This window comes from Mesorhizobium sp. CNPSo 4661 (genome assembly GCF_057784215.1).
Genome location: NZ_JBWGIO010000013.1, coordinates 1 through 54,820, shown reverse-complemented (window position 1 = coordinate 54,820; position 54,820 = coordinate 1). Strand labels below are relative to the sequence as shown.

Genomic DNA, 54,820 nt, shown 5'->3' with positions numbered 1-54,820 from the left:
CTCAGCCAGAACGAGCGCAGCCACGCCTTGCAGGCGATGCGCGACGGCCGCGCCAGGGTCTGCATCGCCACGGATGTCGCAGCGCGCGGCATCGACCTGCCCAATCTCGAACTGGTCATCCACGCCGACCTGCCGAGCAACCCGGAGACGCTGCTGCACCGCAGCGGCCGCACCGGGCGCGCCGGGCGCAAGGGCGTCAGCGCGCTGATCGTGCCGGGCAATGCCCGTCGGCGCACCGAGCGGCTGCTCGCCAATGCAGGCCTGACCGCGACCTGGGCGAGCCCGCCATCGGCCGACGAGGTGCTGAGGCGGGATGACGAGCGCATCCTGGCCGATCCGTCCTTCAGCGAGGCGGTGAAGGACGAGGAGCGCGACTTTACCACGGCGCTTCTCGAACGGCATGGCGCCGAGCTGGTGGCGGCCGCCTTCGTGCGGCTTTGCCGGGGCAGCCGGTCGGCGCCCGAGGACCTGATCGATGTCGGCCCGTTCGCGCCGTCAAAGGAGAAGTTCGCGCGCCGGGAGGAAGCCCCCAGCCGCCGCGACGATTTCGGCGACAGCGTCTGGTTCTCGCTCTCGGTCGGCCGCCGGCAGAATGCCGAGCCGCGCTGGCTGATCCCGATGCTGTGCCGCACCGCCGGCATGTCCAAGCGCGAGATCGGCGCCATCAAGATGCAGCCGGAAGAAACCTTCGTGCAGATCGCCGCCGACTGGGCCGACCGGTTCGTCGCCGCGATCGGCCCCGACCGCAAGCTGCAGGGCAACATCGTGGTCAGGCGCATCGACGGCGCGCCGGACCTGTCGCGGGCCGGCTACCAGCCGCCGAAGCCGGACAAGAAGCCGCATCGCGGCAGGGGCGCTTTCGATCAGAATGCGAGCGGATTCGAGAAGCGGGCGCCAGGCGAGCGGCAGCCTGGCGGGGCGCCGGGCTCAAAATCCTGGGCGAAGAAGCCGGCAAAGGCGAAGTTCGACAAGCCAAAGTTCGATGGGCCGAAATTCGATGGGCCTGCAAAGCGCAAGAAGCAGAAGAAGCGGCCAGCGTAGGATTGCACGGGAGTTGGAAGCCGACCCGCGGCGAGCGCCGGGCAAATCGCCAACCTCGGAGATTGACCGAAGCGTCGCTCCCTTCGTCATCCACGGGCGGAGCACAGAGCGAAGCGACGCAGCGCAGACTATAGAATGACGAAGGCGTGGGATGCGCGATGGCCCCCGATGGGATGGTCGCCCCCCGCCAAATCGCAGACGCGGCAAGTGTGAGCACCTGGGTGCAGCCAGTGCCCGCCACCATCCGTGACAGATCAGCCAAGGAACTTGGCGATGATGGCGTCGCCCATTTCGGTGGTGCCGACCTCGGTCATGCCCGGGGAAGAAATATCCTTGGTGCGCAGGCCGTCGTCGAGCACGGCGGCGATCGCCGCTTCCAGCCGGTCGGCCTCGGCGACCATGCCGAAGGAATAGCGCAGGCACATGGCGAAGGACGCGATCATGGCGATCGGGTTGGCGATGCCCTTGCCGGCGATGTCGGGCGCCGAGCCGTGCACCGGCTCGTAGAGCGCCTTGCGCTTCTTGGACTTGGGATCCGGCGCGCCGAGCGAGGCCGACGGCAGCATGCCGATCGAGCCGGTCAGCATGGCGGCAATGTCGGAGAGCATGTCGCCGAACAGATTGTCGGTGACGATGACGTCGAACTGCTTCGGCCAGCGCACCAGCTGCATGCCACCGGCATCGGCCAGCATGTGGTCGAGCTTGACGTCAGAATAGCGCGCCTTGTGCGTCTGGCTGACCACCTCGTTCCACAGCACGCCCGACTTCATGACGTTGCGCTTTTCCATCGAGGTGACGTGGTTCTTGCGCGTGCGCGCCAGCTCGAAGGCGACGCCCGAAATGCGCTCGATCTCGAACGTGTCGTAGACCTGGGTGTCGATGCCGCGCTTCTGGCCGTTGCCGAGATCGATGATCTGCTTGGGCTCGCCGAAATAGACGCCGCCGGTGAGCTCGCGCACGATCAATATGTCGAGGCCTTCGACCACCTCCTGCTTGAGCGAGGAAGAGGCGGCCAGCGCCGGGTAGCAGATCGCCGGGCGCAGATTGGCGAACAGTTCCATGTCCTTGCGCAGCCTGAGCAGGCCGGCCTCGGGGCGCACCTCGTAAGGCACGGCATCCCATTTCGGTCCGCCGACGGCGCCGAACAGCACCGCATCCGCCGCCATCGCCTTTGCCATGTCGGCATCGGAGATCGCCGCGCCATGCGCGTCATAGGCGCAGCCGCCGACCAGCCCCTCGTCGGTGGCAAAGCCGCTGCCGAGCTTGTCGTTCATGGCCTTGATCAGCTTCTTCACCTCGGCCATGGCCTCTGGGCCGATGCCGTCGCCGGCGAGCAGGAAGAGATTTTTCGAAGCCATGGAGAACCGTCCCGGGAGAGAAATTGAACCGGCGCCTTGCTAAACGGCGAACGCCTGGCGCGCAAGGGGATGACGGGGCATTGCGACGCCCGTAAGACGTGGCTCTGGTTCCTCGCCCCCGCAAAGCGGGGGAGAGGTGGCCGCGAAGCGGACGGAGAGGGGCCTTCGTAGGGCGCTCCCCCTCTCCGTCTCGGCTTCGCCGAGCCACCTCGCCCCCACTTGGTGGGGGCGAGGAACCCAAGCTGGAACAGCGCCGCGCTTCCTCAAAGCGCAACAAGCCCTCACCGATGCGACAGAACATTCACCAGCCTGCCGAACGGGTCGCGCACATAGAAGCGCCGCACGCCCCAGGGCTCGTCGGCCGGACCGTATTCGACGGCGAAGCCGGCCTTCTTCATCTCAGCAAGCGTCGCGTCGACATCGTCGACCTCGATCGAAATATCCGTCACCGGCGTGCCCGAGCCGCCCTCGGCCATGAAGCTCACCTGGACCTGCATCCGTTCCTCGGAGCCATAGGTGGCGATCCAGCCTTGATCCATGAGGATGTCGAGGCCAAGCACGTCACGATAGAAGCGTTTCGCCGCCGCGATGTCTTTGGTGGCGATGTTGGCCACGATGCGCCGGACCGTCATCGCTCACGCCCCCTATGCCGTGCGCCGCAGCGCGGTGACCTCGATCTCGATCTTCATCTCCGGCTTGTTGAGCTGGCACACGATCATCGTCGCGGCAGGACGAATGTCGCCGAACGCTTCGCCCAGGATCGGGAAGACCACGTCAACATAGGCCTGGTCGGTGATGTAGTAGTGCGCCCGCACCACGTCGGCCATGTCGAAGCCGCCCTCGGCCAGCGCCTTGGCGATGGTGGCCAGGCAGTTGCGCGTCTGCGCCTCGACCGTGTCGGGCATGGTCATGGTGGCATAGTCGTAGCCGGTCGTGCCGGAGACGAAGCACCAGTCGCCCTGCACCACCGCGCGCGAATAGCCGGCGGTTTTCTCGAAGGGGGAGCCTGTGGAGATGAGCTTGCGCATGGGGAGCCTCGCTTTGGGTTTGTCGGCCTGCATCTAGCAAAAGAGGCGCGTCTGGTCGTGGGCCAAGCAACGCGGAGCATTGTCACGAAGGCAAGCACCAGCCTTGGAGATTAGCGGCGACCGTCCCTCCCTTCGTCATTCCAGGGTCTGCGCTCCGCTGCGCGTCGCTCCGCCCGTGGATGACGAACCCGCGATGGCAGCGTCAGAGCCGAACCTTAATGCCCCGACCCCTGCGCGTCGTCATAGGCCTTCTTGATGTCGGCCGGCCAGTCCTTCAGCGGCGGCCAGGCCTGCGGCTGGTCATTGTCGCCGCGGCGGGCGAAATAGACTTTCTGCTTGGCCGGGTCGATGGCCATGAAGCCGTCATTGCCGCCGCAATCATGCGGCACGCAGCCGGTGGCATAGAAGGCGCCCGACGCTGTCTTTTCGGTGCCGCCGCCGACCAGCAGGCTGGTTGCCATGTCGGGCATGTCGTTGCCGAGCAGCGCCTGGCCGGCCTTGTAGACAGCCTCGTTGTGGAAGGCGTCGATGATGTTGTCCAATTTCGACGGATCGACGTCCTTCCAGTCGGTGCCCGGTTCCGGCGTATAGGTCAGATTGCCGGAGGTCGTCAGCCCTTCCGTGGGCGACCACTGCAGCGCCGGCCTCGTCTCTCCCGGCAACAGATAGGGCACGAAATAGATGGCGCTGTCGGAGACAGCGGCCGGCGGCGCGCCGCATTCGTCCTGTTCGACCGTGGTGGTCTGGATCGCACCGTCCTTCGGCTTCCAGACGATGACCTTGGCCGGGCCGCATTGATTGCCGCCGTCGCCGACATCGACCAGCGCCACGTTGACGTCGCCGATCTTGACGATCTTGTCGAAGAAGACGTCGTAATTGCTGGCCAGCTGCTTGCCGTCATAGGCAAGCACCTTCTCGCCATCCTGATCCGGCTGCGTGATGGTGAGCTGGCCGCCTTCGAAGGGGATGGGCGCCTGCTTGTCCTCATCCGACGCGGCCTGGTCGGTCGCGCCTTGATCGGCCGCCGGCTGGTCGGCCGTGGCGGGCGCCGGCTGCGTGGCCGGCGTGGTGGTCTGCGCATTGGCGCAGACCGTGGCAAGAAGGATTATTGCCGCCGAAGCGCTGGCGGCGGCCAGAAGCGAGCGTGTCATGACTGTCCCTCCATTCAGCCGCCACGAACCCGGCCTGCGATGGCCGGGGCCTATCGATTTAAAGCCGTGCCGCCCAGAGACTGTTTCGAAATTCGCTCTGGCGAGTCATATGGTGGTGGTTTCGAGAACCGTAGCGCAGCGGACATTTGGTCCGTGAGCAACGGAAGCGCAGAAACCGCCATCAGATGGCCGCCGGAGTAGAATTTCCAAACGGTCTCTCAGGCCCAGGGGCGCTGCTCGGCATTCTTCTTCTCGAAGGACGCGATAGCGCCGGCCTTTTCCATGGTCAGGCCGATATCGTCGAGGCCGTTCAAGAGGCAATGGCGCTTGAAGTCGTCGAGGTCGAAATTGACCACGCCGCCATCCGGCCCACGGATTTCCTTGGCTTCGAGGTCGATCGACAGCGTCGCGTTGGAGCCGCGCGAGGCGTCGTCCATCAGCTTGTCGAGGTCTTCCGGGCTGACCGTGATCGGCAGGATGCCGTTCTTGAAGCAGTTGTTGTAGAAGATGTCGGCGAACGAGGTCGAGATCACGCAGCGGATGCCGAAATCGAGCAGCGCCCAGGGCGCATGCTCGCGGCTCGAGCCGCAGCCGAAATTGTCGCCGGCGACCAGGATCTGCGCCTTGCGGTAGGCCGGCTTGTTGAGCACGAAATCCGGGTTCTCCGAACCGTCCTCGTTGTAGCGCATCTCGGCGAACAGGCCGGTGCCGAGCCCGGTGCGCTTGATCGTCTTGAGATAATCCTTCGGGATGATCATGTCGGTGTCGACATTGACGATCGGCATGGGCGCGGCGACGCCGGTGAGCTTGGTGAATTTGTCCATGATCCTTGGCCGTCTTCTTCTGGCTGCGGGGAGTTTTGCGGGACGGTTTACACAAAGCCGGAGGCAAATGAAAGGCAACTGTTCGTGCGCTGCCCTTGGGCAATGGCGGCATGGCACGCGAACCTGAGCTGGAGCGCTCCAAAAACGGCTTCGAAATCCTGCCCGACTGGTGCAGTCTGCGTCCATGGCCGATGCTTCCAAAGTCCTTTACGCGAGCGAGCCCGCGCTCGATGTCGCCGAATTCCGCCGCGTGCTGGTTGAATCCGGCCTCGGCAAGGTAAGGCCCGTCGACGACGAGGCCCGGCTGCTAACCATGCTGGACAACGCCAATCTGGTGCTGACCGCCCGGCTCGACCGCCCGGACAGGCAACTGGTCGGCGTCGCGCGCGGCATGACCGACTTTTCCTGGGTCTGCTACGTTTCCGACCTCGCCGTCTCGAAAGCGGCGCAAGGGCTCGGCGTCGGAAAGGGCCTGATGGACGCGGTGCAACAACAGCTTGGCCCTTCGGTCGCCGTCAGCCTGATCTCGATGCCCGACGCCGTCGGCTTCTACGAACGCATCGGCATGACGCGCATGACCGACGCTTTCTGGTTCTCCCGCAAAAGCTGACCTGAACCGCACCGATATCGGAGCCGACTCCTGCCTGGAACCGGCGAGCCAGGTCGACCCCCACTCCGTCGAGCTTCGCTCGACACCTCTCCCCCGGTCGACGGGGGAGAGGAAAGGTGCGAGGCGATTCCAGCTGGCTCCCTTCCTCTCCCTCCGGAGGGGGGAGAGGTGGCGCTGCGAAGCAGCGACAGAGTGGGGGAAGGCGCTGCTCAAAAGCGAAGCCGCATCCAGACAGGCACAATCCGGCAAGCAAGAAAACTCAGGCAAGCAGTAATCAGGCGGCAGCATATTTTCGCCATCGCTTGACATGCAACCAAATGGTTGCATATTAGGGCCATGAGCATGGATGCCGTCTTTCGCGCCTTGGCCGACCCGACCCGCCGGCAATTGCTGGACAGTCTCCATGCCCGGAACGGGCAGACGCTGAACGCGCTCTGCGAGCACATGGACATGACGCGCCAGGCGGTGACCAAGCATTTGGCGATCCTGGAAGAAGCGAACCTCGTCACCACCATGCGCCGGGGCCGCGAGAAGGAGCACTACCTCAACCCCGTTCCGATCAACGAGATCGCCGAGCGCTGGATCGGCAAGTTCGAGCGCCATCGGCTCAGTGCATTGAGCAACCTGAAGCAACGCCTTGAAAGGGAAGAGCCGTGAGCGAGAACAGCTTTGTTTATGTCACCTATATCCGCACCACGCCTGAAAAACTTTGGCAGGCGCTGACCGATCCGGAATTCAACCGGCAGTTCTTTCTCTGCTCCTATCAGGAGAGCGACTGGAAGGTCGGCTCGAGCTGGAAGCTGATCTTCCCCGACGGGCGGGTCGCCGACTCGGGCGAGATCCTCGAGATCGATCCGCCAAAACGCCTGGTCATCAAATGGCGCAACGAATGGATGCCCGAGGTGAAGGAGGACGGCTACACGCGCTGCACCTTCACCATCGAGCCCGACGGCGAATTGATGAAGCTCGCCGTCATCCACGAGGCCGACGGCCCGCACAAGTTGATCCCGAACGTCTCCAAGGGCTGGCCGCTGGTGCTGGCGAGCCTGAAGAGCCTGCTTGAAACCGGCAAGGGTTTCGAGCGCCCGCCATCAAAGGGGTAGAGAGCAAATTCCAGGAAAAGGGCGCGGCGGTTTGGGTTCGGCGACTTCGCCGTAACCGCCCGTCCGGAATTGCGTAAGATTAAAGAGCTTCGTTTCGGGCACGAGACTATTCTTGGTGGAGGAAGATTGGATGCTTCACTTGTCCTTACCGCAAGCCATGGCGAACGCGGACACGGTCATGGCTTCGGCTGACCTCCCCGCCCCGCCAGACGAGGTCATCGCCGCACTGGTCACGACTAAGGTCGAGCGCTGGTGGGGTTCGCCCGAAACTTACCGCATGACCAACTGGTCCGCCGATTTTCGCATCGGCGGCGGCTGGAACGTCAGCGTGGAAACGGCCGATCAACGTCTGCCCGCCAGCGGAAAATTCCTCGAAATCGAGATGCCGCGCCGCATCGTGCAGACGCGGCGCTACGACTGGAACCATCCAGCGCTCGGCCGCAAGGAAACGACCGTGGCCTATCTGCTTGAGCCCATCGGCGACGGCACGCGGCTCACCATTTGCCATGGCGGGTTTGCCGGCTTTCCGGACGCCGCGGCGGAACATGCCGACGAGTGGGCACGGGTGCTTGGGTGGCTGCAGCGGTATTTAGGCTAGTTCCTTGACACAGAAGTTTTGACCGGCTGGCTGGTGTACGTCGGCAGATACCATGCCTTGGCGATTGGCCGAGACGCCTATCGCGGTCGTCATCCTCGGGTCTGCGCGCGTCGCTTCGCTCCTTGCTCCGCCCTAGAATGACGAGGTTCAGAAGCCTTCAGCTCATCGCCGGCGTTTGCGCTGACTACCCCAACGGACGTTGATGGCCTTGCCCGACAAGCCTGCAATCTTTCAAAATCACTGTGTTGAGGAACTAGCCCGACCGAGGCTCAGATTGAAATCAGGCGATCCTGGATCCCGCCGAGGTAGGTTTTCCAGATGTGGTCCGACAGCAGGCGTCGATAGTCTGGACTTATCGCGCCCGAGCGGTAGGACGCGCCGCCAACATGAAAAAGGGCTTCGTCATATAACTGGTAGTCGGCGATCGTCCCTTCGACGCCCACCGCGACGCGATTTACTTGGGCCATTTCGAATTCCCCGATGGGATGCTTCGAATACAGCACCGGCCAGTTGCCGCCTCCGGTATCCATTCCAATGTCGAGCCGATTTCTGAAATCGAGCTTCGTTCGCTCGACGGTTGCGAAATTGTAGAAGCAGAGGCCGGCCCAGTAATACCAGCCGGGCTCGTTCTCGGCTGCCTTGTACAGGTAGCTGGATCTGGCATGCAGCGGCGCGCCATAACCGATCTTGCCCCCGATGCGCCGCGCGAAATCGATCGGCCCGACCGGAAAGCAATCGTGATCGATGAACCCGAACATGTCGGGTTTGAGATGCTTGACGATGTTGTGAAAGACCCAGGTCTGGGAAACGCCATGCGATCTGGAAGGGTTCGTTTCGAAATTCCTGGGCAGTCCGAAATACGCGACCCCGCGCCGCGCGCAGATTGCCTCGATCGAAGCGCGCGCTTCTTGGTTCGGCGAATTGTCGATCACCACGAGCCTTGTCCCGGTCGGGAAGACCTGCCAGGCCTTGGTGAGCACATCTATGACCCAGGGCGTGTTGAACGCTATGGTGAAGCAGTAATTCCGCTCTGGCTTTTCGCTCAGGCTCCTGGCGAATGCTTGGCCCTTGGACGCGGCGCTTCCCAGGAACTGGCGGTACAGGATCTCGTGGCGGAGGCCCAAAAGCAATTGGACTCCCCTTGTGCGCCGAAAATTCTCGACAGCCTTTTTAAGCAATGTTTTCCCCGAGCGCCCGACAGGGGCCGAGGATAGCATGACGCGGCCGGCAGGAAGCAACGGCTTTCGCCGGTTGGGCTGGATAACTGCGGCCAACTGGCCCGAGCTCTCCCTTGACCGGCAATCACGCCTGTCCAGATTCTGGGCATGGATAACAGATGCTGCGCCGTGGGAACCGCCGGATGGAGCATAGCGGCAGCGCATAGAGCTTCTTTTCCGGCGGCCGGTTCGCAGCTCGAACGCTATGCGGCGCGACTTTCGATCGCCGAGATCAATTCCTCGTTCTACAAGTCGCATCGGCGGGAAACCTATGAGCGTTGGGCGCGCTCGGTTCCGGATCATTTTCGCTTTTCCGCGAAGATCCCCAAGGCCATGACGCATGAGCGCCGCCTGGAAGATTGCGATGATCTTCTGGACACATTTCTGGGTCAGGTCGGGGGGCTCGGTTCCAAGCTTTCCGTGCTCCTGGTTCAATTGCCGCCCAGCCTGCAATTCGAACCCCAAACCGTCGAAAAATTCTTCGCCGCCCTGCATGCAAAGACCGACCGGCGCCTGGTCTGCGAACCGCGTCATCCCAGTTGGTTCGCACCCGAAGCCAAAAGCTTGCTGAGCCGCTTTCACGTTGGGCGCGTTGCGGCCGACCCCGCTCCCGTGCCTGCTGCCGCCATGCCAGGCGGCTGGCGCGAGCTCGCCTATTTCCGCTTCCATGGCGCGCCGCACGTCTACTATTCCGACTACGAGGCCGGTCGGTTGCTGGATATCAGCGGGCGGCTCGCCGAAGCCAGGGCATCTGGCGGCGAGGTCTGGTGCATATTCGACAACACCGCACGGGGCCATGCCCTCGGCAATGCGCTTTCGGTCGACGCGGCCGTGCGTCAGATCACATTCAGTTCCCGGAACGCCCTTCCCTCGGCCACTCTTTCATAGCCGAACGCCGTACAGTCGATCGTGCGATACCCGCCATGCATGACAAGCTCTGCGATCGATTTGCCCACCGCCGGTGCCTGCTGCAGGCCGTGGCCGGAAAAACCGTTGGCGAAAAGGAAGTTTCCAACCTCCGGATGCGGCCCGATCACCCCGTTCTGGTCGAGCGTGTTGTAGTCGTAATGCCCGACCCACGCGCGCGTCGGCTTGATCGCCTCGAAGGCCGGGATGCGGGTGGCCAAGGTCGGCCAGATCACCTCTTCGAACAGCGGCCACTCGACCTCGAAATCCTTCGGATCGGGCGCATGATCGCCTTCCTCCGGCTCGGCGCCGCCGGTAAGGTAGACCGAGCCTTCCGGCCGAACATAGATTCCGCTTGGATCGACCAGCAGCGGCATGTCGGCATATTTCTCGCGCGCCTCGAAGACGAATACGTTGCGCTTGCGCGGCTCGACCGGCAGCGCCAGCCCGGCAAAAGCCGCGACCTTGCCGGCGTTCGGCCCGGCGGCGTTGACGACGATGCCGGCTTCCAGCGTCTCGCCATTGTCGAGGCTGACGCCGGTGACGCGATTGCCGTCGCGCGAAATGCCGGTGGCGGAAGCCGTGATGAAATCGATCTTCTTGTCGCGCAGCGCTTTGCGGAACAGCGTCAGCAGCGCATGCGCGTCGAACCAGCCCTCGCCGCTGCGGCCATAGGCGCCGGCGGAAATGCCTTCGATCGACAGCCACGGGAAGCGGTGCGCCAGCTGCCCGGGATCCTCGAACGCGATGTCGGCGCCCTCGGCGACCTGCGTCTCGTGATTGGCCTTGAGGATCGGCAGGCCGGCCTCGCCGGCGAGGATAAGATAGCCGCCCTCGCGAAAGCCGATATCGGCATCGGCGCCGAAGGTCTCCTTCAGCCGCCGGAACAGCTTCAGCGTGAACTGCGACAGGCGGATGTTTTCGGGAATGGAGAATTGCTGGCGGATCGAGGCGAGCGACAGCGTCGTCGCCGCGTGGGAAAATTGCGGATCGCGCTCGATCAGCGCGATCGAGCCGGTAAAACCTTCCTCGCGCAGGTAATAGGCGACCGAGGATCCGACGATGGCCCCGCCGATGATGACGATGTCGTAGCGCATTTTTTCTCCGATCCGGCGGGTTGCGTCTTCACGCAACCGGCAAGTCGATCTCGAAGCGCGTGCCGCGCTCGGAGTCAACCAGCCTGATCGTGCCATCATGCGCTTTCAGGAGGGCCAGCACGATGCCGAGCCCCATGCCGGTGCCGCCGGACTCGCGCCGCGTGGTGAAGAACGGCTCGAAAATCCTGGCGCGGTTGGCGGCCGAGATGCCGTTGCCGTCGTCGCCGATCCGGACCGACGCGCGCTGGCCATCGGCTGAGGCAAGGATCGCCACCTGTCGGGCGCCGTGCCTCGCGGAATTGTCGATGAGGTTGGCGAGCACGATGCCGAGATTCTCGGCCGAGATGCCGAGCCTGATATCGCCGCCGCCTTCAAGCCGCGTTTCCAGCCTGGTGTCGATCGGCAACGATGCCAATGCCGCATGAAGCGTCGTGCTGTCGCCGCTCGGCTCCAGGTTTTCGGCGCGCGCCAGGTCGAGCAGCCGGCGCACCAGCAGGTTGAGCCGCCCGGCGTCGGTGACGATGTTGTTGGAGAAGCGCCGCCGCTCGGCCTCGTCCATCGCGCCGCCGGAATCGCGCAGCAGCTCCGCCGCGCCCTGGATCGCCGTCAGCGGCGATTTCAGCTCATGTGAGACATGGGTGGCGAAGGTCTGGATGCCGTCGGAGCGCGCCTGCAATTTGGTCGCCATGTCGAGGAAGGCCGTCGACAGCGCCGCCATCTCGCGCGTGCCGTGATGGTCGAGCGGCCTGATCGCCTCGCGGTCGCCGGCGGCGATGCGTTTCGTGCGGTCGATCAGCGCATAGATCGGGCGGCTGACCGTGCGGATGAACACCAGCGCGATCAAAAGCGTGCCGCCGAGGATGGCGATGGCCGCCAAGGTCACCTTGCCGCGCTCGCCATAGAGATGCTTGACGATGTTGTTCGGCGTCCGCGACAGATAGACCACCCCCGCCACCCGGCCGTCGAGCTCGACCGGCATGGCGACGAAGACGCGCACCCTGGTGCCGCGGCTGACCGAATAGAGCGGCGGCGGCGGCTGGTCGGGGATGCGCAATCTGAGCGCGCTGGCATAGGCGCCTGAAAGCGCCGTCCGCACCTCCTCGATCTCGCCGAGCGACTGGCCGACCTCGTCGCCGCCGGCAATCACCACACCGCGCGGATCGAGCAGCCGGAAGCCGGCAAGCGTCGTTTTCTGCGTCTCGTCGAGGATGCCGTCGAGCCGGGCGCCTATTGCCGCGAAGGCGATATCGGGCGTGGCGGGAAGTGCTGCCGGGCGCGCCGGCATGACATCGTCGGAGGCAAGATCGAGGCGCGGCTCGACCGGGTCATAGGGGTAGTTGTTGTCCCTCGACGGATCGGCAGAGACCGGCGTCCCGAGTTTTTCCTGGGGAATGCCGGCAGCGCGCACCTGCTCTGCATAGACGGCGGCGACCACCGCCCCTTGCGCGATGAGCTCGCCCTCGGTCTGGCGGATCAGCTGGTTCTCATAGAGCCGGAAGAAGAACAGCCCGACCAGCGGCAGGGCCATGACCACGATCAGGATGGCGATGACGACGGTGGCGAGCCGCGGCCGCCACCTTTCCTTGCTCAACCACCGCATCGGCCGAGCCGGAAACCGACGCCATGCACCGTCGCGATCGCATCCGCGCAGCCGACCGCCGCGAGCTTGGCCCGCACGTTGCGGATGTGGCTGTCGACCGTGCGTTCCGAGACATGGATGTTCGAAGCATAGGCATTGGCCATCACCGCGTCGCGGCCAAGCACGTGCTGCGGCCGGGCGAGAAAACCTTTCAGGATGGCAAACTCGATCGCCGTCAAGATGAGCGGCTTGCCGTCGAAACTCGCCGCGTGGCTTGCCGGGACAAGCATGAGCTTGCCATGCGCGAATTCATGATCGTCGGCGTCTTCCTTCACGACGGTCGGACGCGCACGCCGCAGGATGACGTTGACGCGGGCGACCAGCTCGCGCGGGCTGAACGGCTTGGTCACATAGTCGTCGCCGCCCATTTCCAGGCCCAGGACCCGGTCGATCTCCTCGTCCCGCGCGGACAAAAACAGCACCGGCACATCGGATTTCTGCCTGAGCCGCCGGCAGACCTCGAGCCCATCCATCTCCGGCATGCCGATGTCGAGCACGATGAGGTCGGGCGCGCTACGCTCGACCGCCTGGAGTGCCGCGGCGCCGTCGGCGACCGCGGCCGTCTTCATGCCGGCCTTTTCCAGCGCGAAGCAGATGATCTCGCGGATATGCGGGTCGTCGTCGGCGACGAGGATGTTGTGCGGCATCGATCAATGGCCCGGCGGGTGAGCTTGGGTGACGGCAGGATTAGAGCAATTCCAAGGAAAAGTGCGAAATTGTTTTCGGTAGGGAGTTGTGTCGGCACAAGGCCATGAGACCGCAAGGCGCTCGGGCATCTGTGCATGCCTGGGCAGAGCCCATGGCAAGGTTGGCAAAGAGCCTCATCGCCGGACCGCCCTCGGCGTGTCCGCCGCGTGGCGCGACCTCGGAGAGAAAAACAGGACGTCCGCCACGGCGCGCCGCCTGTGCGGCTCGACGAGCCACCAGCCTTCATTGCGGAGCCGGCGCGGCAGCGACCAGCGGGATGTTCGAGGCGTTCGCATGGCGGCTTTGTCGCCGGCCGGTGCGGAAAGCGCGCGGCGGATTGGAGGAGGTTTTCCGCAAGGATTTGCAGATTTGGTGCAGGGAGCCCGACGTCCTCTCCCACATATGGCGGCGCCAGCACTCTGGAGATGCCGCCAAGGCGACAGAGGGGGCTTCGTGCGCGAAGTGGCGATGTCCTTCGTCATTCTAGGGCGGAGCAAGGAGCGAAGCGACGCGCGCAGACCCTAGAATCCATGCCGTGACGCGGGCCGTAAGATGCAGCGGTGCAGAAGCCGTTGACGATGGTGCCAACTAAGATCGCAGCATGACAGGCTACGTCTACATGACCACAAGCCAGAAAGGCGGCACGATCTATATCGGCGTCACCAACGACCTCGCTCGTCGGATGCCCGAGCACAAGACCGGCCAAGGCTCCAGCTTCACCAGCCGCTACGGCGTGCAGCGTCTGGTCTGGTACGAGGAGTATGTCGACATCACCGACGCCATCCAGCGTGAGACGTCATTGAAGCGCTGGCCGCGGCAATGGAAGATTGATTTGATCGAGAAGACCAATCCGGAATGGTTCGAGCTGTTTCGCGGAATTGGCTGGTGAACGTTCTTCACCGTGGCGGCTCTCAACCATCGCGGCATGGATTCTAGGGTCTGCGCGCGTCGCTTCGCTCCTTGCTCCGCCCTAGAATGACGAAGGATAGGCTGGCCGGACAGAACCGCCTCTGCCCTTGCCGGGCACTTCCCTCTTTGCGGGCCCTCAAGGACGATTTGCTCCCGCGCCTTGCCTCCCCCGCCATCACCCGGCATAGATCGGCCATGGCTCAAGAACCCTACCGCCCGCGCCGCTCGGTGCTTTACATTCCCGCCTCCAACGACAAGGCGCTCGCCAAGCTCGCCTCGCTTGCCTGCGACGCCGTCATCATCGATCTCGAGGACGCCGTCCTGCCCGCCGACAAGAAAGCGGCGCGCGACAAGATCGCCGGCATCCTCGCCGGGCGCGAAAGGCGTTGCGAGATGGTGGTGCGCATCAATCCTCTGGCCAGCGAATGGGGCGCCGACGACATCCTGGCCGTGGTCAAGGCGGAGCCCGACGGCATTCTCCTGCCCAAGATCGGCACGCCGCGCGACATCCTCGAGGCCGGCGACCTGCTGGACGACAATTTCGCGCCGGACAGCGTGAAACTGTGGGCGATGGTCGAGACGCCCAAGGCGCTGCTCAACATCGGCGCGATCGCCGAGCTCGGCCGCGATCCGGCGTCGCGCCTGGCTTGTTTCGTTGCCGGAACGAATGACCTGGTGAAGGCGGCCGGCATTCTGGCGACGCCCGACCGGCGCTATCTGATGCCGTGGCTGATGCAGCTCGTGCTCGCTGCCCGGGCCGGCGGCATCGACGTGATCGACGGCGTCGCCAATGATTTTCGCGATCTCGACGCCCTTGCCCGGGAATGCGCCGAGGCAGCCGCCATGGGTTTCGACGGCAAGTCGCTGATCCATCCCGCCCAGATCGAGCCGGCGAACCGCGCCTTTTCGCCATCGCCCGAGAGGCTGGCCGCGGCCCGCGCGATCAGGGATGCGTTCGCGCGGCCCGAAAATGCCGGCAAGGGCGTGATCGGGTTGGATGGCAAGATGGTCGAGCGGCTGCATCTGGCCGAAGCCGAGAAACTTCTGGCGAAGGCCGCAATCATCGGCGCATGATGCGGCGCGAGAAACGATTTTTTCAGACCCGGCTTTCCGCCCAGTCACGACAGGTTAGGCACGACAGGATAGATCCATGAAACTCTACCGCTTCCTCACCGGCCCGGACGACGCCACCTTCTGCCACAAGGTGACGGCCGCCCTGAACAAGGGCTGGCACCTGTTCGGCTCGCCGACCTATGCCTTTGACAAGAAGACCAAGTCGATGCGCTGCGGCCAGGCCGTGGTGAAGGATGTCGAAGGCCAGGAATACGGACCCGACACCAAGCTGAGCAACTGGTAAGGAAAGCGCTCAGAGACTGTTTCGAAATTCGCTCTGGCGAGTCATATGGTGGTGATTTCGAGAACCGGAGCGGAGCGGACATTTGGTCCGTGAGCCTGCGCATGACCCCGAAAATCGAAATCGATTTTCGGAAAGGATCATGCGCCACCTAAAATTGCTGCAGCGTCCTTTGCGCGTCCAAGAGGACGCGGCGCTGCAGTAGCGCAGAAAGCGCCGCCAGATGGCCGCCGGAGTAGAATTTCCAAACAGTCTCTCAGCCCGGCGCCACCTGCTCGGCCGCTTCCTCGATCCGCTCCATGTCGTCGTCCGACAGGCCGAAATGGTGGCCGATCTCGTGGATCAGCACATGGGTGACGATGTCGCCCATCGTCTCCTCGTTCTCGGCCCAGTAGTCGAGTATGGCGCGGCGGTAGAGCGTGATGCGGTTCGGTCCCTCGCCGGTCTGCGGGTTCCAGCGTTCGGCGATGCCGCGCCCCTCGAACAGGCCGAGCAGGTCGAAGGGCGTCTCCAACGACAGGTCGTCCATGATCTCGTCGGTCGGGAAATCGGCGATCTGGATGATGATCTCGCCGGTGAGCTGGCGGAACTCGTCCGGCAGATGGGCATAGCTCTCCAGCGCCAGAAGCTCCATCTCGTCGATCGACGGCGAGAGCTGGTCGTGCCAGGTGCGTGTCTTGTAGATGCGGGCCATGTAACGTCCTTTGATCCCGGCATATAGGCTTTCGCGCCGATAGAGGCAAATGAGCCGGCTGGACGTCCGCTTTCAAGGTAAAAGCCGAAGGAATAAATTCCTTGTGACTCTGCTTGACTCTTCCCGGGCCCTCTGGAATCTATAGGAACATAACAGGAACAATTGCTGCCGGAAGTGAACGTCATGGCGATGAGCGCCGTGGCGCGGGACACTGTTTTTGCCCTGCGCCGCCAGATCGCGAAGATCGAGGGAACGCTGCCCGAGCGCCTGCAGGCGTCGGCGCTTGGCGTGCCTGCCAATGCCAGGTCGGACATGACGCTCGTCCGGCGCGGCCTCGCCGTGGCTTCGGCGGACGCTTTCCTGCACACCGGCATCGATCGCCTCGACACCGCCCTTGGCGGCGGGGTGCCCAGGGCGGCGCTCAGCGAAATCCATGGCCTGGAGACCCGCGATGCCGGCGCCGTTGCCGGCTTCGCACTCTCGCTCGTAAGCCTGATCCTCAAGCAGAAGCGGGGCCTGCCGATCCTCTGGGTCGGCACGGCGGAAATCTTTCACGAGGCCGGCCTTCCCTATGCCAGGGGGCTGAGCGCCCTGTTCGGCATCGAGCCGGAGCAATTGCTGTTTTCCGAGGCGTCGAAGCTGCTCGACGCGCTGTGGATCGCCGAGGAGGCCGCCCGCATGACGGCCTTCGCCGCGGTCATCCTCGAGATCCGCGGCAGTCCCCAGCGGCTCGACCTCACCGCCACGCGCCGGCTGCACGCCCGCGCCCAGAATGCCGGCCGCCCGGTGCTGTTGCTGCGCCAGGCCGGCGAGGCCGATCCAACCGCCGCGCCGGTGCGCCTCATCGTTTCGGCGGCGCCTTCGGCAAGCCGCGAGACAGTCGCCGGGCCGCTCGCCGGCTCGATCGGCCGCCCCGCCTTCACCGTCGATATCGGCAAGAGCCGCACGGCCCTGCCCGGACAATTCACACTGGAGTGGAACCCAAATGAGCACGCTTTTGCAGAAAGAACAGAGAATTCTGTCGCTGTGGTTCCCGCATCTGCCCGCGGAGCGGATCCTGCGCCAGCGTCTGGGGCGGTCCTGGCGTTCCCGGCCGTCGCAGCACCTGCCGCCATCTCACCCACCGCTTGTGGTCAGCCATCGCGACAACAACACCCAGCGCATCGCGGCCCTCGACGAGCGGGCTGAGGCGCTGAAATTGAAGCGCGGCATGGGCATCGCCGATGCGCGCGCCATGCACCCCACGATCGACGTGGTGGAGGCCGACCCGGAGGCCGACCGACGCCTGCTCGAAGGCCTTGCCGACTGGTGCGATCGCTACACGCCGCTGGTAGCGATCGACGCCGAGGATGGGCTGTTCCTCGACGTCACCGGCTGCACGCATCTGTTCGGCGGCGAGCGCGCCATGCAGGACGAGATCCTCACCCGCTTCTTCCAGCAGGGTTTCGATGTCCGCGCCGGGCTCGCCTCGACGCCGGGCGCCGCCTGGGCGGCGGCGCGCTTCCATGGCGACCGGATCGTGGCCGGCGGCGAGGAGGAGGCGCTGCTTGCGCCATTGCCATTGTCGGCGCTGCGCATCGCGCCGGAGACCCGCGCCGGCCTGGAGAGCGTCGGCCTGCGCACCGCCGGCGCGGTGATGGCCGCACCCCGCGCGCCGCTCGCCCGCCGCTTCGGCGCCACCTTGCTTCTACGCCTCGACCAGGCGCTCGGCCGCCTCGACGAGGCCGTGTCGCCGCGCCTTCCCGTCGCGCCGCTCTCGGTCGAGCGCCACCTTGCCGAGCCGGTCGTACTCACCGACGATATCGAGCGGCTGGTGAGCCGCCTTGCCGTCGCCTTGAAGAGCGACCTCGAACGGCGCGGCGAGGGCGCGCGCACGCTGGGGCTGCTTCTCTTCCGCGTCGACGGCGCCGTCAGCCGCATCGCCGTCGGCACCTCGCGCCCGATGCGCGAGCCGCGGCTTATCCAAAGGCTGTTCCATGAGCGGTTGACCGCGCTGGAGCGGAGCATCGACGCCGGCTTCGGCTTCGACCTCGTGCGGCTGTCCGTGCTGTCGGTCGCGGCCTTCGACTTGGCTCAGGGCGACCTCACCGGCGAGACGAACGACGATGACGCCGACATCGCTTTATTCGCCGACCGCGTCCGCGCCCGTCTCGGCGAGGCCGCCATGCTGAAGCCGGTGGCCGTCGAAAGCCATCTGCCGGAACGCGCCGTCAAGACCGTGCCTTTCGCCGAAGCGCCGCAACGGCGCGCGCCGGCGGCCGGACGGGCGGCACCCCGAACCGCGCCGCCGATGACCATCTATCCGCCGGAGCGGCCGGTGCGCCTGTTCCGCTCGCCCGAGCCGATCGAGGTGCCGGCGACCGAGATCCCGGAAGGCCCGCCGATGAATTTCCGCTGGCGGCGCGCGCTCTACCGCGTCGCCCGCGCCGAAGGGCCGGAACGCATCGCCGCCGAATGGTGGCGGCAATTGCCCGGCGAGGAAGAGGCGCCGACCCGCGACTATTACCGCATCGAGGACAGCGAGGGGCGCCGCTACTGGCTCTATCGCCAGGGCCTCTACGGCACCGCCCCGCAAGCCGCGCCGCCGCGTTGGTTCATGCATGGGGTGTTCGCATGAACGCGCTGACCGTCATTCCCTATGCCGAGTTCGGCATCCGGTCGAATTTCTCCTTCCTGCGCGGCGCCTCCAAGCCGGAGGAGCTGGTGGTCACGGCGAAATTCTACGGTTTTGCCTCGATCGGGCTTGCCGACAGGAACACGGTCGCCGGCGTCGTGCGCGCCTGGCAGCAGGCCAGGGTGGAGAAGATGGCCTATCACCCCGGCTGCCGGCTGGTATTCGGCGACGGCACGCCGGACATCCTCGCCTATCCCCGCGACCGCCAGGGCTGGGGCCATCTCTGCCGCATGCTGACCCAGGCCAATCTGCGCGACGAGAACGAGAAGGGCGCGACGTTGCTCCAACTGGCCGACCTGCTCGAATGGGGCGATCGGATGTCGCTGGCGATCCTGCCCGATCTGTCCGCAGGCACGGAAGACAATCTGCTCTTAATTAGCCGGCTTATTGATCGGTTTGGCGCGGCGCTCCGACTGGCTGTGGCGTCGGATTATGCCGGCAATGACCGCTTCCGCATCGAGCAGGCGGCAGCGATGGCCGAACACGCCCGCGTCCCGCTGATGGCGACTAACGACGTGCTCTATCATACCGCCGATCGTCGGCCGCTGCAGGACGTGCTCACCGCGATCCGCCTCAACACGCCGGTCTCCGAGGTCGGGCTGGAGCTGACCGCCAATGCCGAGCGCCATCTGAAACCGCCGCTGGAGATGGCGCGGCTTTTCCGCCGCCATCCGCAAGCGTTGGCCGAGACGCTGCGCTTCGCCGACGAGCTCACCTTCTCGCTCAGCGATCTCGAATACAATTATCCGGACGAGCCGACCGAATCCGGCCTGGGACCGCAGGCCGAGCTCGAACGGCTGGCGCGCGAAGGCGCGGCGATGCGCTATCCGGCCGGCGTTCCCGATCATGTGCTGAAGCGCATCGCCAGCGAGCTCGCTTTGATCGAGCGCCTGAACTATGCCCGCTATTTCCTCACCGTCCACGACATCGTCAAATTCGCGCGCAGCCAGGGCATCCTTTGCCAGGGCCGCGGCTCGGCCGCCAATTCGATCATCTGCTTCTGCATCGGCATCACCGAGGTCGGCCCCGAGCGCATCGACACCTTGTTCGAGCGCTTCATCTCCGAGGAACGCAACGAGCCGCCCGACATCGATGTCGACTTCGAGCATGAAAGGCGTGACGAGGTCATCGCTTACATTTACCAAAAATACAGCGCCAAGCGCACCGCCCTGGCCGCCGCCGTCATCAGCTATCGCGGCCGCTCCGCCTTGCGCGAGGTGGCCAAGGCCATGGGCCTGTCGGAGGATGTCCGCAGCGCGCTGTCCAGCACCATCTGGGGCTGGTCGACCTCCGAGCTCGGCGACAGGGAAGCCAATGCCGGCGGCCTCGACCGCACCGATCCGCTGTCGCGGCAGGTGCTGGAGCGCGCCAACGAGATCATGGGCTTTCCCCGCCACCTGTCCCAGCATGTCGGCGGCTTCGTCATCACCCGCGACCGGCTCGACGAGGTCGTGCCCATCGTCAAGACGGCGATGGAGGAACGCAAGATGGTCGAATGGGACAAGGACGACCTCGACGCGGTGAAGATCCTCAAGGTCGACGTGCTGGCGCTCGGCATGCTGACCTGCCTGAAGCGCGCCTTCGCCTTGCTCACCCATCATTACCCGCGGGCGCGGGACGATTATGGCCGCCCGCTGACGCTGGCGACGCTCCGTGAAGCCGATATGCGCGTCTATGACATGATCTGCCGGGCCGACACGCTCGGCGTCTTCCAGATCGAGTCGCGCGCCCAGATGTCGATGCTGCCGCGGCTTAAGCCCCGCGAATTCTACGATCTCGTCATCGAGGTGGCGATCGTGCGGCCTGGCCCGATCCAGGGCGACATGGTGCACCCCTATCTGCGCCGGCGGCAGGGCAAGGAGGCGGTCCATTACCCCAGCCCTGATCTGGAGAAGATTCTCGGCAAGACGCTGGGCGTGCCGCTGTTCCAGGAACAGGCGATGAAGATCGCCATCGTCGCCGGCGGCTTCCGGCCGGGCGAGGCCGACGAACTGCGCCGCGCCATGGCGACCTTCAAGCGCACCGGCACGATCGGCAATTACCGCCAGCGCATGATCGACGGCATGGTCGGCAATGGCTACGACAAGGACTTCGCCGAGCGCTGCTTCAAGCAGATCGAAGGGTTCGGCGAATATGGCTTTCCCGAAAGCCATGCCGCGTCCTTCGCGCTGCTCGTCTATGCCTCCTGCTGGTTCAAGACCTTCTTTCCCGACGTTTTCTGCGCCGCGATCCTCAACGCGCAGCCGATGGGCTTCTACCAGCCGGCCCAGCTCGTGCGCGATGCGCGCGACCATGGCGTCGAAGTGCGCGAGGTCGACATCAACCAATCCGTCTGGGACTGTACGCTGGAGGAAGCCGCCTTCGATCCGTCCCGCATCCTCGAGCGCCATGCCTCGATGCGCGGCGTCATCGAGACGGCGCATGCCGTCAGGCTCGGTTTCCGCCAGATCAAGGGCCTGTCGGAGGAGCGTATGGGTGCGGTCGTCGCGCAGCGCGGCGACGGCTATCGGTCGGTCCGCGATGTCTGGCTGCGTTCAGGCCTCGATGTCGGCGAGATCGAAAGACTGGCGCAGGCCGACGCCTTCCGCTCGATCGGCCTCGACCGCCGCGCAGCGCTCTGGGAGGTGCGGGCGCTCGATGGCAAGAGCGCCGCCGAGAAACTGCCGCTGTTCGACCAGCCGTCGCTCAACCTGCGCGAGCTGGAGCCGGAAACGAAACTGCCGAAAATGCCGCTCGGCGAGCATGTCGTCCACGACTACCGTTCGCTCGGCCTGTCGCTGAAGGAGCACCCCGTCGCCTTCCTGCGTGAAAGGCTGGATCGCGCCGGCGTTACCCCCAATGCCCGCCTGCCGTCGGTGCGCGACGGCCGCCGCGTCTCCGTCGCCGGCCTGGTGCTGGTGCGCCAGCGCCCGGGCAAGGGCAATGCCATCTTCCTCACGCTGGAAGACGAAAAATCGATCGCCAACGTCATCATCTGGCCGCGCGTCTTCGACCGCTTCCGCTCCATCGTCATGGGCGCGCGCTTCATCCGCGTCAGCGGCAAGCTGCAGCACGAATCGGACGTCATCCATATCGTGGCGGACAGGATCGAGGATTTGACTCCATGGCTGAGCGTCCTGTTGGAGTCCGCCAACCGCCCGGTCATCGAGCATAACCCCGCCGAACGGCCGATTGAATCAAAGTCCGCCGCAAGCCGTGGCCTGCCGGTTCGCCAGGACGTCGCCACGCTGTCGGGCGCCGCGCGGCAGGTCATGCCCAAGGGACGCAATTTTCAGTAGCAGCGATATCCAGCACAATAGGGAACGCAGCAGGGGCGAAAAAGCGCCTTCGTCATCCACGGGCGAAGCAAGGAGCGAAGCGACGCGCGCAGACCCGAGGATCCATGCCGTGACCTCGGAGCGCCACCTCGGTGCAGAATTCTGCTCCGCCGCGCCCTTCGATCAAGGTCACGGCATGGATTCCAGGGTCTCCGCGACGGAGCTCCGCTCCTGCTTCGCCCTGGAATGACGACGTCAGGAACATCTCCCAACCTCGAAGGCGGCATGACAGCGCAAGCCCGCTTCACGAAGGCCCGCTGAGCCGCGGCGTCGGCGGGGTCAGCATGTCCTCGGCCGAGATCGTGCGCGCCTCCGAAGGAAGCATGATCGGGATGCCGTCGCGCACCGGATAGGCGAGCTTCGCCACGCGCGAAACCAGCTCGCTGCGCTCGGGATCCCAGGTCAGCGGCCCCTTTGTCAGCGGGCAGGCCAGCAGCTCCAGCAGCTTCGGGTCGACCTCGGCTTTTCGTCCGTCCCGTCCGTCCGCCATCGCACTTTTCCCTTGTCCACTGCACGGCTTAAGTGTGTTGAGATTCAGGTCAGGCCGAGTCGAGAACTGTGGCTTCCGAGAACCGGAGCGGAGCGTACTTAACGTACGTGAGCACCGGCCTACGCCGACCGTAGCCTTAATTTAGCTGCCACGCCACGCATGAGTGCTTCGGCCGGCGAAGGCCGGAAGCGCAGGAAGCCGCCGTTCGCAGGCCGGCCTCACCTGAATATCAATACATTTATTGCAGGCTTGACCCAAACTCATCGTCCTCGCGCGCCAGCGTCATTTCCGTGATGGCGATCAGCGTCTCGGCGCGCGTTTTCAGGTCCGGCGCTTCCAGCAGCGCCTGCTTCTCGGCCGGTCCGTAAGGCGCCATCATCGACAGCGCGTTGACCAGCATGCCGTTTTCGGCGCGGCTGACGCTTTCCCAATCGGCCTCGAGGTCGTTGGCCTGCAGATAGGCGCGAAACGCCTTGAGCAGCGCCGGCCGGTCGACCTCGCCGGCGGCCGGGTCCTCCTCGAGGTCGGCCAAAAACGGCGCTATCTTACACTGCCGGAAAGGCGCCTTTGCCGCGAGCTCCTGCACGATGCGAAACCGGCACACGCCCTGCAGCGAAATCAGGTATCGGCCGTCGCCGGTCTCGGCGAGCGAGATGATGCGCCCGGCGCAGCCGACGCTGCACAGCTCCGGCTCGCCATCATCGCGCAATGCGCCGTCGAGGCTTGGCTGGATCATGCCGATCAGCCGCGAGCCGGCCATCGCCTGGTCGATCATCTGCAGATAGCGCGGCTCGAAGATGTTGAGCGGCATGCGACCGCCGGGCAGGAGCAGCGCTCCGGCGAGCGGGAACACCGGGATTGCCGGCGGCAAATCCTTGGCAAGCCGGTAGAGTGCGTTACCGACGCGCACCGCAACCCTCCCAATCAAACGCGGGCAAGCGCATCACCCTGCAATCTCCTCTCGCACCGCGTCTTCGATTGGCGGCGAACCGCCAGCCTGCCCTTATCTGGCGCTGTCACTCCGCCGCTCAAGCCTGCCGACCGCGACAGCCGGCAAAAAACTTCAGGCAATCCCGGAACAGGCGCGTAGCGGTTTCCGTCCGGAACTGCGTCAGAACAAATGCGTAGAGCGCTTCGGCGATTCTGTGAAACGCCGAACCGCTCTACGAGAACAGCAGCGACGAGAGCTTGCGGCGTGCCGCGAGCGTCGCCTCGTCGGTCATTCCCCAGGCCTCGAACAGCTTCAGCAGCTGCGACCTGGCGCCGTCGTCGTTCCAGGTCCGGTCGGCCTTGACGATCGCCAGCAAATTGTCGGCGGCCGCGTTGCGCTCGCCGCGCGCGTTTTGGATCATCGCCAGGTCGAAGCGCGCCTGATGGTCGGCCGGGTTGGCGGCGAGCCGGCGCTCGAGCTCGGCCGGATTGCCGAGCGCGGCCGCTTCCGCCGCCAGCGTCATCTTGGCGCGCAGCGCGGCCAGCGCCGGCGCATCCTTCTTGTCCTCGGGCGCCCGGGCCAGAACGTTCTCGGCGCCTTCCGCGTCGCCGGCGTCGAACAGGATCTCGCCCAGGCCGGCGATCGCCTCGATCGTCTCCGGCGCCTGCTCGAGGATCGCGTCGTAGATGTCGGCGGCGGTCTGGACGTCGCCGGCCCCACGCGCCTCGACCGCCGCGGCAAGCGCGTCCGCGATCTGCGGCGCGCCGCCGCCCTTGCCGCCGACCTTCTGGATGAACTGAGCGATCTGGCTTTCGGGAACAGCGCCCATGAAGCCGTCGACCGGCTGGCCGTCCTTGAAGGCGATGACCGCTGGGATAGACTGGATGCCGAGCTGGCTGGCGATCGAGGGATGATCGTCGATGTTCATCTTGACCAGCTTGACCTTGCCGCCGGCGGCCTGCACCGCTTTCTCGAGCTGCGGCGTCAGTTGCTTGCACGGCCCACACCACGGCGCCCAGAAGTCGACCAGCACGGGCTGGCGGCGCGATTCCTGGATGACGTCGGCGGCGAAGGCGGCGGTTGTCGTGTCCTTGATCAGGTCGGCCGCCGCCGGCGCGTCGCCGAGCGAAACCTTGGCGCGGTCGCCGCCGCCATACTGCACCGTCTGGGCGTACTGGCCGCCATTGCCGCCAAACGCGCCGCTATACGGATTGTTGTCGCTCATCGTGTCGCCCTTTCGGTCGCGCTCTGAGGCGTCGGCGCCCGGCGCGTCATTGTCGGATTTCGGAACCGCCTTCCATGTGGCGATCGGTCCCTGACTTTCAAGATTATGAGACTTCCAAGATAACAGGATCGTGGCCGGTTGCCTCGATGAATCTGATCAGGTCGGCGGCGGCGATCGAGGTCGTCGCCTCATTGGTCAGCGGATGGCCGTTGATGACGTCATGGCTCATCAACGCCTGGTCGAGCACGACCTTGACCTTGCCTTCCGTGTCGTTGACCAGGCCGAAAACCGTGACCGCGCCGGGAATGACGCCGAGCAGCTCCATCAACATCTCCGGCTTGCCGAACGACACCCGGCTGGCGGCGCCGATCAAATGGTGGATCTGCTTCAGGTCGACCACAGCATCCTCGCCGACGGTGACGAGGAAATAATTGTCCTTCTTGTCCTTGAGGAACAGGTTCTTGGTGTGGCCGCCGGGAATCTCGCCGCGCAGGCCTTGCGAATCGGCGACCGTGAACAGCGGCGGGTGCCTCACCGTCGTGACGGAAATGCCGAGATCGGCAAGAAAGGCGTTGAGCTCGGCTTCGGTCTTCGGCATCGGTCCTCGCGCGGTCGAACAGGGCTCATGCCGTTTACGGCCAACGGTGCCATCGGGGCAAGGCCGCCGGCGCAATTCCGGCAAGAGCGGATGGCGGCTTCGCGCGAGGATTCGCGACCGGTCCGGTTTCGCGCCGCTTCTATGCTTTCGAAGCCAACCGCGCCGCGCGAAAAATTCGCGCCAAAAAGACCGTCATTTCCCTGTTGCAATCGCCGCGCTCTTCGGCCATATAGGCGCGGCTTGCGGCCCAACGGCCGCGCGAGCGGGTGTAGCTCAGGGGTAGAGCACAACCTTGCCAAGGTTGGGGTCGGGCGTTCGAATCGCCTCACCCGCTCCAGTTTCCTCACCGAGGATCAAGCAAACGAAAAGCCGCGGACCTCCGCGGCTTTTTCGCGTTTAAGGCTTGCAGGCGGGCCACCGCACAGAGCCCCGGAGCCGCGCCTGGACGGTCGGCGAGAGCCGTATGCACCGCCACGGATCTCGCGCGAAGGGATCAAGCATACAGGTCACGCGATCTTTTCCCACGGCATGTAGCATCCGCCGTCGGGAAAGTGTCGGCCGCCCATCAGACTTGGGTCGCATGCCGAAGGGACTGTAGAGCCCCTGTTGCCGGCCGCCCGACAACTATATGTTGAGTGAAAGTGCTGGAAATAATCCGGCCGGGCAGTCTCGCGGGCACCGTTCCCGCAAGTCGTTACGTTGGGGCATAGCTAGAGCAATTCCAGGAAAAGTGTGAGCGGTTTTCCGTTCGGAATTGCGTCAAAGCAGAGAATAAACGCCATGAGGTTCACAGCCTTACAGGATCCGTGCGGGCAATGGATGGTCTACGATCTGCGGTCCGGTTGCCCGGCGCAGATACCGGACATGGTGCTCATTGGCCTCAGGCGAGCGCAAGCGGAAGAGCTCGCCAGCCAGGCGAATGAACTCGTCTCGACATCGCGGCCGGCGGTGCTTTCTCGATATTTCAGCCTTTTATCGATATTTTACTGGCCTACGCCGGAACAATCGGACTCTATTTCGACTTCTCTGCGTGTCGTGGAAGCGCGCTGCGGTACCGGGGGAAACATATGGGCCAAAACAAAGACTTAGGGCGGCTCGGCTATTCCGTGAACACTGAGCTCGCTTCAGCTGCGCTGAAACAAGGAGCGTCAATGAGGTTCGCAGCGATGCAGGATCCGTGCGACGACTGGCTTGTGTGTGATCTGGTTTTCGACATCCCGGCGGAGATGGACGGCCGGCCGTTGATCGGGCTGACGCGCGGCGAAGCCGAGCAGCTTGCCGACCTGGCTAATTCCGGGCTTGGCGGGCACGGTGGCAATTCGCCGATCCCGTTCGCCAGCGTCGCCTGAAGACTTCGGCCCGCGCATCCGCGATTCAATGCCCGTTCACATCGGATAACGTTTGCGTTCCACCTCCGTTTCGACGTCGGGGCGGCTTCTATATGTCCATTTGGGCCGAGAAACGCCGGCGGTGAAAGGCCTGCACCGCGACACGACGCGACCGGACGGCCCGTTTCGAAAAAAGCGGTTTTGCCGCTTCCTCCATCACGAGGAATGTCATCATGCGTTCTTTCATCCCAAAACTCATCGCGGCCGCCTCGATCTTCGCAGCCATACCGCTTTCGAGCGCCTATGCCGTGCACCGCCACCACAGGGCCGCGGTCGACACGACCACCACGGCATCGGTGCCGATGGATCCGCAAGCGAGAGCGGCCACGGAGCAACTGCTTGGCGTCAAGCAAGGTATCCGCAACGCCAGGGAGCTCGGCAAGATCTCCGAGGGCCAGGCCCGCGAGTTGATGCAGCAGGCCGACAGCATGCAGCGCGCCGGAGGCCGCTCGGCGATCGCGCAGATCAACGAACTGGACCAGCGGCTTCAGCAAGCCACCGGCCAGGGAACCTATATGGGCGACGGCTCGGACGGCGGCTACTATCCGAACGGCTGACGAAAGGCGTTCTTCCTGGAGCAATTCCAGGAAGAGCGGTTGGGCTCGGTGACTTCGCCGTAGCTTCCGCCCGGAATTGCGGAAAACTAAGGAGATACAGCGGCTGCCGGTGTGATCGAGCCTTCCTCGGCTTCACACCGGCGCTGCGGCGTGCCCACAATGCCGCCCCACAATGCCGCTCAGTCGGCTGATGCCGTCACCTAATGCATGTCGCGCAAAAGTGACCTCGGTTTTGCGGCAACGGCATGCATTAGGCAAGGCGCTAAGCGCGTCGCGTGAATCCGTTTCGACGCGACGCGCTTTAGTGATTGTGGGACTGCTGGAACCCGGCCACGTCATATTGCGATACGCTCTTCGGATTCTTCGAGTTCTGCGGCTGCTCGCCTGCGTAATGTGTTCCCGCGTTGCCATCCGGATTGAAGGCCGAACCCGGGGCAGAGGCGGAGTTGCCCGGCGTGGCGCTTCCGGTCTCAGGCGTGCCGATCGTCTGGTTGGGTTGACCTGTCGTCCCCGTTACCGTGTGGACGTTGCCGGCCAGGGCCATGCCGGTGGAGGCTATGAACAAGCCGGTCACTATAGGCGTGAGGAGATATTTCATCGTGTTCTCCCAAAAGCATTGGATTTCAGGAGGGCGCTCGGGTCTTTGGAGCACCCGGCGAGTTGGACATCCAATGTCACTAACGCTTTCGGACGGCCGATCATCCCGATCCTCACAAAGCTGTGATGCCACGCGCGGCTGTTCTGCCGGGCTCGGCTGATTGGGGCAACTACGCCAATCTCGCCCTGGTGGTCCGCGGCGTCGCCAGGAGCAAACTCGTCTCGCTTCCCGTTATGCCGGGGATCAGCCGGATGCGGCGCAGCACCGCGTCGAAATCCGTCAGCGTTGCGGTGCCGAGTTCCACCACCAGGTCCCAGCGGCCGTTGGTGGTGTGGATGGTGGAGACCTCGGCGAGGCCGCCGAGTGCCTTGACGACGCGGTCGGCGGCATGACCCTCGATCTCGATCGTCATCACGCCGCGGATCCGCTGATCGACCGCGTCGGCGCGCAGCACCACCGTATAGCCGATGATCTCGCCGGATTTTTCCAGCCGCTCCATGCGCGCCCTGACCGTCGCGCGCGACACGCCGAGATCGACGGCGAGGTCTGAGACGCTGCGCCGCGCATCGTGCCTGAGCAGCGTGACCAGTCTTTCGTCGAGCGCATCCATGATTGCTCACTTTGGTCAGATCGGGTTTTCAAAATGATAAACTAATCTTCTCGAAATGCCAATTTTCGCTGTTCAAACCGCCAGCAGGCAGTGGTTCACTCCTTCGATCAATCGCAAGGTGAGAAAAAATGCGCTGCAGGATCGTCGGCGCGCCGGTGCAGGACGGCGCGGGCAGGATGGGATGCGAAATGGGGCCGAGCGCGCTGCGCACGGCAGGGCTGGCCTCGGTGCTGGCCGAGCTCGGCCATGAGGTCGAGGACTGGGGTGCGGTCGAGAAGGCCGCGGCGCGGCCGGTGGTCCACGGCAACCTGGCGCTGAAGGCGCTGCCGGAGATCTCCGCCTGGACGGCTTCGATCGCCGAGACCGCCTACGCGGCGTCAAGGGACGCCATGCCGATCTTCCTCGGCGGCGACCATTCGATCTCCGCCGGCACGGTGTCCGGCGTGGCGCGCCGCGCGGCCGAGCGCGGCCGGCCGCTCTTCGTGCTGTGGCTCGACGCGCATCCCGATTTCCACACGCTCGACACCACCACCAGCGGCAATCTGCACGGCGTGCCGCTCGCTTATGCCAGCGGCCAGGCCGGTTTTCAGGGCTATTTCCCGGATCTGCCGCAAGCGGTCGACCCGGCCCGCATCTGCGCCATCGGCCTGCGCAGCGTCGACCCGGCCGAGCGCCGCGCGCTGGCGCAAGCCGGCGTCACCGTGCATGACATGCGCGCCATCGACGAGCACGGCATCGCGCCCTTGCTGCGCGCCTTCCTGGCCCGCGTCGAGAAGGAGAACGGCTTGCTGCATGTCAGCCTCGACGTCGATTTCCTCGACCCCTCGATCGCGCCGGCCGTCGGCACCACCGTGCCCGGCGGCGCCACCTTCCGCGAAGCGCATCTGGTGATGGAGATGCTGTCCGACAGCGGCCTGGTTTCGAGCCTCGACCTGGTCGAATTGAACCCGTTCCTCGACGAACGCGGCCGCACCGCGACCCTGATGGTCGACCTCACCGCCAGCCTGATGGGCCGCCGCATCATGGACCGCCCGACCCGCAGCCACTCCGGAAGCCTTTGATCATGACCCAGCCTTCGCGCCTTGCCATCGTTCCCTTCGTCAGCGTCGACCGCATGATGAAGCTGGTGCTCGCCATCGGCGTCGAGCGCTTCCTGACCGAGCTCGCCGCCTATATCGAGGAGGATTTCCGCCGCTGGGAGCTGTTCGACAAGACGCCGCGCATCGCCTCGCACAGCCATGACGGCGTCATCGAGCTGATGCCGACCAGCGACGGCAAGATGTACGGCTTCAAATATGTCAACGGCCACCCGAAGAACATGCGCGAGGGCCGTCAGACGGTCACCGCCTTCGGCGTGCTCGCCGATGTCGGCTCCGGCTATCCGATGCTGCTCACCGAGATGACCATCCTGACGGCGCTGCGCACCGCCGCCACCTCCGCCGTCGCGGCCAAATATCTGGCGCCCAGGGGCGCGCGCGCCATGGCCATCATCGGCAACGGCGCCCAGTCGGAATTCCAGGCCATCGCCTTCAAGGCGCTGCTCGGCATCGACCGGCTGCGGCTCTACGACATCGACCGCTCGGCCTCCGAAAAATGCGCCCGCAACCTCGCCGGCAAAGGCTTCGACATCACCATCTGCTCGACCGGGCAGGACGCGGTGGAAGGCGTCGACATCATCACCACGGTGACCGCCGACAAGCAGTACGCCACCATCCTCACCGACAACATGGTCGGCTCCGGTGTCCACATCAACGCCGTCGGCGGCGACTGCCCCGGCAAGACGGAACTGCATCGCGACATCCTTCTGCGCTCCGACATCTTCGTCGAGTTCCCGCCGCAGACGCGCATCGAGGGCGAGATCCAGCAGCTCGACGCCGACCATCCGCTGACCGAGCTGTGGCAGGTGATGACCGGCCAGGCCGAGGGCCGCAAGACGGCCAAGCAGATCACGCTGTTCGATTCCGTCGGCTTCGCGACCGAAGATTTTTCCGCGCTGCGCTATGTCCGCGACCAGCTCCAGGCCACCGGCCTCTATGAGGAGCTCGACCTGCTCGCCGACCCCGACGAGCCGCGCGACCTCTTCGGCATGCTGGAGAGGGCGGCCATTCAGCCGGCGGCGTGAGGCCGGTCAGCAAGGCGATTTCATACGGCGAGATAATCGCATAGGGCGCTCCCCCTCTCCGTCTCGGCTTCGCCGATCCACCTCTCCCCCGCCTTTGGCGGGGGCGAGGAACCCAAACTTGCGAAGGCCTCGCCCCCCGGCGATTGGCGTTTCCTCGCCCCCGCAAAGCGGGGGAGAGGTGGATCGGCGCGCAGCGCCGAGACGGAGCGGGGGCAGCGCCGGCGTTGATGATGCTGGCACCTACCCGCGCAAACGCGCGCAGCTTTCCCTCTCCACCAGCACCGGCGCCAGCACCTCGCGCCTTGATGGTGCCGCCGGCTCGCCCAGCCTCTCGAGCAGCAGGCTCACCGCCAGCGTGCCGATCTTTTCCACCGGCTGCGCGATCGTCGTCAGCGGCGGCCAGGTGGTGACGGCATAGGGGATGTCGTCGAAGCCGACCATCGAGATGTCGTCGGGAACCCGCAATCCGCGCGAACGCAGCGCGGTGACCGCGCCCATGGCCATCAGGTCGTTGCAGGCAAACACTGCTGTGATCTCCGGTGCCTGTGCCATCAGCTGTTCCATCGCCATCCGCCCACCGGCGAAATGATAGTCGGAATCGACGATCGACGATGCCGGCAGCTCGATACCTGCCTCTTTGAGCGCGCGGACGAAGCCGCGCAGGCGGGCCGGGCTGGAGCTCGAATCGCGCGGGCCGCCGATGACGCCGATCTCCTTGTGACCGAGCCCAGCCAGGTATTGGCCGGCGAGATAGCCGCCATGGTCATGGTCGACCAGCACGGAATCGACATTGACCGACTGGATCTCGCGGTCGAGCAGCACCGCCGGCACGCTGGGCAGGAGGCGGGCGAACACCCGCGCATGGTCGGACGAGCCGGCGAAGATCAGCCCGTCAATCTGCTTGGCCATCAGCACCGAGAGATAACGCTCCTCCTTCTCGGCATTGCCGTCGGAATTGCACAGGATCACCGTGTAGCCGGACACGAAGCCCGCATCCTCGATCTGCCGCGCGACGCTGGCGAAGAACGGGTTGGAATTGTCCGGCAGCAGGAGCCCGATGGTCTTGGTCTCGCCGCGCCTGAGGCTGCGCGCCACCGAGTTCGGGCTGTAGCGCAACGCGGTGATCGCGGCGCGCACGCGTTCGGCCGTTTCCGGCTCGACATGGCGCGTATGGTTCATCACATGCGAGACGGTAGCGACGGATACCCCCGCATGGCGCGCGACATCGGCAATCGTCGTCATGGTCCCTTTGACCCCTTAAAGCAATTCCAGCAAAAGTGTGTAACGGTTTTCCGCCTGGAATTGCGTAAAAACAAAGAGATAGAGCGGTCCGGCGTTTCCTGGCCGCTCTAGCGGATTTTCCGCAACAGCCTCTCCCGGTACGCGTCTAGGATGACCGCGAGCACGATGACAAGGCCAATCACGATGGGTTTGAAATTGTCGCCGACGCCGAGCAGCTGCAATCCGGTGGAGAGCACCTGCAGGATGCAGGCGCCGACCAGCGTGCCGATGATCGAGCCCTTGCCGCCGCTGAGGCTGGTGCCGCCGATGATGACGGCGGCAATCGCATTGAGCTCGTAGCCGACGCCGGCGATCGGGCTGCCGATGTTGAGGCGCAACAGATAGACCATGGCCGCGATGCCGGCGGTGAGCCCGCTGATGGTGAAGGCCGCGACCTTGTAGAAATCCGGATTGTGGCCCGACAGCCGCACCGCCTCGTCATTGGTGCCGACGGCGAAGATCATGCGGCCGAACACCGTGAAGCGCAGCACGAACCAGCCGGCCGCGATCACGAGCACCGCCACCAGGAAGATCGAGGGCAGGAAGCCGCCGATGATGAGGTTGCCGAAATCGACGAAGCTTTGCGGCAGGCCGGTAATGGTGGAATTGTCGCTGACGACGCGGGCAGCGCCCGCGGCCATATTGAGCATGCCGAGCGTGACGATGAAGGACGGGATCTTCCAGCGCGTCGAGATCCAGCCGTTGAGGAAGCCGCACACCGCACCCGTCGCCATGCAGGCGAGCAGCGCCAGCGTGATCGCCACGGCCGGTGACAGGTCTTCGTCGATCATGACTGTGGCGCCGACCACGGTGCAAAGCGCCAGCACCGAGCCGACCGAAAGGTCGATGCCGCCGGTCAGGATGACGAAGGTCATGCCGGCCGCCAGCACCGTGTTGATGGCGATCTGCACGAAGATTTTCAGCGCGTTGTCGGGAGTGGCGAAGTAGGGAGCGGTCGCCGAGAAGAACAATGTGATCAGCACCAGCGCCAGAAGCACGCCGGCGTCGCGGATCAGAAAGCGCAGGAATTTCGCCCTGCCGGGGGAAACAGGCGCCGACACCAGCGGTTCGGACGTCTCGGTCATGGTCGCACATACTCCTGATAGGCCAGTGACAGGATGCGCTCCTGGTCGAATTCGGCGCGCGGCACCTCGCCGACGATCCTGTTCTTGGAAAAGACGATGATGCGGTGGCACATGCCCATCAATTCAGGCAGGTCGGACGACACCATGATGATGCCCTTTTGCTGCGCCGCCAGCATCCACAGCAATTGATAGATCTCACGCCGCGCGCCGATATCGACGCCGCGCGTCGGCTCGTCGAGGATCAGCGTCGAGGTGCCGCGGAACAACCACTTGGCCAGCACCACCTTCTGCTGGTTGCCGCCGGAAAGGTTGCGAACCGCCTGCTCGATCGAGCTTGCCTTGACGCGCAGCTGGCCGATGAGATCGTTGGCTGCCGCCGCCTCGGCCCGGCGGTTGAGCAGCCCGTTGTGGGAAACCTTGCCGAGATCGGTGATGGTGATGTTTTTGTCGACGGCCAGGTCGAGCAGCAGGCCCTGGCCCTTGCGGTCCTCGGTGAGCAGGCTCAGGCCATGCCGCACCGCATCCTTCGGTGCTGTGATCGCCACCGGCTTGCCGTCGATCTCGACCACGCCGTCGAGTTTTGGATCGGCGCCGAACAGCGCCCGCATCGCTTCCGTCCGGCCGCTGCCGACCAGGCCGGCGACACCGAGGATCTCGCCATGGCGCACGTCGAAGGAAATGGCTGGCGTCGCGGCGTCGCGCTTCAGATTGGCGACGCTGAGCGCGACCTTGCCGGGCACGATCGTTGCATCGAAACCATATTCGTCGGCAATGTCGCGGCCGATCATCATGCGCACCAGGTCGGGCACGGTGAGGCCCTCGAGATCGCGGGTCGCGACCAGCCTGCCGTTGCGCAGCACGGTCACCCGGTCGCCGATCTCGAACACCTCGTGCAGCCGGTGCGAGATGTAGATGATGGTGACGCCCTTGGCCTTCAGCCGCTTGATGATGGAAAACAGGCGCTCGATCTCGGGCGGCGTCAACGTCGCCGTCGGCTCGTCGAGCACGAGCAGCTTGGAGTCGTAGCTCAGCGCCTTGGCGATTTCGACCAGCTGCATCTGCGCCACGCCCAGCGCCTCGACCCGCGTTCTCGGATCGACGTCGAGCCCGACTTCCTTGAGCAGAGCCACGGCGCGGCTGTTGAGCGCCTTGCGGTCGACGACGCCGAAGGCGCGACGCGGCAGGTTTTCCAGCATCAGATTCTCGGCGATGCTGAGATAGGGCAGAAGGTTCAATTCCTGATGCACGATGCGGATGCCGCTCTGCTGCGCGTCATGCGGGGTCTTCGGCTGGTAGGGCTGGCCGTTGAAGGCGATCGTGCCCGCATCCGGCTGGTAGATGCCGGCCAGCAGCTTGATCAGCGTTGACTTGCCGGCGCCGTTCTCGCCGAGCACGATATGGGTTTCGCCGCGCGCGATCGACAGCGAGACGTCGCTCAGCGCGACGACGCCGGGAAAGGTCTTTCCGACCCCTTCAAGGGAAAGAATCACATCATCCATGCAGCAACCCTGAATGGCGCTCCTCTGCCGCAAGGCAACCATGAGCGCGCCGCCGTCGCCGCCGGCGGTTTACCGGCGACGACGGTGAGACAAGCGAATGGATGGCGCCGGAGGGAGTCCCGGCACCCTTGCTCGCCTCAAGCGGTGATCAGCTTGACGTCGGTCTTGACCCAGCCCGAGAACTTCTCGCCGGCGAGTTCGCGCAGGCCGTAGTCGATGCCCATGGCCGCCATTTGCGCGCCATACTGCTCGACGGTGGCGAGCATCTTGCCCTCTTTCAGCAGCGGGCCGACGGCCGGGATGTTGTCGAAGCCGACGACCTTGATCTTGCCCGACTTGCCGGCCGCGTCGATCGCCTTGACGACGCCGAGCGCCATCGAATCGTTGGCCGCCATGACGCCCTGGATGTCCGGATGCTGGGTGAGGAAGTTGGTCATCAGCGTGTTGGCTTCCTCGGTCTCCCAATGCGCCGTCTTCGAGTCGAGCAGCTTCAACCCGAACTCCTTCACCGAATCGTCAAAGCCGAGCTTGCGCTGCTTGGCGTTGTCGGCCTCCGGATTGCCTTCGAGAATGACCACCTTGCCGCCCTTGCCCAGTGCCTTGCCGAGCGCGTCTCCGGCGAGCTTGGCGCCGGCGCGGTTGTCCGGACCGAAGAAGGCGAGGTCGACGCCGGCTTTCTTCTTGGCTTTCTCGTCGAGCGCGACGTCGATGTTGATGACCTTGATGCCGGCCTTCAGCGCCTTGGCGATCGGCGTCACCATCGCCTTCGAATCGGCCGGTGCCACGACGATGATGTTGTATTTCTGGGTGATGAAGTTCTCGATCGCGTCGACCTGAGCGGCGAAGTCGCGCTCGTCCTTCATGCCGACGGCGGCGAAATCGAACTTGTCCTTGTTCTTGGCCGCGTACGCCTCGGCGCCGGCCTGCATCTGCTTGAAGAACTCGTTGGCGAGCGACTTCATGACCAGGCCGACCTTCGGCTTGTCGGCCGCGAGAACCGGGCCGAGCGGCAGGGTGAGCGCGCCGGCCGCGAGCGCGCTGGTCTTCAGGAACTGGCGGCGCGAGAACGGGCCAAACCCGTGCGTGTTCGAAATCTTGCTCATTAGTCTCCTCCACTTGATTGAGCCGTAATCGGTTACGTAACCGATTACGCGACAAAGTAGAGCGCAATTTTGCCTGATGTCAATATTGCGGGGAAGTATCTGGATCCGCAGCCTATACGTCCATGCGGCCTTGGGCGACGTCTTCTACCCGAAAATCGCATCCGATTTCCCTGCGAAGCGCCGGGTCGCGAAGCGTCATGGAGAATGAGCGCATTTCGGGTTCGACGGCAGCAAGCATCGGAACCGTGCCTGAGAAGAGCACTCCAAGCTCGGGACGAAAGCCGCACCGTTGCACGGCCTCATCGATCAGCTTGCCCGGCGGAAGAATGGCGGCGACCGGGTTCGATTGCAACAGCGTCCCGCCGCTTCGCAATTCGAGGATCAGTTCATCCCAATGGTCGCTCACCTCCTGCAAGGGCCATGCAGCTCGAGCTACGACCTTCTGGCAGAGGTTCTTCGACTTCACGGCCGAATACTGTCTTTCTGTCGCGAGATCGAACTGGTCGTTGCCGACGGTCACGAAGCGAGTGCCATTGATCTCGAACAGCACATATTCGACCTCGGGCCTTGTGTCCGGCCCGATTGCCTCGACCGTGTCGCCTTGTGTGAGCAGGCAGGTCATGGCCGGAAGAAAGGTCGGTACAGCACAGGGCGCCGCGACGCCAAGCCTGGCCATCTCGGCGAGATGCGTTTCAATATCGGCTTTGCTGCGGCCGGAGTATCCGGTAAGCAGCAGCCTGTCGACGCTGGCGACGACCTCGGCCCCACCTGGCAGTCTGAAGCGAAGTCTCGTTTCCTCGCGCTCCCCGGCGCGCCATGCGATGGTCATGCCTAGCGCCTCGGCAACACCCGACCGACGGGCTTTTCATATTGCGGAAGGAGGTCGACCATGGGCTTGTGGCGTCCGGAGTCTATCTCACCGCGCACGTAGGCAGCGATCTCTTCCATCGGGGCGAACCAGACATCACCCTGGGCGACGACCTTTTCCAGGAACTCGCGGAACACATGCCAGCGCGAGAGCCGCCCGGTGACGAACGGGTGCAACACCGGGACCCAAAGCGCGCCATAGGCATATGCCGCCTCGAACTCCCTGAGATAGAGGTCGAAGCCGTTACGCGCGCTGCGCACCGGCATCATGTAGTGCAGGTCGAAGGATTGGACATATTGCGGCCAGTCGTCCAGGCCCCAGTGGCTGGGCAGCTCGATGAGTTCCCTTCCATCCCTGCGGCTCTTGATGACATAGGGAATGTCCGCCCCCATGAGCGAGGCATCGTATCGGAAGCCTCGCTCCAGCAGGAGGTCCAGCGACCTGTTCGAGAAATTATAGAGCGGCGCCCGCCAACCGCGCGGCGTCTTGCCGGTGGCGCGCTGGATGACTTCGATCCCGACATCGAGCCAGTGGGCCTCGTCGGCTTCCGTCTGCTCGAGCGGGTTTTCGTGGATGTAGCTGTGATGGGCGATTTCGTGTCCTCCCTTGAGGATCGCCTCGACCGCTTCCGGATATTGCTCGATGCACCATGCGGGGACGAAGAAAGTCTGCCGGATACCGAGCTCGCGATAGGTCTCGACGATGCGCGGCACTGCCACTTTGGGGCCGTAACGCAGCATCGATATCGCCGACACACGTCGGTCGCCGTCATTGGGATAGTCGACATGGATCAGGCTGTCGGCGTCCATGTCGAAAGTCAGGCAGGCCGCGCATTTGGCGCCGTTCGGCCATTTGATGCCGTTGGAGATCATCTTTGTCCCTCTCGGTTTGAATTTCCGTCCTGCGAAATGACGCCGCCGGCGGGGCCGAGCCGCGTGCCGGCTTCCAGCGCCACCTCGTCATAATCCTGGTCGAAACCCGGACCTGGTCCTGACCGGTCGACGACGAGAAAATCGCCCGGGTCGACCGCGATCAGCGGATAGTGCCAGGTGCCGCGCCGATAGTTCACGCCTTGCAGGCCATTGCTGATGAACGCGCGCAGGTCCGGCCCCTGCGGTGGTGAACCGGGCGGCGCCACCACGGCGATCATGCGCTGGCCGGCGAGCGGCACGAAGGCCTGGCTGGAAATCGGGTGGCGCTCCATCAGCACCAGCGCGTCGGGCACGGTGGGCGCCGCGGTGCGGAAGATGCTCAGCAGCGTTTTGCCGCGCTCGGCGGCGCAATCGGCGACCGCCAGTCCGTGAAAGCGGATTGCTGTGCCGCCATTGGTTGGAAAGGAAACCGGCCCGGCGGTGTCGATGATATCGCCGAACGGGGCAAAGGCCTCCCTCGTCAACGGCTCGACCATGACCACGCGGCCCTGAGGAGCCGCCGCCTCGCTTGCTTGTCCAACCATCGCTCAATACTCGTTTGTCCGCAGCCACTCGACATAGCGGGCAAGGCCGTCTTCCAGGCCGTGGCGCGGCGCGTAGCCCAGTTCGCGTCTGGCGGCCGATTGATCCCACGGTCCCTGCCGGTCGAGGTGGCAGAAACCGGGACCGATGGCGATGTCGGCGTCGGGAAGTAGCCTGCGCAAAAGCGCCGCTGCTTCCGCCAGCGTCCATGGGCGGTCGCCGAAGACATTGAAGACCGAAGCCTTCACCTTGTCCGCCATCGCGGCGAGGATTGCCGCCCGCGCGACGTCCTCGGCGTGGATGAAGTGGAACAGATGATCGGCGCCCGACACCATGGTGAAGCGTTCGCCGCGCAGCGCCGTCTTGACGATATCGCGCAGGATCTGCGGCATGCGGTTGCCCGGCCCGTAGACTTCGGTGAAGCGCAGCGAGACGACCTCCAGGCCGTAAAGCTCGCTATAGACCCGGCCGAAATGCTCGACCGCCACCTTCGTCACGCCATATGGCGTCGTCGGAACGGTGGTGGATGTTTCGTCGATAGGGCCGGCGTGGTTGCCGTAGACCGTTTCGGACGAGAAACTGACCAGCCGTTTGATGCCGGCCAGCCGCATCGCTTCCATCACATTCACCGTGCCGTCGATGTTAGCGACGACCGTCGTGGCCGGCAGTTCGATCGACAGGTCGGGATGCGACATGGCTGCGGTGTGGATGATGCGGTCGACGTCATATTTCGCGATCGTACGCACCAGGCGCGGCACGTCGTAAAGTTCGCCCTGCACTGACGTGACGCGGTCGGTGGCGATCTCGGAATAGTCGCGGTTGTAGCTGACCACATCGAAGCCCTGTTCCGCGAGTTGTCGGACGATGATGCGGCCGATGTAGCCGAGGCCGCCGGTGACGAGGATGGATGCCATGGTGCTTTGCTGTCCTTGATTATCGGTCAGGTCGTTGAGCGGTGGCGCGGCTAGTCCGCCTTGCGCAGGCGTTCGCTTCGGAGCGCCTGCGAAATCCTGGCGGTGTGCGTCGTGACGATCTTGCCGAGCCTTTCCGGCGTCGGGCCGAGGATACGGGTGGTGGGGCCTGGGACACTGACGGCCGCCACCGCCATGCCGCTGCGGCCAAGGATCGGCGCGGCAATGCAGCTTACGCCATCCTCCACCTCCTCGCGCTCGATCGCATAGCCGCGCTCGCGGGTGCTCTGCAGGTCGGCGCGGAATGCTTCGACGTCGATGATCGTGCGCCTTGTATATTGCCGCGCCCGGCGGTCGCCAAAGATCAGTTGCAATGCATCGTCCGGATTCTGGAAAGCGAGGATCGCCTTGGCCGAGGCCGAGGTATTGGCCGGAAAGGTGCTGCCGACGCGGATCGACATGCGCAGCACGCGCGTTCCTTCGGCCTGATCGATATAGATGGAACTGCGCCCGTCGAGCGCGACGAGATTGGCGGTCTCGCCGCTCTCCTCGGCGATCGCCTCGAGATAGGGCCTTGCCACGACCCTGAGATGCGCCGTCCGCATCTGCACGGATGCCGCGACACCGATGATGCGGTGCCCGAGCACATATGTGTTGCGGTCCCGGCCGCGCGTCACGTAGTCCTGCTCGACAAAGGTGGCGAGCAGCCTGTGCGCGGTGCTCGGCGACAATCCTGTGCGGTTGGCGATCTCGGCCAGCGTCGCGCCGTTGGCATCGAACTCCGCGAGCGCCTCCAAGACCGAGAGACCGCGCAACAGGGACTGGACTTCACCGGTCATGGAAACCTCCTGGGGTCAGATGGCGGTGCCGCCATTGGGGCTGATGATCTGTCCGACCATGTAGCTGCCGCCGGGGCCTGCCAGGAAATGCACGGCGGCGGCGATCTCTTCCGGCTGGCCGAAGCGGCGCAGCGGGATCTGCTCGCGCGTTTCGTCGTTGTATTCGATGGTGTCGTATTTCAGCATGTCCGTCTCGATCGGACCCGGGGCGACCGAGTTGACCAGGACGCCACGCGGCGCGACTTCCTTGGCGACCGCCTTGGTCATCGCAATGACGCCGCCTTTCGAGGCGCAGTAGGCGGCATAGGTCGGAAAGCCGATCAGGCCAAGCTCGGACGAAATGGTGATGATCCGCCCGGCGCCTCGCTCAACCATGCCGGGCAGAACGGCGTGCAGGCAATTCCAGGTGCCGGTAAGGTTAATGCCGACGACGCGCGCCCAGTCATCCGGCGTCGTCTCGACAGTCGCCTTGGAAAGCAGGACGCCGGCATTGCTGACCAGCACGTCGACGCGGCCATGGCGCGACATCGCCGTGGCGACGAGCCCGGAGACGTCTTTGGCCCTGGATACATCGCCTTCGATCAGCGCCAGTTCGGCGCCGGTCTCGCTTGCCTTTGCCGGCAGCGCCTTCGCTTCGTCACCGAAGCGAAGGTCATTGGCGAAAACCAGATCGCCGTCGGCAAGGAAACGCTTGACCACCGCAAGCCCTATGCCTCGCCCGGCGCCGGTAACGATCACGACTTTCTGCATGGCTTCACTCATCGCAATTACCTTTCAGGCACCAGCGGCCTGCCCACCCTCTAGCGGGCAGGTGCCGACCAGAGTTTCGACAGGATGAAGAGGGCGATGCCTGCCGCCACCACCACGACCTCGCCGATCAGATACTGCGTCTCCTGCTGCATCAGGGCGAAGCCGGTGAACAGGGTGACCACGATTGCCGGCAACGGCCAGAGCGGCATGCGGAACGGCCTCGCGCTGGCGCGGTCCTTGATGCGACTCCAGAGTGCGGCGAGGCCGACGCAGAAATAGACGGCGGTGATCATCGTGCCTGAGAAGATGATCAGCCAATCGAGCTGGCTGACGAAGAGCAGGGGCACTGCCGGCAGCACCAGCACCAGCACGCCCCATCCGGGCACGCCCTTGCTGTTGAGAGAGCCGAGCTTCTGGTTGACGACGCGCGGCCACAGGGTATCGCGGCCGGTAGCGAACACGCCGCGGGCAAAGTACATCAGCAGCGACAGCGCGCCGTTGAAGAGCGCGATGACCACGCCGATGTCGACGACGGCCTTGGCGATCGGCCCAAGCGCCTGCTCGACCGAGTAGACGACCGGCGTCGGGCTCGACAGAAAGGTCTTGAGGTCCGGCGCGGCGACGACTGCCGCGGCGAACGGCACGGTGATCAGCAGGCTGGCGAGCACCGCGGCGATGACCACGGCCTTGCCGATCTGGCGCGAGCCGTCATGCATCTCCTCGGAAAAGCCGAGCGCGGCATCATAGCCGTTGATGATATTGAAGGCGGGCGCCAGCGCCGTGATTGCTATGGCAAAGGTCACTGGCAAAAGGTTACCGTCGACGAGCGTGACCGGATGCAGTGTGACGGCGGTGAGGCTCTGGCTCCAGTTCAGGATCGCCGCGACGGTGATCAGCCCAAGGACCGATACCTCGACGATGACCATCACCGCCGTTGTCCAGGCGCCGACCTCGACCTTGGTCAGGGCGATCGCGGCGGCCGCGAACAGAGCAATCAGCGCGATGGTGACGTTGCTGAGCGGAATTCCCGGAAAGAGGTCCTTCAGGAATATGGCGATGCCAAGTGTCAGGCTGCCCGGGATGACGATGCCCTGCAGCAAATAGTTGAGCAGCGTGATCCAGGCGACCGGCGCCGGCAGCACGGTTTTGACGATGGAATACATGCCGCCGGCAGACGGGTTCATCGATGACAATTCGCCGAGGCAAAGCGCGATCAGCACTACTACGACGCTCAGGATCAGGCAGGCGCCGATGGTGAAGGTGCCGCTGATCGAGACCACGCCGGCAGTGAGAAGCAGCACTGCCATGGTTGGCGACACATCGGCCATGGCAAGGCCGACGACGTGCCACACGCCCAGTGATTTGCGAAATTTGTGAGCGTGGGGATCGTCGATCAATCCCTCGCCGCGGCTTATGGCGCTGTCTCCCGGCAGCTGGTCTGCGCTTGTCGACATCGTTTCCTCCCTCGAAAGTCGATGCGCGAGGATTTTCCGAGACGCCTCAACAATTCAAGATGAGGATTCCGCATTGTGGAAAGCCTGTCGAATTTTTTCTCAGCCGGGAAACAAGCTGCCGACGCTGTCGGATCTCTGAAATGGCCGAAGGAAAGCGGATAAAGGGGCAGTTCAGCCTTGTCCCCCGATCTGGAGTTGGTCGGTTGCGCTCAGTCGCGTCCGCAGCCACTTCGCCGCAAAGTCGCTAAAGGCGCGCACACGCGGATTGCCCTTCAGATCCGGATGGGAAAGCACCCATAGGTCAGAGGCGAGTTCTTCGACGTTGTCGCCTGCACGCGACAGCCGTCGCGCAGCACCGAGATAGTCGGGCAGCAGCGCCTTGCCCCAGCCGGCCCCGGCGGCAGCGGCCGCCGCGGCAAGGCTGTTCACCCTCAGCCCGATCTCGTCCTCCGCGACATTCGCCTTCAGCCACTGCGCCGCCGGCAAGGCGGACAATGTCGGGTCGAAGCCGATCCAGCCGTCCAAAGACATGTCGCTGGCAAAGACGGCATAGGAAAACCGCGCCACGCGCCGGCCGACAAGCGTTTCGGGCGGCGTCAGCGTCGGGCGGACGGCGACGTCGGCCTCGCGCCGGCCGAGGTCGGCAAAGCTGTTGTTCACCTCCAGCGACAGTGCGATGCCGGGATGGGCATTGCCGAACGCTTTCAGGCAGGCGCAGGCGATATCGAGCAGCGTGTCGGCGGTCGTCACATGCAGCGGCCCGACCAGCCGGTCGTCCTGCGCCGCGACGCGGAGCTCGACTTCCGCGAGACGGTCGCGCAACTCCTCCGCCGCGTCGAGGAACGGCTCGGCCCTGCCGGTCGGCACGAGATTGTTGCCGAGGCGTTCGAACAGCACGCCGCCGGTGCGCTTCTCCAGCTCCCTGAGTTGCCGATAGATGGTCGCGATATGGGTGCCGAGCCTTGCCTGCGCGCCGCGCACCCCGCCCGCCGTGGCGATCGCCGCCACCAGCCGCACGTCGTCATAGTCGATCATCTTCGTATCCATGCGAATTGGAATGGCGAAATTGCTAAATGCGCTCACATCGACGCGAACATATATCGCGCTTCGGAAGCAAGTCAGCCTGACTGGAGAATGACATGAGCCGCATCCTGCACATCGAAGCTTCGCCGCGCGCCGACCGGTCCTGGTCGAGCACGGCCGCGAAGAATTTCCTCGCGCAGCTGAAAGAGCAGCTTCCCAAGGTCGAGGTCGACCACTTCAACATCTGGACCGCCATCCTGCCGAGCTTCGACGGCGCGGCGATCGACGCCAAATACGCCAAGCTCTCTAGCACGCCGCTGACCGAAGCGCAGAGCCGGGCCTGGACGCTGATCGGCCATTATCTGGCCAGGCTCGACGCCGCCGACGCGATCCTGATCTCGACGCCGATGTGGAATCTCGGCGTGCCCTACCGGCTGAAGCACCTGTTCGACCTTGTGACGCAGCCGGGCCTGAGTTTTTCCTTCAACCCGGCGACCGGCTACACGCCGCTGCTGCGGCCACGGCCGACCGCCGTGCTGATGGCGACCTCCGGCGACTTCACCGAAGGTCCGAGCTATGGCCGGCCGGATCTCGCGACGCCCTATCTGCGCACCGCGCTTGCCTTCATCGGCCTGACGGATGCGGCGATCGTCCACGTCTCGCCGACCATCGGCCAGCCGGAAGCGATGGAGGCCGGCGTCAGGCGCACGGAAGCCGAGCTGCAGCGGCTTGCCGCCGACTTCGCCGGGAGGCTCGCATGAGCCCGTCGCTGGCCTGGCTGCTGCTCGTCATCTCGGGCATCACCGACGTCGCCTGGGCGCTCGCGACCAAGAGATCGGCCGGCTTTTCCGAGCCGCTCTGGGCCGCCGTCTCGCTGGTGCTTCTGGTCGTCTTCATCGCGCTTTTGACCAAGGCGCTGACGGTCCTGCCGCTCGGCACCGCCTATGCAGTGTGGACCGGCATCGGCGCCGTCGGCTCTCTGGCCGCCGGCATCGTGCTGTTCGGCGAAAGCACCGACGCCGTGCGGCTCACCTTCGCGGCAGTGACCATCCTTGGCGTGGTGGGCCTGAAGGTAAGCTCGTGAAGAACTCCGCAGTGACCTATACCTACATTGCGAATTCGGTCACAACTGGATGGCATATTGACAGGTGCTAGAGACCCTGAATCAATGTGACCAAGGAGTTTCAATTGAACAATTTGATCGGAGTCGGAGTGTATACGCCTGCCGAAGCGGGAAGGCTTTTGCACATCCGCCCGGCAAAAATTTCCCGTTGGCTCCGAGGCCATAGGATCAAAAATCAGAATTATCCATCGTTATGGACGCCAGAAGTCAACTTAGGGGACGATCACGTCTTCCTTGGATTTCGAGACCTGATGGAAGTGCGCGTCGCTGATGCATTCATCCGCGCGGGGGTGTCAGCTCAGCGGGTCAGAGCCGCAATAATTTTGGCGCGTGATGTTATTGGTCAGGAGAGGCCTCTCTCCACTAATCGTTTTCGGACCGATGGACGGGAGATTTTTGTATCCGTGATCGAGACCGGCGAGGACGGTGAAGAAAGAGAGCGGCTACTGAACCTATTCAAGCGACAGTATGAGTTTAAGGGAATCATCGAACCGATCCTTAAAACAGTCGATTTTGGTGATGACGGTAACCCGCTTCTTTGGTGGCCCAGTGGTCGCCGGATGAACGTCGTCGTTGATCCATCGAGAGCCTTCGGCCAACCAATCGAAGCGGCCTCAAGCGTCCCCACCGTCGTCCTAGCGGCAGCTGCGAGACAAGAAGGAGTTTCTGGTGCGGCTCGCGCCTATGCCGTGCCGGAAGCCGCCATAAGACGTGCCATCGAATTCGAGGCTTCCCTGGAGCACGGACTCGCAGCGTGAACGTCTTGTTCGACAACTGCACGGCTCCTCTTTTAGCTACGACCCTAGACGGCTTTATCCACCACTACGGACATAGAGCGTTTCACATCAAAGACGTGCCGGACCTACCCAAAGGCCGACACTCAGCCGATATCGACTGGATCAGGCATCTTCAAAGTTCAGCCGACACTTGGATCTTCATCTCAGGCGACGGGCGCGTGTTGAAGAACCCTGCCGAGCGTGCCGCTCTGCGTTCGGCCGGTCTTCATGGCTTCATTCTCGCACCGGCCTACCAAAAAACAGCAATGCACCAACTGGCCGGCACTCTCGTCTGGAAATGGCCGGAGATCGAGGCGGTCACCAATCTCGTCGCCGCGCCATCGATGCACGAGATCCCTATCAAGCGGATAAGCAAATTACGTTCTCTGCCGCTTTAGACGTGTCTGCCGGGTGCAATTTCACTCGAGTATAGACGCCTTCACCGCCAGCCCAGCGCCGGCGCCACATGCTTTAAAATCGTCTCGATGACATGGGCGTTGTAGTCGACGCCCAGCTGGTTCGGCACGGTGAGCAGCAGCGTGTCGGCCTCGGCGATCGCCTCGTCTTCCTTGAGCTGCTCGACCAGTCTGTCCGGCTCGGCGGCATAGGAGCGGCCGAACACGGCGCGCTTTTCCGGCTCGATATAGCCGAAATGGTCCTGGCCCTCGCTGCCGCCGAAATAGGCGCGGTCCATGTCGTTGACCAAGGCAAAGATGCTGCGGCTGACCGAGACGCGCGGCTCCCTGGCATGACCGGCTTCCTTCCAGGCGGCGCGATAGGCCCTTATCTGTTTGGCTTGCTGGACATGCAGCGGCTCGCCGGTTTCGTCGAATTTCAGCGTCGAGCTCTGCAGGTTCATGCCGAGCTTGGCCGCCCATACCGCGGTGGCGTCGGTGGCCGCGCCCCACCAGATGCGCTCGCGCAAGCCCGCCGAGAAGGGCTCCAGCCTGAGCAGTCCAGGCGGATTGGGGAACATCGGCCGCGGATTGGGCTGCGCAAAGCCTTCGCCGCGCAACAGGTCGAGGAAGATCTCCGAGTGGCGGCGCGCCATGTCGGCGTCGCTCTTGCCCTCTTCCGGCACGTAGCCGAAATAGCGCCAGCCATCGATCACCTGCTCGGGCGAGCCACGGCTGATGCCCAGCTGCAGACGCCCGCCGGCGATCAGGTCCGCCGCGCCGGCGTCCTCGGCCATGTAGAGCGGGTTCTCGTAGCGCATGTCGATGACGGCGGTGCCGAGCTCGATGCGCTTGGTCTTGGCGCCCGCCGCCGCAAGCAGCGGAAACGGCGAGGCGAGCTGCCGGGCAAAATGGTGGACGCGGTAATAGGCGCCATCGGCGCCGAGCTCCTCGGCCGCGACCGCGAGGTCGATCGACTGCAGCAGCGCGTCGGCGCCCGAGCGCGTGCCCGATTGCGGCGAGGGCGACCAATGCCCGAACGACAGAAACCCGATCTTCTTCATGGCTCCATTCCTTTTGGAGCGGCCTATTGACCGCTCAAATTCCTTGTTGCTCCAGCAGATAGCCAGGGCAGCGCCGCGATACAACGGACACCGAACGGATACAGACCGTCAATGAGTCCTTCGAAATGCCCGGTTCCGCCCTCGCCCGACGCGGAACCACATAGGATCGCCCCTCGGGCATTCTCGCCGCCGTCCGAGCGCTGTATCGTGCTCGCCAGCCGATGATTCCCAAGCATTTGGACGAGCCTTTCATGCATGGCCTGACACCCATACTATCCACCGTGACGGCCTCTTTCCTGGCGTCCTTCGTCGAAGTGGTCGAAGCCTTCACCATCGTGCTCGCCGTCGGCGTGACGCGCGGCTGGCGCCCGGCGCTGACGGGTGCCGTGCTGGCGCTCGCCGTGCTGGCGGCGCTGGTGCTGGCGTTCGGGCCGCTGCTGGCGCTCGTTCCCATCACCGTCCTGCAATTCGTGGTCGGCGTGTTGCTGATCCTGTTCGGCATGCGCTGGCTGCGGAAGGCGATCCTGCGCAGCGTCGCCGTCATCGCGCTGCATGACGAGGACCAGGCCTTTTCCAAGGAGACGGCGGTCTTGCAGCGGCAGGCCAACGACCGCCGCGCCGACTATCTGGCGGCCGTCGCCTCGTTCAAGGCGGTGCTGCTCGAGGGCGTCGAAGTGGTGTTCATCGTCATCGCGGTCGGCGCCGCGCACGGGCAGACGCTCTATGCCGGCCTCGGCGCGCTGGCGGCCTTCGTGCTTGTGATGCTGATCGGCCTTGCCGTGCATCGGCCGCTGGCGCGCGTGCCGGAAAACGCGCTGAAATTCGTCGTCGGGCTGATGCTGACCAGCTTCGGCGTGTTCTGGACCGGTGAAGGCCTCGGCGCCGAATGGCCGGGCGCCGACCTCGCGCTGCTCGCCATCTTCGCCATCAATGCCGCGGCATCCTTCGCCATCGTGCGCTGGCTGCGCGGCGCCTACCCGGCGCCCGCCGAAGGAGTTGCCCGATGACCATGATCCGTCTTGTCTTCAAGGAGCTCGTCGGCATGTTCGTCGACGACGGCAGCCTGGCGCTGCTGGCGCTGATCCTGATCGCGCTGATCACCGCCGCGGTGAAGCTTTTGGCGCTGCCGCCGCTCATCGGCGGCTTCGTCCTTCTCGCCGGCTGCCTGGTAATTCTCCTGGAGAGCACCCGCCGCGCCGCGCGCGACAAGGCGCGCTGAATCGGCAGTCATTTCCGGTGAAGCCACGCAAACGCTGGAGATTAGCCGAAGCCCCCAGCCTCGTCATTCCAGGGCGGAGCAGCCGCGAAGCGGCGTCGCGGAGAACCCTGGAATCCATGCCGTGACCTAAGCCGTGGAATGCAGCGGAGCAGAATTCTGCGCCGTCGCAACGCCTCGACGTCACGGATGATCCTCGGGTCTGCGCGCGTCGCTTCGCTCCTTGCTCCGCCATAGAATGACGACCTGACAAGCGCTTCAGCCAATCTCCAGGCATGCCGCCTGCCGACCCAGACGAAGCGACTGTGCCGAGAAACTAATAGACCGTGAAAAGCGTCGGCAGGTGGCCGCTGAGGCGGAAATACTCGACCGCCTCGATGACCGGGAACAGCGCCAGGAAATACAGCCCGTCGCGGAAATTCCTCTTCAGCGCACCAGGCGAAAACAGCCACTGGGCCTCGTCGCGGTAAAGCATCGGGTTCGGCCAGAAGGAGGGCGTGCGTTCGGCATAGGCCGCGTAAGCCGTGCCGAACTTGCCGGCGAGGTACTCGGCCTCCTTGCGCGCGGTGAAGCGGAAGACGAGGAAGCTCGCCAGGCCGAGCATTACGCCGGCCAGCACCGAACCGAACATCAGCCCGATGCCGACCGCGCCGACAGTCGAGAAGAAATAGAGCGGGTTGCGGGTCATCGAGAACGGGCCGGACACGATCAGCTCGTCATTCTTCCTGCCGCCGACGAAGAGGATGCTCCAAAGCCGGCCAAGGAAGCAGATCAGCGCCATCGCGAAGCCGATCGTCTCGAGAGCTTCGTGCCCGTTCGACCCTTCGGCCAGCGCCGGCTTGCTGAACAGCAGCAGGATGATGGCAAGCACGGCGGCCACCTGCACCACGATCAGGCGCTTGTGCTGGTCGAACGCCTTCGGCGCCGATTTGAGGGATGTGTAGGCCATTCTTTCTCACCCGCTCCGGCGCCGACAAGGGCGCCAAGGCTTCTCTAGCCCTTCCGCCGCGCGATGACGAGGCCCGGCGGAATCTTTTGACCGACCTTACGAATTTGTAATGGCGCGGACAGGCTGCGGTGAATTCGCCTGCCTACACCTGATGGTCGCCGCCCCGGATTTGAGGCGGCTCGAACAGGCGCCGGGGACAACGGCCCTCAACATCAGGGTACAATCATGAACAAATTTGCCCTTGCTTTCGCCCTTGCCACTGCCGCGATTGCCGCTCCGTTGGCCTCGGCGATTGCCGCTCCGACGCCTTGCGAGACCGCGCTGAAGGACCTGCGCGCCGCCGAAGCCAAGGCCAGGCCGAACGATGCCGACAAGAACAAGGTTTCCGAACTGGAGACGAAAGGCATCGAGCGCTGCAACGCCGACGACGACAAGCGCGCCGACGACTTCTTCGCCCAGGCCATGAAGATCCTCGGCAAGTAAGCCCAGCACGGACCGCAAATGGACATCGCCATGCACTCCCACGCTGAAGCCGATCACCTTGCTCTCAACCGGGTCCCGGAGGTCACCCTCGACTTCTGGCTGATCAAGGTCATGGCGGTGACGATGGGCGAGACGGCGGCCGACTATCTTGCCGTCAATCTCGGCCTCGGCCTTACCGTCACATCCTTGATCATGAGCGGCATCCTCGTCGTCGCGCTCGTCCTGCAATTCGCGCAGAAGCGTTATGTGCCCTGGGCCTACTGGCTGGCCGTCGTCTTGATCAGCATTGTCGGCACCCTGGTCACCGACAACCTCGTCGACAATTTCGGCGTGCGGCTGGAGACGACGACGATCGTCTTCTCGATTGCGCTGGCACTGACCTTTGCGGCCTGGTACGCCAGCGAAAAGACGCTCTCGATCCACACCATCTTCACCACCCGGCGCGAAATCTTCTACTGGCTGGCGATCCTCTTCACCTTCTCGCTCGGCACGGCCGCGGGCGATCTGGTCGCCGAACGTTTCGACATGGGTTATCTCACCACCGGCCTCATCTTCGGCGGCGTGATCGCGGCGATCGCGCTTGCCTGGTTCTTCCTCGGTCTCAACGGCATCCTCGCCTTCTGGCTCGCCTATATCCTGACCCGGCCATTTGGCGCCTCGTTCGGCGACCTGCTGTCGCAGCCGGTCGAATATGGCGGCATGGGCCTCGGCACCACCGTCACCAGCCTGACCTTCCTCGGCTGCATCGTGGTCATCGTTCTCTATATGACGCTGAAAAACCTGATCGAAGAAGACGAGCAGGCCCTGCTCGACTAGAAGCATGATGCCGAAAACAGTGAAGCGGGTTTTGGACGACATCATGCCCTGTCTCAAAATGGCCCTCGCAAAAATGTGTAGCGGTTTTCAGCCAGGAAATGCATAAAAACAGATGGTTAGGGCAATTTCCGCCAGAAATTGCGTCAACACAGAGAGCTGGAGCGGTTCAGCGGTACCGGAAACGGTGAGCCGCCCCAGGGAACCAGCCGAAAGCCGCAGCCGGCTACCATGCCGGTGAGGTCGAGGCGGCAAGGACAGCACGGGGCGATGCGACTTCTGCTTGTTGAAGACGATCCGAGGACCGCCGACTATATCGTCAGGGGACTGACCGAGGCCGGCCATGTCTGCGATCTGCTGCGCGACGGCCATGACGGCCTCTTCGCCGCGACCCGCAACGCCTATGACGTGATCGTCGCCGATCGCATGGTTCCCGGCCTCGACGGCCTGTCGATGATCAAGGCGGTGCGCGCCGCCGGCATCCGCACGCCGGCCATTTTCCTGACCTCCATCGGCGGCGTCGACGACCGCGTCGAGGGCCTCGAGGCGGGCGGCGACGACTATCTGGTCAAGCCCTTCGCCTTTTCCGAGCTGCTTGCCCGCATCCATGCGCTCGGCCGCCGGCCGGCGGCGCAGGAGCAGAAGACGGAGCTGCGCGTCGCCGACCTCGAAATGGACCTGATCCAGCGCCGCGTGACCCGGCAGGGTCAGCCGATCGACCTGCAGCCGCGCGAATTCAGCCTGCTCGAAGTGCTGATGCGCGGCGAGGGCCGCGTCATCACCCGCACCATGCTTCTGGAGCGCGTCTGGGATTTTCATTTCGACCCCAAGACCAGCGTCGTCGAGACGCATATCAGCCGGCTGCGGGCCAAGGTCGACAGGCCCTTCGACGTGCCGCTGATCCACACCGTGCGCAACACCGGCTACAGCCTGCATGTTCCGGCCTGATCTTGCGTTCGCCGGTCGGCCAGCCGCGCTCGCCATCGCATGAGCGAGATACGCTCCAGCCTGCTGCGCAGCACGCCGTTCCGGTTGGCGCTGACCTTCGCCTTCCTGTTCCTGCTGGCCTTCATCCTGTCGGGCGCGATCGTCTATCAACTGATGAGCGCCTCGCTCGCCAGGCAGCTCGATCAATCGATCAAGGAGACATATTCGCTCATCGCCGCGACCTATGCCGAGAGCGACGAGGAGGATCTCATCTCCACGGTCAGGGACCATGCCCAGTTCAGCCAGGACAAGGACGAGATCTTTTCCCTCACCGATCGGGGCGGCAACCGCCTCGCCGGGGATTTCACCGCCTCCAGCCTGCCGGACGGCTTTTCCATGTTCGCCGCCAGCCTGCCGGGCGTGCCGCCCGACACCGAATATCGCGCCTATTCGGGCATGGTCGGCGACAACAATTTGACGGTCGCCTTCTCGCTTTCCGAGACCGAGGATCTGGAGAGGATCGTGCTGATGAGCTTCGGCTGGGCCACGCTCTTCATCACCGTCCTGGCGATCGGCGGCGGCGCCGTGCTTGCCTCACGCGTGCAGCGGCGCCTCGACGGCATCGCCAGCACCATGGTCGACGTCTCGCATGGGCGGCTCGACGCGCGCATTCCGCTGATCGGCAGCGGCGACGACATCGACGCCGTCTCCGCCCAGGTGAACGCCGCGCTCGAGCGCCTGTCGGCGCTGGTCGACGGCATGCGCGAGGTGAGCGCCAACATCGCCCACGATCTCAAGACGCCGCTCAACCGGCTGCAGATGATCCTGGAGCAGGCCGCCGACAAGACGGCGTCGGGCGAGGACGTCTCGACCGAGCTGACCGATGCCCGCGCCGAGAGCCAGCAGATCAACAGCACGTTCGACGCGCTTCTTCGCATCGCCCAGATCGAAGCCGGCGCCCGCAAGGCGCGCTTCGTCGATCTCGATGTGGGCCCGGTCGTCGAGACCATCGGCGAGGTCTATGCCGACGTCGCCGAGGATGATGGCAAGTCCTTGTCCATAGGGATCATTCCGGATACGAAATGGTATGTTCACGGCGACCGCGACCTGCTGATGCAGATGCTCGCCAATCTGGTCGAGAACGCGCTCAGCCATTGCCCGCCAGGCACCGCGATCGAGCTCTCGGTGACTAGGCGAGGCAGCCACGTCCTCGTCCATGTCCGCGACGATGGCCCGGGCATCCCCGCCGAGGAACGCGAAAAAGTGTTCCGCCGGCTCTACCGGCTGGATAGGAGCCGCACGACGCCGGGCAGCGGCTTGGGGCTCAGCCTGGTCAAGGCGGTTGCCGACCTGCATGGCGCGGCCATCGTGCTGGAGGACCGCAGTCCGGGTCTTGGCGTGACCGTCAGCTTTCCGGCTGTGTGAGTCCCAGAAGCCTGAGGCAGTTCCCCGACACCCAACGTCGTCATTCTAGGGTCTACGCGGTACGCTTCGCTTCCCGCTCCGCCCTAGAATGACGACGGGTGGGCGACTGTTGACCATTCTACCGCGCGGCGCCCGACCGCCTGAAATCGGAAGGCGACATGCCGGCCAGCTTGCGGAACGATTTGTTGAAGGCACTGAGCGAGCCGAAGCCCGATTCCATGGCGACCCTCAGCACATTGGCGTCCTCATGCATCAACAGCGCCTGCGCGTAGCTCAGGCGCAGCAGGTTGACATATTCGTTGAGCGTCATGCCGGTCGATTTCTTGAACAGGCTCATGGCGTATTTGGGATGGATGTCGGCCGCCGCCGCGATGGTCACGCAATCGATGTCGTAGAGGAAATTCTCGGCGATGAAATCGCACATGCGCCCGACATTGCGCGAGGATTGCTGGTCGAAGGCATTGCCCGCCCCTTGCCCGGCCGCATTTCCCGGCACCAGCCGGTAGGGCTCGAAGCGCACCCGCTCGAGCCGCAGGAGCAGCTCGTTGACGGCGTGCTCGGCCTTGGCCGGATCGCCCGAGCGCGCATATTCGTTCCAGCGCTTGAAATTGTCGTTGTCCGACTGGTCGGTGGCGTTGGTCACCAGCGTCGCGCCGGTCATCAGCCGATGGCGTATGTCGGCCGGCAGATGCAGGCGGAAGAAATGCACCAGCGGCAGATGCGCGCCGGCATAGACGGCGTCGTCGGAGAGGTCGTCCATCTGGTGCGGCAGGCCGCCCCAGAACAGGCACATCTCGCCGGCCGACAGCGCGATCTCGTGCTCGGCCATGCGGTAATGTACGCGGCCCTGCACGATGAAATTCACCTCGACCTGGGCGTGCCAGTGCGGCTTCAGCATCACCAACGGGTGGTTGTGGAACATCTGCAGGACAAGCGGCAGTCCTTCGACGCTGCTCGCGCCAGGCTGGTAGAATGGACGCTCCGGCATCTTACTTTCCGCCAACTTCTCATTCCCTTCGACGGGGACAAGCCTTCCGCGCCGCATAGTCTAGCCACGCTCACAGTGAGAGAGCAAATGAAATGGGAGGATTTCAATGCGCACTACACTGACCTGCGCCGCGCTTATGCTTGCCCTGGGTTCCGGCTCGGCCCTGGCGCAGTCCGGCGAGATCACCATCTGGAGCTGGAACATCGCCGCTTCGTCGCTGAAGTCGACGGTCGAGGGCTTCAACAAGAAATATCCAGACATCAAGGTCACGGTCCAGGACCTCGGCAACCAGCCGACCTATGACAAGTCGATCGCCGGCTGCGCCGCCGGCGGCGTCGGCCTGCCCGATATCGTCTCGATCGAGAACGGCGAGGCGGAAAACTACTGGAGCCAGTTCCCGGACTGCTTCGTCGACCTGCACACGCTGGGCTACACCGCCGAGGACCAGAAGAAATTCCCCGACTTCAAGCGCACCGAGCTCGAGGTCGGCGGCAAGGCCTACGCGATGCCCTGGGATTCCGGCCCCGTGGCCGTCTTCTATCGCCGCGACTTCTATGAGAAGGGAGGCGTCGACCCGGCCACGATCAAGACCTGGGACGATTTCATCGCTGCCGGCAAGAAGATCCAGGCCGCCAATCCGGGCGTGTCGATGACCAATGCCGATTTCAACGGCGACACCGAATTCTTCCGCATGATCTCCAACGAGCAGGGCTGCGGATATTTCGCCGAGGACGGCCAGTCGATCACCGTGGCCGAGCCGAAATGCGTCGATGCCCTGACCAAGGTCAAGGAGATGAAGGACGCCGGCATCGTCACGTCGGCCGACTGGTCCACCAAGATCACCAACAACACCGCCGGCACCGTCGCCAGCCAGGTCTATGGCGGCTGGTATGAAGGCACGATCCGCACCGAATCGCCGAAGGAAAGCGGCAAATGGGGCGTCTATCTGATGCCGAGCCTGACCGCCGACGGCCCGCGCGCCGCCAATCTCGGCGGCTCGTCGCTGGCCATCACCTCGGCCTCGAAGAACAAGGAAGCGGCTTACGCCTACCTCAAATACACGCTGGGGACGAATGAGGGCCAGATCACCATGCTGAAGGATTTCGGCCTGGTGCCGTCGCTGATCTCGGCGCTCGACGATCCTTACGTCGCGCAAGGCCAGCCCTATTGGGGCGGCCAGGCGGTCTGGAAGGATATCCTGGCGACGCTGCCCAAGGTGGTGCCGAGCCGCGGCACGCAGTTCCAGAGCGATGCCGAGATCATCCTGCGCGCCGTGCAGACCAAATACCTGTCCAACGGCTATCCCGACGCCAAGGCCGCGCTCGACGACGCCGCCAAGCAGATCGCCGCCGCGACCGGCCTGCCGGTGAAGTAGGCACCGCTTCCCCTTCTCCCCTTGTGGGAGAAGGTGGCCGCGAAGCGGCCGGATGAGGGGTGCTCCAGCTTGGCAATGACGGCGATCCGTCACCCACCCCTCATCCGTCTTGGCGCTGCGCGCCAATCCACCTTCTCCCACAAGGGGCTAGCGTGCGCACACATTTGCGTTGTGCGGGTTAGTTGGGATTTGCAAGAGCGAAGCCCTCGGCGATGGCATGGAAACGTTTGAGGCCGTTGCTGAAGGTGACCGGGCCTGGCGGCCGCTCTTTGGCGTAGCCGTTCCATCCTCCG

General features: G+C 64.4%; 58 protein-coding genes and 1 tRNA gene (1 of these 59 cut by a window edge). 28 read left to right on the top strand and 31 right to left on the bottom strand.

The window, feature by feature from the left end; genetic code table 11:
- Positions 1-1,041, top strand: the 3' portion of a protein-coding gene (locus tag AC0YKC_RS20385; RefSeq protein WP_488512320.1) for a DEAD/DEAH box helicase. 831 nt of this gene lie to the left of the window's left edge; the window shows 1,041 of its 1,872 coding nt (coding positions 832-1,872); the start codon falls outside the window, past its left edge; it ends in the stop codon at positions 1,039-1,041.
- A gap of 254 nt (positions 1,042-1,295) precedes the next feature.
- On the opposite strand, the gene leuB is transcribed toward AC0YKC_RS20385, so the two are convergent.
- The 5 genes from leuB to leuD form a co-directional block, all read right to left on the bottom strand.
- Complete coding sequence (gene leuB, locus AC0YKC_RS20380) at positions 1,296-2,399, bottom strand: 3-isopropylmalate dehydrogenase (protein WP_488512319.1); 1,104 nt, start codon at positions 2,397-2,399, stop codon at positions 1,296-1,298.
- A gap of 281 nt (positions 2,400-2,680) precedes the next feature.
- A complete protein-coding gene (locus AC0YKC_RS20375; RefSeq protein WP_488512318.1) occupies positions 2,681-3,031 on the bottom strand; it encodes a VOC family protein in 351 nt (116 codons plus the stop codon).
- Positions 3,032-3,043: 12 nt separating this feature from the next.
- On the bottom strand, positions 3,044-3,427 hold the full coding sequence (locus tag AC0YKC_RS20370) for a RidA family protein (RefSeq protein WP_224532802.1): 384 nt from the start codon (positions 3,425-3,427) through the stop codon (positions 3,044-3,046).
- A gap of 215 nt (positions 3,428-3,642) precedes the next feature.
- A complete protein-coding gene (locus tag AC0YKC_RS20365; protein ID WP_434724561.1) occupies positions 3,643-4,578 on the bottom strand; it encodes an Ivy family c-type lysozyme inhibitor in 936 nt (311 codons plus the stop codon).
- Positions 4,579-4,796: 218 nt separating this feature from the next.
- Entirely contained in the window at positions 4,797-5,402 is a 606-nt protein-coding gene (leuD, locus tag AC0YKC_RS20360) for a 3-isopropylmalate dehydratase small subunit (protein WP_434724562.1), read from the bottom strand.
- A 184-nt stretch (positions 5,403-5,586) separates the two neighbouring features.
- Here leuD and AC0YKC_RS20355 point away from each other — a divergent pair, with 184 nt between their 5' ends.
- From AC0YKC_RS20355 to AC0YKC_RS20340, 4 genes are all read left to right on the top strand, one after another.
- The gene (locus tag AC0YKC_RS20355) at positions 5,587-6,012 is read left to right on the top strand and encodes a GNAT family N-acetyltransferase (RefSeq protein WP_320298165.1); all 426 of its coding nucleotides are present in this window, start codon (positions 5,587-5,589) and stop codon (positions 6,010-6,012) included.
- A 336-nt stretch (positions 6,013-6,348) separates the two neighbouring features.
- Positions 6,349-6,669: an ArsR/SmtB family transcription factor gene (locus AC0YKC_RS20350; protein ID WP_488512317.1), complete on the top strand. Its 321-nt coding sequence runs from the start codon at positions 6,349-6,351 to the stop codon at positions 6,667-6,669.
- Positions 6,666-7,115, top strand: coding sequence for an SRPBCC family protein (locus AC0YKC_RS20345; protein WP_488512316.1), 450 nt, complete (start codon positions 6,666-6,668; stop codon positions 7,113-7,115). The genes AC0YKC_RS20350 and AC0YKC_RS20345 overlap by 4 nt, the downstream gene beginning before the upstream one ends.
- A gap of 178 nt (positions 7,116-7,293) precedes the next feature.
- The gene (locus tag AC0YKC_RS20340; protein ID WP_488512315.1) at positions 7,294-7,713 is read left to right on the top strand and encodes an SRPBCC family protein; all 420 of its coding nucleotides are present in this window, start codon (positions 7,294-7,296) and stop codon (positions 7,711-7,713) included.
- A 269-nt stretch (positions 7,714-7,982) separates the two neighbouring features.
- Here the strand turns inward: AC0YKC_RS20340 and AC0YKC_RS20335 are convergent, their stop codons facing one another.
- Complete coding sequence (locus AC0YKC_RS20335) at positions 7,983-8,987, bottom strand: hypothetical protein (RefSeq protein WP_488512314.1); 1,005 nt, start codon at positions 8,985-8,987, stop codon at positions 7,983-7,985.
- 72 nt (positions 8,988-9,059) lie between these two features.
- On the opposite strand from AC0YKC_RS20335, the gene AC0YKC_RS20330 reads away from it, so the two are divergent.
- Positions 9,060-9,818: a DUF72 domain-containing protein gene (locus AC0YKC_RS20330; protein ID WP_488512313.1), complete on the top strand. Its 759-nt coding sequence runs from the start codon at positions 9,060-9,062 to the stop codon at positions 9,816-9,818.
- Here AC0YKC_RS20330 and AC0YKC_RS20325 read toward each other — a convergent pair.
- Genes AC0YKC_RS20325 through AC0YKC_RS20315 form a run of 3 tightly spaced genes read right to left on the bottom strand, consistent with a single transcriptional unit; the run spans position 9,767 to position 13,219 of the window.
- Positions 9,767-10,933 (bottom strand): NAD(P)/FAD-dependent oxidoreductase, encoded by a 1,167-nt coding sequence (locus tag AC0YKC_RS20325; protein WP_488512312.1) that lies wholly within the window; start codon positions 10,931-10,933, stop codon positions 9,767-9,769. The two genes, AC0YKC_RS20330 and AC0YKC_RS20325, sit on opposite strands and share 52 nt — an antisense overlap.
- Before the next feature lie 28 nt (positions 10,934-10,961).
- Positions 10,962-12,461 (bottom strand): ATP-binding protein, encoded by a 1,500-nt coding sequence (locus AC0YKC_RS20320; RefSeq protein ID WP_488512435.1) that lies wholly within the window; start codon positions 12,459-12,461, stop codon positions 10,962-10,964.
- A 59-nt stretch (positions 12,462-12,520) separates the two neighbouring features.
- Positions 12,521-13,219: a response regulator gene (locus AC0YKC_RS20315; protein WP_488512311.1), complete on the bottom strand. Its 699-nt coding sequence runs from the start codon at positions 13,217-13,219 to the stop codon at positions 12,521-12,523.
- 641 nt (positions 13,220-13,860) lie between these two features.
- On the opposite strand from AC0YKC_RS20315, the gene AC0YKC_RS20310 reads away from it, so the two are divergent.
- From AC0YKC_RS20310 to AC0YKC_RS20300, 3 genes are all read left to right on the top strand, one after another.
- Complete coding sequence (locus AC0YKC_RS20310; protein ID WP_488512310.1) at positions 13,861-14,148, top strand: GIY-YIG nuclease family protein; 288 nt, start codon at positions 13,861-13,863, stop codon at positions 14,146-14,148.
- Positions 14,149-14,363: 215 nt separating this feature from the next.
- Positions 14,364-15,242, top strand: a complete 879-nt coding sequence (locus AC0YKC_RS20305; protein WP_488512309.1) for an HpcH/HpaI aldolase/citrate lyase family protein — start codon at positions 14,364-14,366, stop codon at positions 15,240-15,242.
- 76 nt (positions 15,243-15,318) lie between these two features.
- Complete coding sequence (locus AC0YKC_RS20300) at positions 15,319-15,525, top strand: DUF1737 domain-containing protein (RefSeq protein WP_488512308.1); 207 nt, start codon at positions 15,319-15,321, stop codon at positions 15,523-15,525.
- 253 nt (positions 15,526-15,778) lie between these two features.
- Here the strand turns inward: AC0YKC_RS20300 and AC0YKC_RS20295 are convergent, their stop codons facing one another.
- On the bottom strand, positions 15,779-16,216 hold the full coding sequence (locus AC0YKC_RS20295; protein ID WP_320298177.1) for a metallopeptidase family protein: 438 nt from the start codon (positions 16,214-16,216) through the stop codon (positions 15,779-15,781).
- Positions 16,217-16,399: 183 nt separating this feature from the next.
- Between AC0YKC_RS20295 and AC0YKC_RS20290 the strand changes: the two genes are divergently transcribed.
- The 3 genes from AC0YKC_RS20290 to AC0YKC_RS20280 are packed head-to-tail and all read left to right on the top strand — an operon-like array spanning position 16,400 to position 22,168.
- Entirely contained in the window at positions 16,400-17,404 is a 1,005-nt protein-coding gene (locus AC0YKC_RS20290) for an ImuA family protein (RefSeq protein ID WP_488512307.1), read from the top strand.
- Entirely contained in the window at positions 17,346-18,833 is a 1,488-nt protein-coding gene (locus tag AC0YKC_RS20285; RefSeq protein ID WP_488512306.1) for a DUF6504 family protein, read from the top strand. The genes AC0YKC_RS20290 and AC0YKC_RS20285 overlap by 59 nt, the downstream gene beginning before the upstream one ends.
- Positions 18,830-22,168: an error-prone DNA polymerase gene (locus AC0YKC_RS20280; protein WP_488512305.1), complete on the top strand. Its 3,339-nt coding sequence runs from the start codon at positions 18,830-18,832 to the stop codon at positions 22,166-22,168. The genes AC0YKC_RS20285 and AC0YKC_RS20280 overlap by 4 nt, the downstream gene beginning before the upstream one ends.
- A gap of 283 nt (positions 22,169-22,451) precedes the next feature.
- Here the strand turns inward: AC0YKC_RS20280 and AC0YKC_RS20275 are convergent, their stop codons facing one another.
- The 4 genes from AC0YKC_RS20275 to AC0YKC_RS20260 all read right to left on the bottom strand — a co-directional run bounded on the left by AC0YKC_RS20275 (position 22,452) and on the right by AC0YKC_RS20260 (position 25,451).
- The gene (locus AC0YKC_RS20275; protein WP_320298181.1) at positions 22,452-22,697 is read right to left on the bottom strand and encodes a Trm112 family protein; all 246 of its coding nucleotides are present in this window, start codon (positions 22,695-22,697) and stop codon (positions 22,452-22,454) included.
- 238 nt (positions 22,698-22,935) lie between these two features.
- A complete protein-coding gene (locus AC0YKC_RS20270) occupies positions 22,936-23,607 on the bottom strand; it encodes an LON peptidase substrate-binding domain-containing protein (RefSeq protein ID WP_320298182.1) in 672 nt (223 codons plus the stop codon).
- A 253-nt stretch (positions 23,608-23,860) separates the two neighbouring features.
- Positions 23,861-24,853 carry a thioredoxin gene (gene trxA, locus AC0YKC_RS20265; protein ID WP_488512304.1) on the bottom strand — a complete coding sequence of 331 codons (993 nt, stop codon included), beginning with the start codon at positions 24,851-24,853 and terminating at the stop codon, positions 23,861-23,863.
- A 103-nt stretch (positions 24,854-24,956) separates the two neighbouring features.
- Positions 24,957-25,451 (bottom strand): prolyl-tRNA synthetase associated domain-containing protein, encoded by a 495-nt coding sequence (locus AC0YKC_RS20260; RefSeq protein ID WP_488512303.1) that lies wholly within the window; start codon positions 25,449-25,451, stop codon positions 24,957-24,959.
- 262 nt (positions 25,452-25,713) lie between these two features.
- Here AC0YKC_RS20260 and AC0YKC_RS20255 point away from each other — a divergent pair.
- The 3 genes from AC0YKC_RS20255 to AC0YKC_RS20245 all read left to right on the top strand — a co-directional run bounded on the left by AC0YKC_RS20255 (position 25,714) and on the right by AC0YKC_RS20245 (position 27,396).
- Positions 25,714-25,788 (top strand) — tRNA-Gly (locus tag AC0YKC_RS20255).
- Between the two features lie 814 nt (positions 25,789-26,602).
- Positions 26,603-26,800, top strand: a complete 198-nt coding sequence (locus AC0YKC_RS20250) for a hypothetical protein (RefSeq protein WP_320298185.1) — start codon at positions 26,603-26,605, stop codon at positions 26,798-26,800.
- Between the two features lie 212 nt (positions 26,801-27,012).
- The gene (locus AC0YKC_RS20245) at positions 27,013-27,396 is read left to right on the top strand and encodes a hypothetical protein (RefSeq protein WP_488512302.1); all 384 of its coding nucleotides are present in this window, start codon (positions 27,013-27,015) and stop codon (positions 27,394-27,396) included.
- A gap of 301 nt (positions 27,397-27,697) precedes the next feature.
- Here AC0YKC_RS20245 and AC0YKC_RS20240 read toward each other — a convergent pair whose 3' ends face one another.
- Positions 27,698-27,994, bottom strand: a complete 297-nt coding sequence (locus AC0YKC_RS20240; RefSeq protein ID WP_488512301.1) for an adenylate cyclase — start codon at positions 27,992-27,994, stop codon at positions 27,698-27,700.
- Between the two features lie 169 nt (positions 27,995-28,163).
- Entirely contained in the window at positions 28,164-28,604 is a 441-nt protein-coding gene (locus AC0YKC_RS20235) for an Lrp/AsnC family transcriptional regulator (protein ID WP_434724580.1), read from the bottom strand.
- A gap of 128 nt (positions 28,605-28,732) precedes the next feature.
- Here AC0YKC_RS20235 and rocF point away from each other — a divergent pair, with 128 nt between their 5' ends.
- On the top strand, positions 28,733-29,665 hold the full coding sequence (rocF, locus tag AC0YKC_RS20230) for an arginase (protein ID WP_488512300.1): 933 nt from the start codon (positions 28,733-28,735) through the stop codon (positions 29,663-29,665).
- Between the two features lie 2 nt (positions 29,666-29,667).
- Complete coding sequence (gene ocd, locus AC0YKC_RS20225) at positions 29,668-30,726, top strand: ornithine cyclodeaminase (RefSeq protein ID WP_488512299.1); 1,059 nt, start codon at positions 29,668-29,670, stop codon at positions 30,724-30,726.
- 240 nt (positions 30,727-30,966) lie between these two features.
- Here ocd and AC0YKC_RS20220 read toward each other — a convergent pair whose 3' ends face one another.
- The 12 genes from AC0YKC_RS20220 to AC0YKC_RS20165 all read right to left on the bottom strand — a co-directional run bounded on the left by AC0YKC_RS20220 (position 30,967) and on the right by AC0YKC_RS20165 (position 43,005).
- Positions 30,967-31,968: a LacI family DNA-binding transcriptional regulator gene (locus tag AC0YKC_RS20220; RefSeq protein ID WP_488512298.1), complete on the bottom strand. Its 1,002-nt coding sequence runs from the start codon at positions 31,966-31,968 to the stop codon at positions 30,967-30,969.
- 107 nt (positions 31,969-32,075) lie between these two features.
- A complete protein-coding gene (locus tag AC0YKC_RS20215; RefSeq protein WP_488512297.1) occupies positions 32,076-33,092 on the bottom strand; it encodes an ABC transporter permease in 1,017 nt (338 codons plus the stop codon).
- Positions 33,089-34,591 carry a sugar ABC transporter ATP-binding protein gene (locus AC0YKC_RS20210; protein WP_488512296.1) on the bottom strand — a complete coding sequence of 501 codons (1,503 nt, stop codon included), beginning with the start codon at positions 34,589-34,591 and terminating at the stop codon, positions 33,089-33,091. The genes AC0YKC_RS20215 and AC0YKC_RS20210 overlap by 4 nt, the downstream gene beginning before the upstream one ends.
- 137 nt (positions 34,592-34,728) lie before the next feature.
- The gene (locus AC0YKC_RS20205; RefSeq protein WP_320298194.1) at positions 34,729-35,694 is read right to left on the bottom strand and encodes a sugar ABC transporter substrate-binding protein; all 966 of its coding nucleotides are present in this window, start codon (positions 35,692-35,694) and stop codon (positions 34,729-34,731) included.
- A gap of 112 nt (positions 35,695-35,806) precedes the next feature.
- Entirely contained in the window at positions 35,807-36,523 is a 717-nt protein-coding gene (locus AC0YKC_RS20200; protein ID WP_488512295.1) for a DUF2848 family protein, read from the bottom strand.
- Between the two features lie 2 nt (positions 36,524-36,525).
- Positions 36,526-37,434 carry a polysaccharide deacetylase family protein gene (locus AC0YKC_RS20195; protein ID WP_488512294.1) on the bottom strand — a complete coding sequence of 303 codons (909 nt, stop codon included), beginning with the start codon at positions 37,432-37,434 and terminating at the stop codon, positions 36,526-36,528.
- The gene (locus AC0YKC_RS20190; RefSeq protein WP_488512293.1) at positions 37,431-38,018 is read right to left on the bottom strand and encodes an ureidoglycolate lyase; all 588 of its coding nucleotides are present in this window, start codon (positions 38,016-38,018) and stop codon (positions 37,431-37,433) included. The genes AC0YKC_RS20195 and AC0YKC_RS20190 overlap by 4 nt, the downstream gene beginning before the upstream one ends.
- Positions 38,019-38,021: 3 nt before the next feature.
- Positions 38,022-38,930 (bottom strand): NAD-dependent epimerase/dehydratase family protein, encoded by a 909-nt coding sequence (locus AC0YKC_RS20185; protein ID WP_488512292.1) that lies wholly within the window; start codon positions 38,928-38,930, stop codon positions 38,022-38,024.
- Between the two features lie 50 nt (positions 38,931-38,980).
- The gene (locus AC0YKC_RS20180) at positions 38,981-39,766 is read right to left on the bottom strand and encodes an IclR family transcriptional regulator (protein WP_488512290.1); all 786 of its coding nucleotides are present in this window, start codon (positions 39,764-39,766) and stop codon (positions 38,981-38,983) included.
- A gap of 15 nt (positions 39,767-39,781) precedes the next feature.
- A complete protein-coding gene (locus tag AC0YKC_RS20175; protein ID WP_488512289.1) occupies positions 39,782-40,516 on the bottom strand; it encodes an SDR family NAD(P)-dependent oxidoreductase in 735 nt (244 codons plus the stop codon).
- A gap of 50 nt (positions 40,517-40,566) precedes the next feature.
- The gene (locus AC0YKC_RS20170) at positions 40,567-41,970 is read right to left on the bottom strand and encodes an APC family permease (protein WP_488512288.1); all 1,404 of its coding nucleotides are present in this window, start codon (positions 41,968-41,970) and stop codon (positions 40,567-40,569) included.
- 171 nt (positions 41,971-42,141) lie between these two features.
- Positions 42,142-43,005: a LysR family transcriptional regulator gene (locus AC0YKC_RS20165; protein ID WP_488512287.1), complete on the bottom strand. Its 864-nt coding sequence runs from the start codon at positions 43,003-43,005 to the stop codon at positions 42,142-42,144.
- Between the two features lie 104 nt (positions 43,006-43,109).
- On the opposite strand from AC0YKC_RS20165, the gene AC0YKC_RS20160 reads away from it, so the two are divergent.
- From AC0YKC_RS20160 to AC0YKC_RS20145, 4 genes are all read left to right on the top strand, one after another.
- Complete coding sequence (locus AC0YKC_RS20160; protein ID WP_488512286.1) at positions 43,110-43,754, top strand: FMN-dependent NADH-azoreductase; 645 nt, start codon at positions 43,110-43,112, stop codon at positions 43,752-43,754.
- Complete coding sequence (locus tag AC0YKC_RS20155; protein WP_488512285.1) at positions 43,751-44,077, top strand: DMT family transporter; 327 nt, start codon at positions 43,751-43,753, stop codon at positions 44,075-44,077. The genes AC0YKC_RS20160 and AC0YKC_RS20155 overlap by 4 nt, the downstream gene beginning before the upstream one ends.
- 104 nt (positions 44,078-44,181) lie before the next feature.
- Positions 44,182-44,874, top strand: coding sequence for a hypothetical protein (locus AC0YKC_RS20150; protein WP_488512284.1), 693 nt, complete (start codon positions 44,182-44,184; stop codon positions 44,872-44,874).
- Entirely contained in the window at positions 44,871-45,290 is a 420-nt protein-coding gene (locus AC0YKC_RS20145) for a PIN-like domain-containing protein (RefSeq protein WP_488512283.1), read from the top strand. Before AC0YKC_RS20150 ends, AC0YKC_RS20145 begins: the two co-directional genes overlap by 4 nt.
- A gap of 41 nt (positions 45,291-45,331) precedes the next feature.
- Here the strand turns inward: AC0YKC_RS20145 and AC0YKC_RS20140 are convergent, their stop codons facing one another.
- Positions 45,332-46,351 carry an LLM class flavin-dependent oxidoreductase gene (locus AC0YKC_RS20140; protein ID WP_488512282.1) on the bottom strand — a complete coding sequence of 340 codons (1,020 nt, stop codon included), beginning with the start codon at positions 46,349-46,351 and terminating at the stop codon, positions 45,332-45,334.
- 251 nt (positions 46,352-46,602) lie between these two features.
- Between AC0YKC_RS20140 and AC0YKC_RS20135 the strand changes: the two genes are divergently transcribed.
- Together AC0YKC_RS20135 and AC0YKC_RS20130 are read left to right on the top strand one after the other, a co-directional pair.
- The gene (locus AC0YKC_RS20135; RefSeq protein ID WP_488512281.1) at positions 46,603-47,358 is read left to right on the top strand and encodes a COG4280 domain-containing protein; all 756 of its coding nucleotides are present in this window, start codon (positions 46,603-46,605) and stop codon (positions 47,356-47,358) included.
- The gene (locus AC0YKC_RS20130) at positions 47,355-47,570 is read left to right on the top strand and encodes a hypothetical protein (protein ID WP_434724582.1); all 216 of its coding nucleotides are present in this window, start codon (positions 47,355-47,357) and stop codon (positions 47,568-47,570) included. Before AC0YKC_RS20135 ends, AC0YKC_RS20130 begins: the two co-directional genes overlap by 4 nt.
- A gap of 313 nt (positions 47,571-47,883) precedes the next feature.
- Here the strand turns inward: AC0YKC_RS20130 and AC0YKC_RS20125 are convergent, their stop codons facing one another.
- Positions 47,884-48,516 (bottom strand): methyltransferase family protein, encoded by a 633-nt coding sequence (locus AC0YKC_RS20125; protein WP_488512280.1) that lies wholly within the window; start codon positions 48,514-48,516, stop codon positions 47,884-47,886.
- A 225-nt stretch (positions 48,517-48,741) separates the two neighbouring features.
- Between AC0YKC_RS20125 and AC0YKC_RS20120 the strand changes: the two genes are divergently transcribed.
- From AC0YKC_RS20120 to AC0YKC_RS20105, 4 genes are all read left to right on the top strand, one after another.
- Positions 48,742-48,999, top strand: coding sequence for a hypothetical protein (locus tag AC0YKC_RS20120; RefSeq protein ID WP_434724584.1), 258 nt, complete (start codon positions 48,742-48,744; stop codon positions 48,997-48,999).
- Positions 49,000-49,029: 30 nt separating this feature from the next.
- A complete protein-coding gene (locus AC0YKC_RS20115; protein ID WP_320298200.1) occupies positions 49,030-49,815 on the top strand; it encodes a COG4705 family protein in 786 nt (261 codons plus the stop codon).
- 267 nt (positions 49,816-50,082) lie between these two features.
- The gene (locus AC0YKC_RS20110) at positions 50,083-50,760 is read left to right on the top strand and encodes a winged helix-turn-helix domain-containing protein (RefSeq protein ID WP_488512279.1); all 678 of its coding nucleotides are present in this window, start codon (positions 50,083-50,085) and stop codon (positions 50,758-50,760) included.
- A gap of 39 nt (positions 50,761-50,799) precedes the next feature.
- Positions 50,800-52,164: a sensor histidine kinase gene (locus tag AC0YKC_RS20105; RefSeq protein WP_488512278.1), complete on the top strand. Its 1,365-nt coding sequence runs from the start codon at positions 50,800-50,802 to the stop codon at positions 52,162-52,164.
- Between the two features lie 118 nt (positions 52,165-52,282).
- On the opposite strand, the gene AC0YKC_RS20100 is transcribed toward AC0YKC_RS20105, so the two are convergent.
- Positions 52,283-53,152: a helix-turn-helix domain-containing protein gene (locus tag AC0YKC_RS20100; protein WP_488512277.1), complete on the bottom strand. Its 870-nt coding sequence runs from the start codon at positions 53,150-53,152 to the stop codon at positions 52,283-52,285.
- Positions 53,153-53,258: 106 nt separating this feature from the next.
- On the opposite strand from AC0YKC_RS20100, the gene AC0YKC_RS20095 reads away from it, so the two are divergent.
- A complete protein-coding gene (locus AC0YKC_RS20095) occupies positions 53,259-54,527 on the top strand; it encodes an ABC transporter substrate-binding protein (RefSeq protein WP_488512276.1) in 1,269 nt (422 codons plus the stop codon).
- Positions 54,528-54,820 lie beyond the last annotated feature (293 nt).

Bases quoted from the DNA above. Each gene is read 5' to 3' on its own strand.
- leuB (WP_488512319.1), bottom strand. From the start codon at position 2,399: ATGGCTTCGAAAAATCTCTTCCTGCTCGCCGGCGACGGCATCGGCCCA.
- AC0YKC_RS20375 (WP_488512318.1), bottom strand. From the start codon at position 3,031: ATGACGGTCCGGCGCATCGTGGCCAACATCGCCACCAAAGACATCGCG.
- AC0YKC_RS20370 (WP_224532802.1), bottom strand. From the start codon at position 3,427: ATGCGCAAGCTCATCTCCACAGGCTCCCCCTTCGAGAAAACCGCCGGC.
- AC0YKC_RS20365 (WP_434724561.1), bottom strand. From the start codon at position 4,578: ATGACACGCTCGCTTCTGGCCGCCGCCAGCGCTTCGGCGGCAATAATC.
- leuD (WP_434724562.1), bottom strand. From the start codon at position 5,402: ATGGACAAATTCACCAAGCTCACCGGCGTCGCCGCGCCCATGCCGATC.
- AC0YKC_RS20355 (WP_320298165.1), top strand. From the start codon at position 5,587: ATGGCCGATGCTTCCAAAGTCCTTTACGCGAGCGAGCCCGCGCTCGAT.
- AC0YKC_RS20350 (WP_488512317.1), top strand. From the start codon at position 6,349: ATGAGCATGGATGCCGTCTTTCGCGCCTTGGCCGACCCGACCCGCCGG.
- AC0YKC_RS20340 (WP_488512315.1), top strand. From the start codon at position 7,294: ATGGCTTCGGCTGACCTCCCCGCCCCGCCAGACGAGGTCATCGCCGCA.
- AC0YKC_RS20325 (WP_488512312.1), bottom strand. From the start codon at position 10,933: ATGCGCTACGACATCGTCATCATCGGCGGGGCCATCGTCGGATCCTCG.
- AC0YKC_RS20320 (WP_488512435.1), bottom strand. From the start codon at position 12,461: ATGGCCCTGCCGCTGGTCGGGCTGTTCTTCTTCCGGCTCTATGAGAAC.
- AC0YKC_RS20315 (WP_488512311.1), bottom strand. From the start codon at position 13,219: ATGCCGCACAACATCCTCGTCGCCGACGACGACCCGCATATCCGCGAG.
- AC0YKC_RS20310 (WP_488512310.1), top strand. From the start codon at position 13,861: ATGACAGGCTACGTCTACATGACCACAAGCCAGAAAGGCGGCACGATC.
- AC0YKC_RS20305 (WP_488512309.1), top strand. From the start codon at position 14,364: ATGGCTCAAGAACCCTACCGCCCGCGCCGCTCGGTGCTTTACATTCCC.
- AC0YKC_RS20300 (WP_488512308.1), top strand. From the start codon at position 15,319: ATGAAACTCTACCGCTTCCTCACCGGCCCGGACGACGCCACCTTCTGC.
- AC0YKC_RS20295 (WP_320298177.1), bottom strand. From the start codon at position 16,216: ATGGCCCGCATCTACAAGACACGCACCTGGCACGACCAGCTCTCGCCG.
- AC0YKC_RS20290 (WP_488512307.1), top strand. From the start codon at position 16,400: ATGGCGATGAGCGCCGTGGCGCGGGACACTGTTTTTGCCCTGCGCCGC.
- AC0YKC_RS20280 (WP_488512305.1), top strand. From the start codon at position 18,830: ATGAACGCGCTGACCGTCATTCCCTATGCCGAGTTCGGCATCCGGTCG.
- AC0YKC_RS20275 (WP_320298181.1), bottom strand. From the start codon at position 22,697: ATGGCGGACGGACGGGACGGACGAAAAGCCGAGGTCGACCCGAAGCTG.
- trxA (WP_488512304.1), bottom strand. From the start codon at position 24,853: ATGAGCGACAACAATCCGTATAGCGGCGCGTTTGGCGGCAATGGCGGC.
- AC0YKC_RS20260 (WP_488512303.1), bottom strand. From the start codon at position 25,451: ATGCCGAAGACCGAAGCCGAGCTCAACGCCTTTCTTGCCGATCTCGGC.
- AC0YKC_RS20250 (WP_320298185.1), top strand. From the start codon at position 26,603: ATGAGGTTCGCAGCGATGCAGGATCCGTGCGACGACTGGCTTGTGTGT.
- AC0YKC_RS20245 (WP_488512302.1), top strand. From the start codon at position 27,013: ATGCGTTCTTTCATCCCAAAACTCATCGCGGCCGCCTCGATCTTCGCA.
- AC0YKC_RS20240 (WP_488512301.1), bottom strand. From the start codon at position 27,994: ATGAAATATCTCCTCACGCCTATAGTGACCGGCTTGTTCATAGCCTCC.
- AC0YKC_RS20235 (WP_434724580.1), bottom strand. From the start codon at position 28,604: ATGGATGCGCTCGACGAAAGACTGGTCACGCTGCTCAGGCACGATGCG.
- rocF (WP_488512300.1), top strand. From the start codon at position 28,733: ATGCGCTGCAGGATCGTCGGCGCGCCGGTGCAGGACGGCGCGGGCAGG.
- ocd (WP_488512299.1), top strand. From the start codon at position 29,668: ATGACCCAGCCTTCGCGCCTTGCCATCGTTCCCTTCGTCAGCGTCGAC.
- AC0YKC_RS20220 (WP_488512298.1), bottom strand. From the start codon at position 31,968: ATGACGACGATTGCCGATGTCGCGCGCCATGCGGGGGTATCCGTCGCT.
- AC0YKC_RS20215 (WP_488512297.1), bottom strand. From the start codon at position 33,092: ATGACCGAGACGTCCGAACCGCTGGTGTCGGCGCCTGTTTCCCCCGGC.
- AC0YKC_RS20210 (WP_488512296.1), bottom strand. From the start codon at position 34,591: ATGGATGATGTGATTCTTTCCCTTGAAGGGGTCGGAAAGACCTTTCCC.
- AC0YKC_RS20205 (WP_320298194.1), bottom strand. From the start codon at position 35,694: ATGAGCAAGATTTCGAACACGCACGGGTTTGGCCCGTTCTCGCGCCGC.
- AC0YKC_RS20200 (WP_488512295.1), bottom strand. From the start codon at position 36,523: ATGACCATCGCATGGCGCGCCGGGGAGCGCGAGGAAACGAGACTTCGC.
- AC0YKC_RS20195 (WP_488512294.1), bottom strand. From the start codon at position 37,434: ATGATCTCCAACGGCATCAAATGGCCGAACGGCGCCAAATGCGCGGCC.
- AC0YKC_RS20190 (WP_488512293.1), bottom strand. From the start codon at position 38,018: ATGGTTGGACAAGCAAGCGAGGCGGCGGCTCCTCAGGGCCGCGTGGTC.
- AC0YKC_RS20185 (WP_488512292.1), bottom strand. From the start codon at position 38,930: ATGGCATCCATCCTCGTCACCGGCGGCCTCGGCTACATCGGCCGCATC.
- AC0YKC_RS20180 (WP_488512290.1), bottom strand. From the start codon at position 39,766: ATGACCGGTGAAGTCCAGTCCCTGTTGCGCGGTCTCTCGGTCTTGGAG.
- AC0YKC_RS20175 (WP_488512289.1), bottom strand. From the start codon at position 40,516: ATGCAGAAAGTCGTGATCGTTACCGGCGCCGGGCGAGGCATAGGGCTT.
- AC0YKC_RS20170 (WP_488512288.1), bottom strand. From the start codon at position 41,970: ATGTCGACAAGCGCAGACCAGCTGCCGGGAGACAGCGCCATAAGCCGC.
- AC0YKC_RS20165 (WP_488512287.1), bottom strand. From the start codon at position 43,005: ATGATCGACTATGACGACGTGCGGCTGGTGGCGGCGATCGCCACGGCG.
- AC0YKC_RS20160 (WP_488512286.1), top strand. From the start codon at position 43,110: ATGAGCCGCATCCTGCACATCGAAGCTTCGCCGCGCGCCGACCGGTCC.
- AC0YKC_RS20155 (WP_488512285.1), top strand. From the start codon at position 43,751: ATGAGCCCGTCGCTGGCCTGGCTGCTGCTCGTCATCTCGGGCATCACC.
- AC0YKC_RS20140 (WP_488512282.1), bottom strand. From the start codon at position 46,351: ATGAAGAAGATCGGGTTTCTGTCGTTCGGGCATTGGTCGCCCTCGCCG.
- AC0YKC_RS20135 (WP_488512281.1), top strand. From the start codon at position 46,603: ATGCATGGCCTGACACCCATACTATCCACCGTGACGGCCTCTTTCCTG.
- AC0YKC_RS20130 (WP_434724582.1), top strand. From the start codon at position 47,355: ATGACCATGATCCGTCTTGTCTTCAAGGAGCTCGTCGGCATGTTCGTC.
- AC0YKC_RS20125 (WP_488512280.1), bottom strand. From the start codon at position 48,516: ATGGCCTACACATCCCTCAAATCGGCGCCGAAGGCGTTCGACCAGCAC.
- AC0YKC_RS20120 (WP_434724584.1), top strand. From the start codon at position 48,742: ATGAACAAATTTGCCCTTGCTTTCGCCCTTGCCACTGCCGCGATTGCC.
- AC0YKC_RS20115 (WP_320298200.1), top strand. From the start codon at position 49,030: ATGCACTCCCACGCTGAAGCCGATCACCTTGCTCTCAACCGGGTCCCG.
- AC0YKC_RS20110 (WP_488512279.1), top strand. From the start codon at position 50,083: ATGCGACTTCTGCTTGTTGAAGACGATCCGAGGACCGCCGACTATATC.
- AC0YKC_RS20105 (WP_488512278.1), top strand. From the start codon at position 50,800: ATGAGCGAGATACGCTCCAGCCTGCTGCGCAGCACGCCGTTCCGGTTG.
- AC0YKC_RS20100 (WP_488512277.1), bottom strand. From the start codon at position 53,152: ATGCCGGAGCGTCCATTCTACCAGCCTGGCGCGAGCAGCGTCGAAGGA.
- AC0YKC_RS20095 (WP_488512276.1), top strand. From the start codon at position 53,259: ATGCGCACTACACTGACCTGCGCCGCGCTTATGCTTGCCCTGGGTTCC.